This is a genomic window from Micromonospora sp. DT81.3 (genome assembly GCF_049847225.1).
In the GTDB taxonomy this organism is placed as follows: Bacteria; Actinomycetota; Actinomycetes; order Actinomycetales; family Microbacteriaceae; genus Microbacterium.
In genome coordinates this window covers 171,652-222,661 of sequence record NZ_JBNCNY010000008.1, presented here as the reverse complement: position 1 = coordinate 222,661, position 51,010 = coordinate 171,652, and the positions used below count along the sequence as shown (strand labels likewise).

Below are 51,010 nucleotides of genomic sequence, written 5' to 3'. Positions count from 1 at the left end.
GAAGCAAGAGGCGCCGCCCGGGACATCCCGGACGGCGCCTCACCATGCCCTCTTGACAAGAAGGCACTACATATCAGGAGTGCTGCTCAGCCCTCGTAGGCGACGTAGGTGTTGTCGTCCTGGTACTCGTAGATGCCGATCGACGCCTCGGTCGGGTCGCCGACCTCGTCGAAGGTGATCGGACCGGAGATACCGTCGTAGTCGGCCGTGCCGCCTCCCACGATGATCGCTGCGCAGTCGGCGTACGTCTCGCACTTCTCGCCGTCGCCGGATCCGCCGGAGACTTCCTGCAGCTTTCCGGCGATCGCCTCGCCCTCGGTGGAGCCGGCCGCAAGTGCGCCCAGCGCGAGGAGGATGGTGGCGTCGTAGGATTCAGCCGCGTAGCTGTAGTCCGTGAGCGCCGGGGTGCCCTCTTCCTCAAGGAAGGCGTCGAGCTCATCGGTGAACTCACCGAGGGTGTCGATCGTCAGGCCCGGAAGGGTGCCCTTCGAACCCGTGAGGGAGCCCTCGGGGAACTGTCCCGGTTCGAAGTTCTTCAGGTTTCCGTCGACGAAGTAAAACTTGTCGGCGGGGAACTGACCGATGAGGCTCGGCAGGATGGTCACGACCTCGTCGAACGTGATCAGCGCGATCGCATCCGGAGCGGCGGCGAGCACCTCGCTGATCTGCGCGTCGAAGCTCGTGTCACCCGTGTTGTACGTCGGGGCCGCGACGACCTCGCCGCCGGCGGCCTCGAAGGCCTCGGTGACGTACTTCGCGAGTCCGGTTCCGTACGAGTCGTTCAGCACGATCATGCCGAGCGTCTGGTTGCCGTCCTCGGCGATCAGGTTGCCGAGCACCTCGCCCTGCAGCACGTCGGACGGCGCGGTGCGGAAGTACAGCCCGTTGTCGTCATAGGTGGTGAACGCGTCAGAGGTGTTGGCCGGCGAGAACTGGATGACGCCCGCACCGACGACCTGGTCGATGAACTGCAACGACGTGCTCGAGGATGCCGCACCGATGATGGCCGACACACCCTCACCCAGCAGACGCGGGATCTCGGTCTCGTAGGCCTTGTTGTCGGTGTTGCCCGAGTCGCCGAAGACGACCTCGAGCTCGAGCCCGGTGTCGGCCGTCGCCGCGTTGATCTGCGACTGCGCGTAGGCGACGCCCGCTTCCTCCGGCGGGCCGAGGAAGGCCAGGTTGCCGGTCTGGGGCAGTGCCGTTCCGATGGTCAGGGCGAGATCCTCGACGGGACCTGCCGATTCGGTCGGCTCGCTTGCCTCGCCGCCGCCGCCGCTCGTGCAGCCGGCGAGGACCAGTACGCTGACGCCGGCGATCGCAATGCCGCCGAGTGCCGCGCGTACGCGCGAGCGTGAGGCAGTGCCTCGGGAAAAGACGCTCATAGTGCTCCTTGCTGTGAATGAACGCGGGCGCGGCTCGGGCGCCGACCCAATGAGGTTTACCCTAACCTCGCACCGGGCTCCCGAGTGTTGCGTCTCGTTAACGATGTGTAACGCGACTGAATCGTTACTTTTCCGCAACGCACCGGCGCATCTCAGGTGATCGCGGCCACATCCGAGACGCCCCGCGCCCGGCGTGCGAACACGACCGAATCCACGGTCAGCACGGTGAGCGCGAGCCACACCAGCCCGAAGCCGACCCACCGCTCGGGCGGCATCGGCTCACCCAGCAGCCACACGCCGATCACGAACTGCAGGATGGGCGCCACGAACTGCAGCAGGCCGATCAGCACGAGGGGCGCGCGGCGGGCACCCGCGGCGAAGAAGAGCAGCGGCGTGGCCGTGAACACTCCGGCGAGCGAGAGCAGCACCGCGTGCCATGGGCCGGCCGCGTCGAGCGTGATCCCTGTCGTGGCGCCGACCACGATCAGCTGGACGATCGCGATCGGCAGGAGCCAGAACGATTCCAGGGTGAGGCCGCTCACCGCGTCGACGGCGGGTCCGATCTGCTTCTTGACGAGCCCGTAGAGCCCGAACGACACCGCCAGGCTGAGGGAGATCCAGGGGAAGGTGCCGTATCCCAGCACGATGACGAGAACGGCGAGCGCCGCGACGCCGATCGCGATCCACTGCGTGAGCCGCAGGCGCTCTCGAAGCACGAGCACGCCGAGCAGCACCGTCACGATGGGATTGATGAAGTAGCCGAGGCTCGTCTCGAGCACATGGCCGGTGAGCGTGCCGATCAGGAAGACCTGCCAGTTGACGTAGATCAGCAGGCCCGCGACAGCGGTCCAGAACAGCAGGCGGCGCTGCCGGACGATGTCGCGGAATCGCCGCCACGATCGCAGCACCGCGATCAGCACGATGCAGAACAGCAGGGAGAAGACGATGCGCCATGCAACGATCTCCCACGGGCCCGTGGGGCTGAGCGTCAGGAAGTACAGGGGCAGGAAGCCCCAGAGGAAATACGCGCAGAAGGCGTATACGCCCCCGAGGATGCGCTCCCGCGCGGGGTCGGGACGGGCGGCTGACACTCGTCCAGCCTATGCCGCGCGCCGACGCGGGCGACGCGAACCGCATGCCGGCCGGCATCCGTTCTCTGCCATTCGGCCCCGCGTTCTGTCCGATGCGCCCGCGCGTTGGCCGCCCGGCCGGGACACACAGAAGGGCCCGGATGCCGAAGCATCCGGGCCCTTCATCGCTCTGGGCGTGATCAGCGGACGACGACCGCCAGCACGTCGCGGGCCGAGAGCACGAGGAACTCATCGGCGCCGAACTTGACCTCGGTGCCCCCGTACTTGCTGTAGATCACGCGGTCGCCGACGGCGACGTCCAGCGGAACTCGGTTGCCGTTGTCATCGATGCGGCCGGGGCCCACGGCCACGACCTCGCCCTCCTGGGGCTTCTCCTTGGCGGTGTCGGGGATGACCAGGCCACTTGCGGTGGTCTGCTCTGCCTCGATCTGCTTGATGACGATGCGGTCTTCGAGCGGCTTGATGGAAACCGACACGGTCTACCTCTTCTTTCTAACGCTTCTGAACACGGAAGACTTGTTAGCACCCTCACCCCGAGAGTGCTAACGCCAGTCTAGGCAAGCGCTGGCACTCATGCAACGCGAGTGCCAGTCGAGACCCGATCGCCGGAAGAGACGACCGTAGGCTGAGGGTGTGGAGATGGCCGAACTCACCGCGCTGCTCACGCCCGAAGGGCTGCGCCTGCTGGATCAGGCCTGGTCGACGGCGGATGTCGCGCACGAGGTGTCGCGGCTGCGCGCGGCCGGGCATTCCCCCCAACTCGTGTCGGCGGTCGTCGGCCAGGCGCGCCTGCGGGCGAGGGCCCGGGTCAAGTTCGGGGACTTCGCCGACCGGATGCTCTTCACCTCGGCCGGCCTGGAGCAGGCGACCCGGCTGCCGGTCGCGGCGCTGCACGCGCGCCGCTTCCGCGACGCCGGCATCACGAGGATCGCCGATCTCGGCAGCGGCATCGGGGGCGATGCCCTGGCATTCTGCGGCGTCGGCATCGACGTGCTGGCCGTCGACGCCGACGAGGTCACCGCCGCGATGGCCGCCTACAACCTCGCACCCTTCCGGCCGGGGACGGAGGTGCGGCACGCGAGGGCGGAGGACGTCGACCTGGAGGCGTGGGACGGGGTGTGGCTCGACCCGGCGCGGCGGACGGCGGGGCATACCGAGACGACCCGGCTCACGCGCAGCGAGGACTACTCGCCCCCTGTGGAGTGGGCGTTCGGACTGGCCGCGAGCCGGCCGCTCGGCATGAAGCTCGGACCCGGTTTCGACCGGTCCCGCATTCCGGCCGACGCGGAGGCGCAGTGGGTCAGCGTCGACGGCTCCGTCGTCGAGCTCGCGCTGTGGTTCGGATCCCTCGCGCGGCCCGGCATCCGCCGAGCGGCGCTCGTGATCCGGGGCGACAGCGCCACAGAGCTGACCGCGGCGGATGACGCGCCCGACGTCGAAGCGCGAGAGCTCGGGGAGTACATCCATGAACCCGACGGCTCCGTCATCCGCGCCCGCCTCATCGGCGAGGTCGGGCGGGCGCTCGAGGCGGGCATGCTCTCGCCCGGTATCGCCTATCTGACCGGAGATGCGGCCGTGACGAGCCCGTTCGTGTCCACCTTCCGGGTGCGGGAGGTGCTGCCGAATGATCTGAAGGCGCTCGGCAAGGCGCTCCGCTCGCGGGAGATCGGGACCCTGGAGATCAAGAAGAGGGGCGTGGATGTCGATCCGGCCGTGCTGCGGAAGCGCCTGTCGCTGCGCGGGCCCGAGCGCGGGACGCTCATCCTCACCCGTATCGGCGACCGCCGGCTGACGGTGCTCGCCGACCGAGTGGCTCGCTGACGGCGAGAGGCGTCAGCTGAAGAGCCTCAGCTGCGCGGCCGCCCACAGCATCCAGCCGGCGCTGTAGACGAGGCCCAGGATGCCGAGCACCAGCGCCCAGGTCGCAACGGGGCGGCTCTCGAGGGGTCGGCGGAGCGCGAGCGCCGCGAGCACGATGCCGACGACGGAGATGGGGAAACCCCATCCGACGAAGAACGAGGAGATCAGCCCGGTCAGCGAGAATCCGAGCCCCCAGGCCCCGAGGCCGCGGTGCGGAGCGATCGGCGGCGTGACCATCCACTGCGGGAACGGCGCGGTGGGATCGGGTTCGTCGTGCGAGGCGGTGACGGCATCCACCGGGCCGGTCGGCAGCCGGGAGAACGACGCGGAGGGCACGCCGGGGACGCGTGCCTCCGGTCGGGCGGCGTGGTCGAGATCGACATCCGGCGTGGGCGGCTCCTGTGGAACGGGCCGCTCACCCCCCCAATTCGTGCCACTGCCGTTCATGGCTGAGCCGCTCATGCCGGCACCGCCTCGTCGACCTGGATCTGCGTCACGGGCAAGGTGGAATCGGCGCCGAAGCCGAGGCTCGAGGGCGCGCGGCCGGCCATGATGAGCTCCGACGCGAGGGCGGCGATCATCGCGCCGTTGTCGGTGCAGAGCGACAGAGGGGGAATGCGGACCGTCACGCCCGCAGCATCCGCCCTCTCGAGCGCCACGTCGCGGAGTCGCCTGTTCGCGATGACCCCGCCGCCGAGCAGCAGCCGGGGCACCTCGTAGCGGGCGCACGCGTCGAGGGCCTTGGTGACGAGCACGTCGACGACCGACTCGCGGAAGCTGGCCGCGACGTCGGCGACGGGAATCTCCGCACCCTCCGGCTGCTGCTCGACCCAGCGTGCCACCGCGGTCTTCAGACCGGAGAACGAGAAGTCATACCGGTGCTTGTCCATGTCCGAGGCACGTGAGAGGCCGCGGGGGAAGCGGATCGAGGCGGGGTCTCCGGATGCCGCGGCCCGGTCGATCTGAGGGCCCCCAGGGTAGGGCAGCCCCAGCAGCCGCGCGACCTTGTCGAACGCCTCGCCCGCGGCGTCGTCCACGGTCTCGCCCAGCAGTTCGACGTCGCTGGTCAGGTCGCGGACAAGGAGCAGCGACGTGTGCCCTCCGGAGACGAGGAGGGCGACGGTCGGGTACTCCAGGGGCGGCGCCTCGGCGTCGAGGATGTCAGCCGCGATGTGCCCGACGAGGTGGTTGACGGCGTAGAGCGGCTTGCCGAGCGCCACCGCGAGAGCCTTCGCGGCCCCGATGCCGACCATGAGCGCGCCGGCCAGACCGGGCCCGCTGGTGACCGCGACCGCATCGAGGTCGCTCAGCGCCACCCGCGCCTCGGCGAGCGCCGCCTCGATGGCCGGCTGCAGGGCCTCGAGGTGTGCGCGTGCAGCGACCTCCGGGACGACCCCGCCGTAGCGCGCGTGCTCGTCCATGCTGCTCGCGATCGTGTTGCTGAGCAGCGTGCGCCCTCGGACGATGCCGATGCCGGTCTCGTCGCAGCTCGTCTCGATGCCCAGGACGAGGGGTTCGCGGTTCAGGTGCATGGTCTCCTCCGCACGCGGGGCCCGCGCCGCGGCCCACGCCGGCAGATCGAGCTTCATCACGACCGCATCCACGTCGTCGGGCTGGTAGTAGCGCGGGCGACGCCCGACCTCCGTGAAGCCCTCGGATGCGTACAGCGCCTGGGCAACCGGATTGTCGACGCGCACCTCGAGGAAGAGGTCGCGGGCGCCGCGCGCCGACGCCTCTGCGATCAGCGTGCGCAGCAGTCGGCGACCCTGGCCGCGGCCACGGGCGGACTCGGCGAGCGCTATGGTCTGGATGTCGGCATCCGCAGCCCCGCGTGGAGCGCGAAGACCGGCATACCCGACGATGCGCCCGGCCGTCTCGAGGATGATGTAGTGCCCGTGGGCGCTCCGCAGTTCCTCCCGCATCATGGCCGGCGACCAGGCGTCGGTGGGGAACGAGGCGTTCTCGATCGCCATGATGGGCTCGAGGTCGGCCGGTGTCGCGAGTCGGATGCTCATGTGCCCACCCGCTTGGGTGCGTGACCGATCGTCACGTCGGGGGCGCGCAGGTAGAGGGGCTCGGATGTCGGCAGGCTCCTCTGCGACGTGACCGCCCGGGCCGCGAGCAGGCCCAGCCCTGACGGGTCGATCGAGGTCACGACCTGCAGGGAATCCCCCTCGAGCGTGAGTTCGTCGACGACGACGTCGGTGCCCGCCGCGCGAAGCTGCGGACCCTCCAGCTTGTGGGGCATCCCGTCGTCGTCGACTCCGTCGTAGATGCTGACGGCCATCTCGCGCCGCCGGGCGTCCGTGACGACGGCGAACGGCGTGCGACGAATGTCGCGCTCAGCACCGGTCGTCGCGGCGAGGGCCGCCGCGTCGTGGCTGGCGACGGGGATCATGGGCACTCCCCTGGCGAGCGCGAAGACACGGGCGGCGGCGATGCCGATGCGCAGCCCGGTGAATGGACCGGGGCCCATGCCGGCGACGACATGAGTGATGTCGGCGGGCGCCGCGGATGCCTCGGCCAGCGCGCGCTCGAGCAGCAGGCCGATGGCCTCGGCGTGTCCGAGTCGCGTTTCGCTCACGGCCGCGCCGCGCACGACGCCGTTCGGCTCGACCACGACGACGGTCGATCCGATCGAGGTGTCGACGGCAAGGATCACCCTTCAAGGGTAGTGCGGGCCGTCGCCCCGCTCGGGCGGGCGTTCGCGTGGTCGGCCCTCGGGCGCAGGTGTCGGCGATTCGCGATATCAAGTCTGCGCTGAGGTTCGCGCAGACTTGCACCGACGCGAGGCTGGCCCACGCACCGCTCAAGTCTGCGCTTGGGCAGACGCAGACTTGAGTACGTCGAAAGAGAACAGCTGCGCCGCCGGGAACCCGCCAGCAGAGACCCCCGCCGGCCGAGACTCCGCGAGGGCGGAGCGCAGCGACGCCGGAGGCCGGAACCCTACGGTCGGCGCGACACCGTCACGACCCGGGGGGCATCGGCGTCGAGTTCGACCTCGACGCGGGTGGGTCCCCCGCACGCCGTGTCCGCGCCACGGCCGCCGACCGGGCGCTCCAGCTCGATCTCCCACCACGAGTCGCGCAGCCCGTCCACCATGTCGCGACCCCACTCGATGATCACCACCGAGCCGTCGAAGTCGATGTCCAGATCGTCCAGCTCCCTGGCAGACCGCAGCCGGTAGGCGTCGACGTGCACCAGTGGAGCGCCGCCGACCAGCGACGGGTGCGTGCGTGCGAGGACGAACGTCGGGCTCTGCACGGGACCTCGCACTCCGAGCCCCGCCGCGATTCCGCGCGTCAGTGTCGTCTTGCCCGCTCCCAGCGGACCCGTCAGCACCACGAGATCCCCAGGGCGCAGCATCCGCCCCAACCGCTCGCCGAACGCCTCCGTGTCATCCACCGTCGACAGAACCTGTCGCCCCTCCAGCTCCGCAGGCCCCGAAGAGGTCACGACGACACCTGCCTCCGCGCCACGCGTGGTCCGATCCGCGTGACGATCTCGTAATTGATCGTCCGCGCGGCGTCCGCCCAGTCATCGGCCGCCGGCAGACCGAGGGTGGGGTCGCCGAAGAGCACGACCTCGTCGCCGACGGCCACCGGGTGGTCGCCGACATCGACGACGAACTGGTCCATCGCGATGCGTCCGGAAACCGAGAACCGGGATCCGCCGATCATCACCGGACCGCTCCCCGACGCCTGCCGGGGCACCCCGTCCGCATACCCGAGCGGCACCAGCGCGAGCGTGGACTCCGCGGAGGTGCGGTGGTCGTACCCGTAGGAGACCCCCTGACCCGCCGGCACTCGGCGAACCGCCGCCACCGCGCCGCGCAGCGTCATCGCCGGGATGAGGCCCAGCGACGCCGATGATCGGTCCGTGAACGGCGACAGCCCGTACAGGCCGACGCCGATACGGACGCAGCCGAAGCGCGTCTCGGGCAGCGCGATCGCCGCGTGGGTGGCCGCGAGGTGCAGCAGGGGCGGGGCGATCCCGACCGCGGCCGCCGCAGCGACACCGCGTTCGAACTCCGCCAGGGCAGCGCGATCGTCGTCGGCGGACGCGTTCGAGAGGTGGCTGAACAGCCCCACGACTCTGACCTTGCCAATGCGCTCCAACCGCGCCGCCTCCGCGAACACGACGCCCCAATCGGCGGGCGCGATGCCGTTGCGGGACAGACCCGTCTCGAGTTTGAGGTGCACGCCGACGGGGCGATCCATGGATGCCGCGGCCGCGGCCGCGAGAAGCTGATCGAACGTCGAGATGCCCAGTTCGACGCCGACCGAGGCGGCCTCGGCGAAGGAAGCCCCCGGAGCGTGCAGCCACGCGACGATCGGGGCCATGATGCCCGCGCGGCGCAGGGCGATGCCCTCGGCGGTGTCGGCGACACCCAGGCGCGACGCACCGCCCTCGAGCGCGGCGACCGCCGAGCGGGCGGCCCCGTGGCCGTAGCCGTCCGCCTTCACGACCGCGATCACCTCGGCGCCGGTGAGCTTTCGGAGGTGCCGCGTGTTCGCCGTGATCGCGGAGACGTCGATCAGCGCTTCGCGCATGACCCCGGCGGGCATCCGCGTCACAGCAGCGCCCCGTCCGCCGCCTCGGCCACGACGTACGCGACGGCGAAGCCGCCGTCATGCGTCATCGACAGGTGGATGACGGTGATTCCGCGCTCAGCGACGACGACGGCGGTCGAGCCGCCCAGCGTGAACCACGGGCGCCCGGACTCCTCCGGGGTGACCTCGATCTCGGACCAGTGCAGACCCTCCGATCCGCCGAGTGCCTTGATGAGCGCTTCTTTGGCCGCGTATCGCGCGGCGAGCGAGCGCACGGGGAGGGCGCGTTCACCCGGCGAGAAGAGCCGCTCCAGCAGCCGCGGGGTGCGCTCGATCGATCGCTCGAACCGAGAGATGTCGACGAGGTCGACGCCGATGCCGATGATCACACGCATCCCCTCCCGCCCGCGCGGGCCGCGGCTACTCTACCGTGACGGACTTCGCGAGGTTCCGCGGCTGGTCGACATCCAGGCCCTTGGCCGTGGAGAGGCCCATCGCGAAGATGTGCAGGGGAACCACCGCGAGCAGCGGCTCGAAGAGCGGACCCGCGAGCGGGATGCGCAGAACCTCGTCGGCGTACGGCAGCACTGCGACATCGCCCTCCTCGGCGATCACGATGACGCGGGCGCCGCGTGCGCGGATCTCCTCGATGCTCGAGACGACCTTGCGGTGCAGCTCCGCGGACTCCCGGGGAGACGGCACGACGACGAAGACGGGCTGCCCGGGTTCGATCAGCGCGATGGGACCGTGCTTGAGCTCGCCCGCGGCGAAGCCCTCCGCGTGGATGTACGCGAGCTCCTTGAGCTTGAGCGCGCCCTCCAAGGCGATCGGGTACCCCACATGGCGGCCGAGGAACAGCACCGAGCGGGTGTCGGCCATCCAATGCGCGAGCTGCTCGATGCGGCCCTGCTCGCCGTCGAGGATCCGCCGGATCTTGCCCGGGATGCCTTCGAGCTCGAGCACGTGCTGCGCGCCCTCGGTCGGCGAGATCGACCCGCGAACACGAGCCAGGTGCAGCCCGAAGAGGTAGAGCGCCGTCATCTGGGCGACGAACGCCTTGGTCGACGCGACGGCCACCTCTGGGCCGGCGTGCGTGTAGACGATGGCATCCGATTCCCGTGGGATCGTGGCGCCCTGAGTGTTGCAGATCGACAGGGTGCGCGCGCCGCGCTCCCTGGCGTACTTGACGGCCATCAGCGTGTCCATCGTCTCGCCGGACTGGCTGATCGAGATCACCAGGGTGTCGTCGCCGATCACGGGATCGCGGTAGCGGAACTCGTGCGCGAGCTCGACGTCGACCGGCACCCGGGCCCACTGCTCGATGGCGTACTTACCCACAAGGCCGGCGTAGGCGGCGGTGCCGCACGCCACGATGATGATGCGGGAGATGCCGGTGAGCAGCTCGTCCATCCCGTCGAGCTCGGGGATCACGACCTGGCCATCGCGCACGCGCCCGAGGATCGTGTTGTTGACGGCCTCGGGCTCCTCGCTGATCTCCTTGGCCATGAAGCTCGACCAGCCGCCCTTGTCGGCGGCCGCGGCATCCCACAGCACCTCGAAGGGTTCCACCTCGACGTCGGCGCCGGTGAAGTCGGTCACCCGCACGCCGGTCGGGGTGATCGAGACGATCTGGTCCTGACCGATGGCGAGCGCGTTGCGCGTGTGCTCGACGAAGGCCGCGACATCCGACCCCAGGAAGTTCTCACCCTCCCCGAGCCCGATCACGAGCGGCGAGTTGCGGCGGGCGCCGACGACCAGACCGGGGTGGTCCTCGTGCATCGCGAGCAGCGTGAAGGCGCCTTCCAGGCGGCTGACCACGGCGCGGAACGCGGCCTCGAGGTCGCCCCCGGCGGCCCGGTACTCCCGGCCGAGCAGGATCGCGGCCGCTTCGGTGTCGGTCTCGCTGACGAACGTGTAGCCGTCCGAGAGCAGGTCGGCCTTGATCTCGGCGAAGTTCTCGATGATGCCGTTGTGGATGACGGCGAGCTTGTCGTCGTCGGCGAGGTGGGGGTGCGCGTTGGTGTCGGTGGGGCCGCCGTGGGTCGCCCAGCGCGTGTGACCGATGCCGGTGGTGCCGTCGGCAAGCGGGTGCTCGATCAGGTCTTCCCGCAGCACCTTGAGCTTGCCCGCACGCTTGCGCATGCCCAGCTCACCGCTGCCGTCGATGACGGCGACGCCCGCCGAGTCGTATCCCCTGTACTCGAGCCGGGCGAGGCCGGCGAGGAGGATGGCCTGGCTGTCGCGAGGGCCCACGTATCCGACGATTCCACACATGCGACCAGCTTAAGCGGGAGGGTATGCGAGGACCCTGGACGAACCTCTGGGCAGACCCGCCGGTCGCCGAGCCTGTCGAGGCGTCGACCCGTTGACATGCTTGGGGACCGTGGCTCGGAACCGGTCCTACAGTTTGCGCAACCGCACCATGTCGACGGAGTGGTTCGCGCCCTTCTGCAGGATCAGCGTCGCGCGGTGCTTGGTCGGGAGCACGTTCTCGAGGAGGTTCGGCAGGTTGATGTCGTTCCAGTAGCCGAGCGCGGTGCGCGCGGCCTCCGCGTCGTCGAGGTGCGCGAACACGTTGAAGAACGACGACGGGTTGGCGAAGGCGCCCTGCTTCAACGCCAGGAAGCGGTCGACGAACCACTGCTCGATGTGGGCGGTCTCGGCATCCACGTAGATGGAGAAGTCGAAGAGGTCGCCCACCGACACGTCGTTCGGGGTGGGCGGCGGGGCCAGCACGTTGAGCCCCTCGACGATGACGACATCGGGCCTGCGCACCACGACATGAGCGTCGGGCACGATGTCGTAGCGCATGTGCGAATAGAAGGGCGCGCGCACCTCGGGGGCGCCGCTCTTGACCTCGGTGAGGAAATCGAGCAGGCCGCGCCGGTCGTACGATTCCGGGAAGCCCTTGCGGTCCATCAGTCCGCGCCGCTCCAGCTCGGCGTTGGGGTAGAGGAATCCGTCGGTCGTCACCAGCTCGACACGAGGGGTGTCGGACCATCGGCTCATGAGCTCGCGGAGCAGACGGGCGATCGTGGACTTGCCCACCGCGACGGAGCCGGCGACACCCACGACGAAGGGCGTTGTCGTGTCGGGCTCGCGCAGGAACTCACTGGTGGATGCCCCGAGCCGCTTCGTGGCTGTGGCGTAGAGGCTCAGCAGCCGGCTCAGGGGGCGGTAGACCTCGGCGACCTCGAGCATGTCGAGCCGATCGCCGAGCCCGCGGATCTGCACGATCTCGGTCTCGGTCAGCGGCTGCTCGACCTCGGGGGCGAGGCGCGCCCAGTCGGCGCGATCGATCTCCCGATAGGGGGAGAGCACGGAGGTGCTGGGGATTCCGAAATCGGCGGTGGACATCGCGCCCATCGTATCGCCGGACTTCTCCCCCCTCTCCCTCGCGAAGGGACGCAACCTGCGCCAATCCCGTGCTTCAAGCAGCAGATTGCGTCCTCTCGCGAAGGGACGCAACATGCGACAGCCCCGACCCTCAGGCAGCAGATTGCGTCCCTTCGCGAGGGTGGGAGGGCCCCGCGATAGGGTCGACGCGTGCGCCTCGGAGTCCTCGACATCGGTTCCAACACGGTCCATCTGCTCGTGGCGGACATGCTGCCGGGCGGGCGTCCCCTCGCCCGGACGAGCCAGCGGACCGTGCTGCGGCTGATGCGCTACCTCGCGCCGGACGGATCGATCACCGAGGAGGGCGTCTCGGGCCTGGAGTCCGCCGTCGCGGCCGCCAGGCAGGTCGCCGCGAAGGAAGGGGTCGACGAGCTGCTCGCCACCGCGACATCCGCCGTTCGAGACGCGACGAACGGCGAGGACGTCATCGCTCGCATCGAGGCGGCGCTGGGCCAGCCGCTGCAGGTGCTCGGGGGTGAGACGGAGGCGCGCTTCACCTTCCTCGCGGTGCGGCGATGGTTCGGGTGGTCGGCCGGCCAGATCCTGCTCTTCGACATCGGCGGCGGTTCGCTGGAGCTGGCCGCGGGCTCGGACGAGCTGCCCGCGGTCGCCGAGTCGGTTCCGCTCGGTGCGGGCCGGATGACGGTGGAGTTCCTGCCGGATGATCCACCGCGCGAGGCCCAGATCGAGGGACTCCGAACGCATGCGGCCGAGCTGCTCGCGCCCGTCGCCCGCGTCTTCGCGTCGCAGCCCCGTGCGGACCATGTCGTCGGCTCGTCGAAGGCGATCCGCTCCCTCGCCAAGCTCGCGGGTTACCCGATGCCCGGCTGGTCGGGCATCGAGCGGATGGTGCTGCCCCGGGCAGCACTGAAGGCGTGGATCCCCCGGCTCGCGCGCATCCCGGCGGAGGCGCGGCAGGAGCTGCCGGGGATCACGCCCGACCGCACGTTCCAGATCGTCGCCGGCGCGGTGGTGCTGCACCAGGCGATGAAGGCGATGGATGTCGACGAGCTCGAGGTGTCGCCGTGGGCGCTGCGCGAAGGCGTCCTGCTGCGCTACATCGAGTCGCTCTCGTGGACAGCGCCACCCACGTAGACGCCCACCGGCACGGCGGGCTGGACGCGGCGGGCCTGCGTGGTCCACACTGCGTAGATGGACGCACCTGCGGTGTCGATCCGCACTCCCGACCAGCGCATCCGTGTCTTCGTCAGTTCCACTCTTCGAGAGCTGGAGACCGAACGACGCGCGGCGCGCCAGGCGATCGAGTCGCTGCATCTGGCACCCATCATGTTCGAGCTCGGCGCCCGGCCGCACCCGCCCCGGTCGCTCTATCGCTCATACCTCGCGCAGAGCGACATCTTCGTCGGCATCTACGGCGAGAGCTACGGCTGGGTGGCACCGGGTGAGGAGGTTTCGGGCCTCGAGGACGAGTACATCCTGAGCGCCGGCCTGCCGAAGCTGATCTACGTCAAGGACCAGGCGCCCGGCCGTGAGCCCCGCCTCGAGGAGCTGCTCGACCGCCTGCGTGAGGACGATCAGACCTCCTACAAGAGGTACACGGACGCCGACGAGCTGCGGGAGCTGATCACCGCGGACATCGCCGTGATGCTCGCCGAGCGCTTCGACGCGAGCCGGTCCGCCGAGACGGAGGAGAGGCCCCCGGAGGACGGGGGCACGGCGGGTCATGTTCCCGCCCCGTTCTCTGCGATCGTCGGACGCGCCGGCGCCATCGCGACCGTCCGGGAGCTGCTCGAGCGACGCGACGTTCGGCTGGTCACCCTGACCGGACCCGGCGGGATCGGCAAGTCTCGCCTGGCGATCGAGATCGCCGGCGGAATGGCAGCGGAGGGGGGAGACGTCGTCTTCGTGTCGCTCGAGGCGGTGCGCTCCGCGGACTTCGTGCTGCCGGCCATCGCGCACGAGCTGGGCGTACGGGACTCAGGAGACGGCCCGCTGCAGGACAAGATCCTCACCGCGCTGGCGCAGCGCCGGCTGCTGCTCGTGCTCGACAACATGGAGCACGTGCTGGATGCGGCATCCGTCGTCATCAAGCTCATCTCGACGCTGCCCGACCTCACGGTGCTCGTCACGAGCCGCTCGCCGCTGCGCCTGCGGCCCGAGCGCACATTCGAGGTGCAGCCGCTGGAAGTGCCGACGATGGATGCCGAGCTGTCGCCGCACGCCGCGGCGGCCGTGCCGTCCGTCGCGCTCTTCGTCGAACGTGCACGGGCGGTCCGCCCCGACTTCGAGCTGACCGAGGCGAATGTGTCGGCGGTGATGGGCATCTGCCGGGCGCTCGAAGGCGTGCCCCTCGCGCTCGAGCTGGCCGCTGCGCGCGTCCGCAGCCTCTCCCCCGAGAGCATCCTCGAGCGCCTGGCCGACGGCCTCGGCCTTCTCTCCAGTGGTGCCCGGGACCTGCCGGAGAGACAGCGAACGCTGAGCGGCACGATCCAGTGGAGCGTCGACCTGCTGCCGGCTTCGGCGCGGACGACTCTGGCCAGGCTCGCGGTGTTCACGGGACCCTTCACCCTCGAGGCGGCCGAAGCGCTGGTCGGCGACGGCACGCTGGACTCGCTGGACGCGTTGGTGGAGTCGAGTCTCGTGCGTCAGCGGGACATGCAGGGCGAGGACGTGTTCAGCCTGCTCGCCACCGTGCGCTCGTACTCGGCCGCGCTCAGCACGCCGGACGAGTGGGATGCCGCCCGCGACGCGCACGCCGCCTACTTCCTCGGCCTCGCCCGGAGCGCCGCAGTCGGCCTCCGAGCGGGCGGTGACCAGGCGAGGTGGCTGATCGCCCTCAACATCCAGCGCGCCGACCTCGCCTCGGCCGTGGGCTGGTTCACTCAGCGGGCCGCGTGGGACAGCGCCACCGATCTCGCGTGGTCGCTCTGGCTCTACCTCTGGCTCGGCGGCCTGCTCGGGCAGGTGCGCACGTGGATGACGCGGCTGATGGATGAGGCGGCCGCCCGCGGCGAACAGCTCTCTCCGCGCGCCGAGGCGATCGCGCTGTACTTCACCCGGGCCATCGCGTTCTGGCAGCAGCAGGACGTCGACCTCGTCGGAGGCCTCACCCGGAGCGCCGAGCTGTTCGGCGAATCCGGCGACGCGTCGGGCGAGGCCCTTGCGCGCGTGTCATCCGCCCTCGCCCGGCTCGCGGCCACCACTCCGGATGTGCCGGGCGCGATCGCCGAGCTGGAGCGCAGCCTGACTCGCTTCCGCGCCGCCCAGGACCGCTGGGGCGAGGCCATGTCGCTGGTCACGATGGGGCGGGTGCTTCTCGTGGCGGGGCAGGTGGATGCCGCGGCATCCCGCTTCGAAGAGAGCCTCGATCTCGCGACGGCCGAGGGGGAGCCGCTCGGCATGGCGATCGCGCTGAACCACCGGGGGTGGGTGCGCCTGCTGGGCGGAGACGTCGACGGCGCCGAGGGCGACTTCATTCGGGGACTGGAGATCTCGGCATCCCTGGGCCACGATGAGGGCGTCGCCTACGGGCTCGAGGGGCTCGTCGCCCTCGCGGCGGGCGCCGGCGACGCGGCGCGCGCGGGAGAGCTGTCCGGTGCTGCCGAGTCGCTTCGGCAGCGAACCGGATCGTTCAACGCCGCCGCCTTCTCCTTCCACGGGCCGGCCATCGAAGCCCTCCGCTCCGCCGGCATGGGCGACGAGTTCGACGCCGCGGCCGCCCGGGGTCGCGCGCTGCCGATTGCGGAGGTTCTCGATCATGCGCGAGTCTGAACGGCCGCCCCTCGCGGGCTCTGACCGCATCTTGCTTCCCGTTCGGTGGCTGGCCGTTCTGCTGCTGCCCTTCCTCCTGGTCGCCGCCGGAATCCTGATCCTGCTTCCCGGCCGCACGGCCGAGTTCTTCGCCTGGCCGATCGCGCCGCCGCTCACCGCGATGGTGCTCGGTGCCGCGTACGTCGGCGGCATCGTGTTCTTCGCCGCCGTCGTCCTGACCCGCGACTGGCACCGCGTTCGCCGGGGCTTCCTGCCCGTCTTCGTGTTCGCCACCCTTCTCGGGATCGCGACGGCTCTGCACATGGACAAGTTCACGCTGAACCTTCCGTTCGTGGCCTGGGCGGCGCTCTACGCCACCACCCCCTTCCTCGTCGCGTGGGCGGCGATCGTTCAGCGCCCTGCCGACCCCGGCACGCCGGCACCCCTCGACACGGAGATCCCGGCCCCGCTCGCATGGTGCCTCGTCGGGGTCGGTGCGATCGCCGCCGTGACGGGACTGACGATGTTCGTCGTCCCTACCGCCTTCATCGAACTCTGGGGCTGGGATCTGACGCCGCTGACCGCCCGCACCGTCGGTGCGATCCTCAGCCTCACCGGATTCGTCAACGTCGCCATGATCGTGGATCGCCGATGGAGCAGCTACCGGGCCCTCTACGCGGCGCAGCTGGTCAGCCTGGCGTTCCTTCTCTTCGCGGTCCTGGTGCGCCGCGACGACATGCACTGGGAACGGCCCGCCGCGTGGGGGTTCGTCGCGCTGCTGTGCATGGCGCTCGTCCTCTACGGGGGCTTCGCGGCGTGGGCCGAGCGGACCATGCGCCGCTCGGCTCTGCCGACGGATGCGGCGGTGTCGAACGCCCATCGTCCGTAGGCGACAAGCGAAACCCTAGAGAGCGAGCCGGTCGCTGACGATGTCGGCAAGGCGGTCGGCGTAGGACTGCGCCGAGTGCGCGTCGGCCGCCTCTACCATGACCCGCACGAGGGGCTCCGTGCCCGAAGCGCGAAGCAGCACCCGGCCCGTGTCGCCGAGTTCGGTCTCGACGTCGGCGACCGCAGCGGCCAGCACATCGTCCGAGCCGACGCCGGCGCGATCGACGCCCCGGACGTTGACGAGCACCTGCGGGAACACGGTCATGACCGACGCGAGTTCGGCGAGGCTCTTGCCCGAGCGTGCCATCTCCGCCATCAGGTGCAGGCCCGTGAGCAGGCCGTCACCCGTGGTCGCGTACTCGCTCATGATGACGTGGCCTGACTGCTCGCCGCCGAGGGAGTAGCCGCCCTGGTTCATCGACTCGAGCACGTAGCGGTCGCCGACGGCCGTCTGCAGCACACGGATGCCCTGCTGCCGCATCGCGACGTGCAGGCCGAGGTTGCTCATGACGGTGGCGACGAGAGTGTCTTCCACCAGATGTCCGCGGTTCTTCATCGCCACCGCGAGGATCGCCATGATCTGGTCGCCGTCGACGACGCGACCGGCGGCATCCACCGCGAGGCAGCGATCCGCGTCGCCGTCGTGCGCGATGCCGACGTCTGCGCGGTGCTTCAGCACCGCCACGGCGAGTTGGTCGAGATGCGTGGAGCCGACGCCGTCGTTGATGTTGAGGCCGTCGGGGTCCGCTCCGATGACGGTCACGCGTGCGCCGGCGTCGCGGAACGTCTCGGGCGACACACCGGATGCCGCACCGTGCGCGCAGTCCAGCACGACGTGCAGGCCATCGAGCCGGTGCGGCAGCGAGCCGAGCAGGTGCACGACGTAGCGGTCCTCCGCATCGGCGAATCGGCGGATGCGGCCCACGCCCCCACCGGTCGGCTGCAGCTTGGGCGCAGTGAGCGCGGCCTCGATGCGCTGCTCGACCACGTCGGGGAGCTTGACGCCGCCACGAGCGAAGATCTTGATGCCGTTGTCCGGCGCGGGGTTGTGCGACGCCGACACCATGACGCCGAAGTCGGCATCCATGTCGGCGATCAGGTAAGCGGCCGCTGGAGTCGGAAGGACGCCGGCGTCGAGCACGTCGACGCCGGATGACGCCAGCCCGGCCGACACCGCGGCCGAGAGGAACTCACCCGAGACGCGGGGATCGCGAGCGACGACGGCCGTGAGGCGCTTGCCGGCGGCCCGACGGGCCTCCGCGGTACGCCCCTGGCCCAGGACGACAGCGGTCGCCTGGGCCAGGGTGAGTGCGAGGTCGGCGGTCAGGGGGCCGTTGGCCAGCCCCCGTACACCGTCCGTGCCAAAGAGCGGCATCGGAACCTTCGCGACTAGCGCTTGGAGTACTGAGGCGCCTTGCGGGCCTTCTTGAGACCGGCCTTCTTGCGCTCCTTCACGCGAGCGTCGCGCGAGAGGAAGCCGGCCTTCTTCAGGGTCGGGCGGTTGTTCTCTTCGTCGATACCGTTCAGCGAGCGCGCGATGCCGAGGCGCAGTGCGCCCGCCTGGCCGGAGGGGCCGCCACCCGAGATGCGGGCGATGACGTCGTACGCGTCGGTGAGGTTGAGCACCGTGAAGGGGTCCTTGACGAGCTGCTGGTGCAGCTTGTTGGGGAAGTAGTCCTCGAACGAACGGCCGTTGACCGTGATGACGCCGGAGCCGGGGACGATGCGCACGCGCGCGATGGCCTGCTTGCGACGGCCGACGGCTGCGCCGGGAACGCTGAGAACGGGACGCGGGGCCGCTTCCACGGCCTGGTCGGCCGGGGTCTCGGTCGTAAACGTCTGAGGGATGTCGGTGGAATCTTCGATCTTCGCCACGAGTGTGTCCTTAGTCAGTCTGGGAGGCGCTTACTGGGCGACCTGGTCGAGGGTGAAGGTCTTGGGCAGCTGAGCAGCGTGGGGGTGCTCGGCGCCGCGGTAGACCTTGAGCTTGCGCAGCTGCTGGGCACCAAGGCTGTTCTTGGGGAGCATGCCGCGGACGGCCTTCTCGACGGCCCGCTCGGGGTTCTTGGCGAGCAGCTCTTCGTAGGTGATCGATTTGAGGCCGCCCGGGTAGCCCGAGTGGCGGTAGGCCTTCTTCTTCTGGAGCTTCTGTCCCGTCAGCGCGACCTTGTCGGCGTTGATGATGATGACGAAGTCGCCCATGTCCATGTGGTTGGCGAAGGTCGGCTTGTGCTTGCCGCGAAGGAGAACGGCGGCGTGGCTCGCGAGGCGGCCGAGCACGACGTCTGTTGCGTCGATGATGTGCCACTCGCGCTGGGCTTCGCCAGCCTTGGGGGTGTACGTGCGCGTCACAATGGTGCTGCTTTCTTGATTCGAACGGAGAGGTTCGTGAATCCCGCTCCGGGGGGTTTCCATCCCCGTCCCCGAGCTTGTCGAGGAGCGAAGGGCGAAACACACCAGTGGAGGGCTCACGTTCGCGGTGACCGGCCAGCAGGGGCGCGGGCACCAAGGATCAAGCTTACGGCATCCGGATGCGGCATCCAAACCGGCGGGGTATTGCGCATGCCGCTTCAGCGGATCCGACATACGGCAGAGCGATTAACCGCATGTTCGACTCGCTGCGCGCCTACATCGGTTGATATTGCCCCTGCCGTTAACTGGTCGCGCGTTGTTAGTCTTGGTCCAGACGGGTTCCGACGTCACGCACCGCACCGATTCACCGGCTCAACGGAGAGCGACATGAACCTCGTACTGATCTTTGCCGCCACCGCCACCTGGATGGCCGTGGCGCTTCCGAGCGCCGTGCTGCTCGGGCGCGCGGCCGCCGTGGGAGAGCACGAGCACGCGATGGACACGCTTCGCCACGAGTTCAATCCCGGCTACACCAGCGGCTGAGCCACGATCGCTCGCACCGGCTAGTAAGCCCCCTGGCTCTTGAGCACCGCCCGCACGGTCTTCAGGAGGATCGTCAGGTCGCCCGTCAGCGTCCAGTTCTCGACATAGAACAGGTCGAGGCGAACCGTCTCGTCCCAACTGAGGTCGCTTCGCCCGCTGACCTGCCACAGCCCCGTGATGCCAGGCTTCACCAGGAAGCGGCGATGTACGGTGTCGGCGTACAGCTCCACCTCGCGCTCGAGCGGCGGGCGCGGCCCGACCAGAGCCATGTCGCCGCGGACCACGTTGATCAGCTGCGGCAGCTCGTCCAGGCTGAACCGTCGCAGAACCCGTCCGATCCCCGTGACGCGTGGATCGTCCTTCATCTTGAACATGACGTCGTTGCCGCGGTCACGCTCCGCCTCGGCCAGCTCAGCGAGACGCTCCTCCGCGTCGACGTACATGGAGCGGAACTTCAGCATGTTGAACCGCTCCCCGCCGAGGCCCACCCTCTCCTGACGGAAGAAGATCCCACCAGGGCTCGAGAACCGTACCGCCAGCGCGACGGCGATCAGAACGGGCGAGAGCAGGAGGAGGAGGGCCGCCCCGGCCAGGATGTCGAAAGTGCGCTTGGCGTGCAGCTTGCCGCCCTCGTACCGGGGCGTCTCGACGTGTACGAGCGGGAGGCCCGCGACCGGCCGCGCGTGCAGGCGGGGCCCGCTGATGTCCGTCAGGCTCGGGGACAGGATCAGGTGCTGACGCCCCGGCTCGAGCTCCCAGCTGAGGGTTCGCACCGTCGCCGCGCTGAGCTCGTTCGCGCTGGTGATCAGCACGGTGTCCGCCTCTACCCGCGCAAGAGCCTGGATGACGTTGTCCACGGAACCGGAAACCGCGATGTCGGTGCCCGGGATGACGTCGGCGATTCGGCCCGTCGGCGTGCACGCTCCCACCACCAGCAGTCCGGCCGCCGGGTTACGCCGGAGATCCCGCGCGATACCGGCGACGGACTCCTCTGACCCCACGAGCAGCACGCGGTTCGCCATCTTGCCCTGCCTGCGCTGGGCGACCAGCCACCGTCGCCAGACCCACCGGCTCAAGACGAGTGTGCCGGTCGTCGCCACCAGGCCGTAGGCAAGGATGTAGTGGAGGCCGTCGATCCCGAGGATGTACGCGAGCAGCGCGACCGTCGTGAAGGCGAGGAACGTCGCGTGCACGATGGCGCGATACTCCTGGCTTCCGACGCCCACCACCCGCGGCGCCCGGCTGCCAGTGAGGGAGAGCAGCGCCAGGATGACGGCTCCCACGCCGGCGACGATTCCCACGACAGGGATGGTCACGCCGAGCCGCGTGGACTCCACGACCGAGGGATGCGGCGCCGCCAGCATGACCGCCGTCCCCACGGTCGCGAGCAGGAGCACGTCGGTGCTCACCAGAGCGCGCACGTACTTTCGCTCCCACCGCGCCGGGCGTGGCGCTGCAGCCACCCGAGGGATCGACCCGCCGCGGACTCGCTCGTTGTCGACTGCCATCGTCACTGCCATAACCACCACTTCCGAATTAGCTTCGGCCCTGGGGATGGACAGACGGGCAGGAGGCTCACCCCCTTCTCCCCCCAGAGACGGTTCCTATTAAGCATCTTGGCTGGCTTTTGCCAACGATGGGTTACCGGCTTGTTACAACCGGCACAATCATCGATATCCGAGAGCCTGCACGAATATCGGTGACGTCGCCCTTCGCCGGTCTGCCCCCTCCGAGAGACCTTTGCCCTTGCACCAGCGAAAGCTCGTCCAGTCTGCCACGAACCTCGGCCATTGCGACACCGGCAATTCGAATCACGCCCGCTGGCGTACCGCGTCGCCGACCAGCGCGGCGATCTCCGCCTCGTACACGCTGTACGGTCGCCGACGCGCATACTCGCGAACCCGTTCCATCTCCCGCACCAGGTGGTCGGGGTTGCCCATCAGGTCGTCGACGGACGCCCGCAGTGCCTCCGGGTCGCGTTGAGGCACGATCGCGACGGCCAGCTCCTCGTAGCCGGCGATGCCCCGGATCTCGCTCGCGATCACGGGCACTCCGTGCGTGGCAGCCGTCATCAGCCGGACGTGGCCGGCGCTGACAGCACGATCCTTGAGCGCCATGATGAGCAGCGCCGAGGATGCGAGCAGCTCGTCATGCTCCGCTCGAGGGATGTCGCTGCGTATCGTCACCCCGGCGGCCGCCGCGTCATCTTCATACTTCTTGCGCTCGCTTCCGCGGCACACGATCGTGAGCGGCCAGTCCTCGTCTTGCGCGGCCGCGATCAGCGTCTCCCAGTCACAGGAGTTCTTTCCGGTCGACAGATATCCGTGGCGCTCCTTGGCATCCCAGGCGAGAGGTTCCGGCTCGACTCGATCGTCGTAGGAGTAGAACGGGATCAGCTTGAGGCGCTCGAGAGGAATCCCGTACCGCACCGCATAATCGTCCCGCTCCCATTGCGTCATCACTTGTGCGGCCAGCAGGACGCGGGGCAGCAGCAAACGGTAGGCGGCGGTGACGACCCGGCCGTTCAGCCCCGTCAGATGTCCCGGGAGGAACTCCGAGAGCACGAGCTTGCGGCGACGCGACACCCAGAGGAGAAGGGCAAGCACGATCAGTCCCGGTCGAGTGCATTTGCCCTCGTTGGTGAAGATCGCGTCGGCGCTCTTCGACGCCCGGAACAGGCGCAGCGACGACGCGACACCGCCCCGTGCGCCCGGCGCGGGGTCGACGGCGTCGACGATTTTTCCGTACGAAATGTCACTCACGATGCGCATACGAACTCCTTCACCCGGGGCCTTCACGAGTCTGCCGGACCCAATTCCCGTGCGTTCGGGGATTGGCCGCGGGCCCGCGACCGATCCCGGAAAGCGTCGATCGCGCGTGCAATTCGACGATAGCCGCCGTGTGTGAACCTGAAGTGCTCGCCCGTGTAAATTCTCCGCGTCAGGTCGGGCTCAATGCCCGAAACGAGGATGTCGCCGCCTCGAGCAAGAGTACGGTGAACGGGACGCCGTGAGGGTGACCCGGGAGGAGTGCGATGGGCAAGGTGATTCGTGGCATCAGGCAACGGCAGCTCGGGTGGGAGCGCTGGGCGAGACGCGAAGGCGTGCGGATCGGAACCGGATGCCGCATCCTCTCCAACGTCGCCACCAGCGAGCCGTGGCTGGTGTCGATCGGCGACCGAGTCACGGTCAGCAGTCGCGTCTCGCTCGTCACGCACGATGGCTCCGGATGGATCCTGAACGACGAGCGCGGCCGCCGCTACCGGTACGCGCCCATCCGCATCGGGAGCGACGTGTTCATCGGAGCCGGCGCGACGATCATGCCGGGCGTCGAGATCGGTGACCGCGTCGTCGTCGGCGCCGGATCGGTCGTGACCCGGTCGGTGCCCTCGGGCAGCGTCGTCGCCGGCGTTCCGGCTCGCGTGGTGTCCACGTGGGATGACTTCGTCACCCGGATGCGGGAGTGGCCCGCCGCAGCGGACATGAAGGGGTCCACCTACCGCGAGCGCGTCGACTCGATCGTTGGGGACCTGCTCCCGATGCCCGCCGAGTAGCGGGCGGAGGCATCCGTCGGAACGCCACTCGCGACGCTGCCCGTTAACGCCTGCGAAACCTCCGCGGGATAGGGTCGGGACGGTGCACCCGACTTCCAAGCCCGGCGGCCCGACCGCCTCGCGACTGATCGCGCCGACCGACGCCACGCCCGCCCGCATCAGGCGCCGCCACCGCGTGATCGCGGTATGCGCGTTCATCGGGCTGCTTCTCGGCGCCGCGATCATCCTCGTCGTCGCCTTTTCGATTTCGGATACCACGGCGCCCGCGCGGACCATCACTCCGCCGGCCGCGGACACCGTCGAGACGACAGAGCCCGCGGTGCCGGAGGTCCAGGAGACGACCCTGCCGAGCGGAACGGCGTGGCTGGCGATGCCGCAGGGCGAACCGGCCGGAATCGCGATCCTGCTGCCCGACGCGACGGACGACGCGCGGGCGCTGCTGGATACGCGTGCCGCGGAGGAACTCCGCGGGAGCGGGTGGGCCGTCGCCACGGGGGTGCTCGGGGGCGAGAGCTGGGGTTCGACCGCCGCCAGCGAGGGGCTGTCTCAGTTGAAGGCGTGGGCGGTCGAGACCGCCGGGCCGGTGCCGGCGCTGCTCGCGGGCGTCGGGATGGGCGCGACGACGGGTCTCACGACGCTCGCTCGATACCCCGACCTAGGCGTGACCTGCTTCTACGCCGCCGCGCCGTTGACCGACCTCGCCGCGCTCGTCGGCGAGAACCAAGCGATCGGCCCCCGGATCGCGGATGCCTGGGGACGAGAGCCCGGTGCCGATGACAACCCGATTCTCCTCGTTGAGTCACTGCCCAGCGGGATGACGTATCGTGTCGTGGTGCCCGATGGTCCGCCCCTGCTCGCCGAGGATGCCAACGCCTTCGTCTCGGCGCTCGAAGCCTCCGGTCAGACCGTCTCATCCGTTACAGCAGCAGTCGGCGACAGCCCGGATGCGGACGATCTGACGGCCTTTGCAGAAGGATGCTCCAGATGACCCAGAACCGAATTCGAGTGCTGCACTCCCTGGCCCCGCCCGATGGCCGGACGAGATTCATCGATCAGATGACCGAGGGGGCGCCGGACGACGTCGAAGTGCGCTACTTCTCCTGGAAGAAGGCCCTCAAGGGCGACTACGACGTGCTGCACCTGCACTGGCCGGAGTTCCTCACGCGGGACCAGCGGCTCTCGAAGCGGGTCGGCAAGCGGCAGGCGATGCGGGCGACCCTGCTGATGACACGGATGCGGCGCATCCCGATCGTCCGCACGGTGCACAACCTGCACCCCCACGAGGACGGCGGCCGCGCGGAGCGCCGGCTCCTGAACGCGATCGACCGCCGGACGGCGGTGTTCATCAAGCTGAACCCGACGACCCAGCTCGAGCCGCAGATGCACGGCGTGACCATCCTCCACGGGCACTACAGGGATCGGTTCGCGCATCACCCGCGCTCAGAGCGCGAGAAGGGCCGGATCCTCTACTTCGGGCTGATCCGCCCGTACAAGAACGTCGACAAGCTCATCGAGCTCTATGCGCGCCGCGAGCGCCCCGGAACGTCTCTGCGCATCGTCGGATCTCCTGGCCGCGAGCTGCGGGAGGGCATCAGCGCACTCATCAACTCCCACCAGGCAGTGTCGGGCCGGCTCGAATTCGTCGACGACGACGTGCTGGTCCGTGAAATCACCGCCGCCTCGCTGGTGGTTCTGCCCTACGCCGAGATGCACAACTCCGGCGCCGCGCTCGTGGCGCTCTCGCTCGACCGGCCCATCCTGGTCCCGCGCACGCCATCCAACTCCGCCCTTGCCGACGAGGTGGGTGACGCGTGGGTCCGTCAGTACGACGGAGACCTCACGGAGGAGGTGCTGATGAGCGCGTTGGCGGCCGCGGACGAGCTGGGCTCGGAGGAACGTCCGAAGCTGGACGGACGCGATTGGGTCGCGATCGGCCGGCTGCACCGCGATGTGTACCACGACGCGATCGCCGGCGCCAAGGATCGTGGGCGCCGATGAGGACCCGGTTGTTACTCGGGTTCGTCGCGCTGGTGAGCGCCGTGCTCCTCGCGGGGTGCCAGAGCTCGCCGCCCGCGCCGGGAGCGACGACCACGGGCGGCGTGACCGTCGACGTGGAGAAGTCCATCGCGTACGAACAGGTTGACGGGAAAGACCTCGATCTGGATGCCTGCATTCCTAAAGACGACTCCGCGGGGCCGTTCCCCGCGGTGATCCTGATCCACGGCGGCGCCTTCCAGGAGGGCAGCCGCTCCAACATGCTCAGCCTGTGCGGCGAGCTGGCAAAAGATGGCTTGGCCGCCTTCGCGATCGATTACCGACTGCTGCCGGCCAGCTTCCCCGCTCAGGCGGAGGACACCGCCACAGCGGTCGATTGGCTGCGCGAAACAGCTCAGACGGACCGCTTCAACCTCTCGGGCGACATCGCGCTCCTGGGAAGTTCCGCAGGTGGGATCATCGCCCTGACCGCCGCCGATGCACTCGCGAAGTCAGGGTCGCCGGTGTCGGCGGTGGTGACGCTGTCGGCCGCCGGGGACCTCACCTCCGAGGCGCTCGCACTGGGTGACCCTGACCCCTCCCTCGAGGAGGTCGTCCTCTCATACCTGGGGTGCGACGACATCGACGATTGCCCGCAGGCCGTCACCGCCTCGCCCCGGTTCAACGTTCCCGCCGACACTCCGACACTGCTGGTGCACGGATCAGAGGACGTGATTCCTGTCGAGCAGGCGGAGGCCCTCGAACAGGCGATGCGCGAAGCCGGCGCCGACGTGACGCTTCTCGTCGTCGACGGCGAGCGGCACGGTCTGCAACTCATAGACAATGGATCGAGAGTCCAGATCAGGGACTTTCTCGTCGACCGGATGTCGCCATAACGTCATCAGCCGCTCATCGGTCGCAACACTCTCGCAACAATGCGAGGCTAGCGTGGACGTAAGCGCAGCACCGTCCCGGTGACTTCGCCCTCGTGATGACCGCAGGCAGCCTCGGTTCCACGCCACGAACGACATGAATCAAGCGAAACGGATAATGCCAATGAGCCCCACGACACTTGTCCGCGCTCTTCGAAAGTGGTGGTGGGTCGTGGTCGGCCTGACCGTCCTCGGCGGAGCGGCGGGAGCAGCGGCCACCATGCTGATGACTCCCCAGTACGAATCGACGAGCCAGATCTTCGTGGCGTTCGACGCGCCCGCCGGCGCTGATTCTTCAGAGCTCGTACAGGCGAACAACTTCGCCATCCAGAAGGTGTACTCCTACACCGAGGTCGCGAAGTCGCAGCGTGTGCTCGACGAAGTGATCAATGAGCTCAACCTCGACACGACGGCGGACGAGCTGGCCCGCGATATCACCGTCATGGTTCCGGTGAACAGCGCAGTGCTCCAGATCACCGCCGTTGCACCCAACGCCGATGACGCAGCCGCATTGTCGGCTGCCGTGGTCTCGTCGTTCTCCGACGTCGTCCTCGAACTGGAGACGCCGACGGCGGGAGGCGTACCGCCCCTGCGGATCGAGTCGCTCGAGGAGCCGGTGCCCTCCGAGGACCCGTCATCCCCCAATCTCCTGGTGAACATCGCACTCGGCATGTTCGTCGGCTTCGCCCTGGGCATCCTCTGGATCGCGATCGCAGCGCTTCGCGACCGCAAGATCTACAACGGCTCGGATCTTGCGTCCGAGTCCGGTTCGCTGCGCGCCATCGGCAGCGTCCCGGTGGGCGCCAAGTCCGACTCGCCGACCGTCGTGCTCGACGATCCCCTGAGCGCGATCGCGGAGTCGTACCGTACGATCGCAGCCACACTCGCCCACTCGACGGATGCGGACCTCAGCGTCGTGGCGGTGGCCGCTGCAACGCCACGGGACCGTTCGTCGGCTCTCACCAGCAATCTCGCGCTGACGCTCAAGGAGTTCGGCGCCCGGGTAGCCATCATCGACGCGAACCTGCGTTCCGGCTCGATCTCGTCATCGCTCGGGCTCGATGGTCCGGGTCTTGCGCAGTGCCTGTCCGGGACGGCGACGGCGAGCGACGCGATCACGCAGGTGAACGGGATCGGCGTGCTGCCGGCGGGTACGACGACGGACAGCCCGGCCGAGCTCATCGCCGGTGCTCGCTTCTCGAGCGTCGTCCGAGAGGTCGCCGCCTCGTATGACATCGTCTTGATCGACTCGGCGCCCGTGCTTCCGCTGAGCGACACGCTCTTCGCGGCGTCCGCGGCGAAGAGCGTCCTCCTCGCGGTCACCTCGGGCAGTGTCACGCCTACACAGCTCCAGGCGGCGAAGACCACGCTCGAGGGCGTGGATGCCTCGGTGCTGGGTGTCGTTGTGCTCGATGCGGCACGGTCCGGCGCGGACGCCGACGTTTCGACGGCGGCGTACCGCGACCTGCGGCCCGCGCGCTCGTGAGCCGGGGGCACGACTCGACTCGCATCCTGATCGTGACGACGTCGTTCGCGGGCGGCGGCGCGGAGTTCGTTGCGCGCACCTGGGCCGACTGGCTCGCGTCGCACGGTTTCGATGTGCGGCTTGCCACGACCACCATCCACGACAACGGCGAGGCGCCGAAAGGGGTGCGGCACATCCCGCTCGACGGACGGAATCCTGCTCGGGCGATCCGCTCGCTTCGCAAGGTCCTCCTCGGCGAGCCCACGGACGTGGTCCTCGCGATCCAGTCGTGGCCGAATCTTCTCGCTCTGGCTGCCTGCATGGGCAGGCGACGCCCCGCGCTGATCGTGTCGGAGCGGAACATCACAAGTCGCGAAGGCGAGCCGATGCGCCTTCCTGATCGCATCAAGCGGATGCTCGCCCTGCGCTTCTACCGTCGCGCCGACCTCGCGATCGCCGTCTCGCACTCGGTCGCCGCCGAGCTCGTGAGCGTCTATCGAGTACCCGGATCGCGCGTTGTGACGGTGCCCAATCCCGCCGGTCAGCGCGCGGAGGCACGCAGCTCGCTCGTTCGTCCCGTACCGACCGGCGACGAACCCGTGCGCCTTACGCTGCCCATGCGACTGGTGCCGCAGAAGCGGGTCGGGCTCGCCGTCGCGGCGGCCGCCGTCCTCCGCGAACGAGGCATCGATGCGCGCATCCTGTGCTTCGGAACTCAGAGTGGCATGACAGGGCTGGCGGCAGACGCCGAGTCCCACGGCGTTCCGCTCGAGGCGCCTGGGTGGGTTCCCGACTGGGTCGCTGCCACTCCTCCAGGCGCAGTAGCCGTCCTTCCTTCGTACCGAGAGGGATTCGGCAACGTGCTCGTCGAAGCCGCCTACGCGGGAATCCCCAGCGTCGCAGTGTCGAATGCCTTCGGCGTCGCGGACGCCCTGATCCCGGGCTTCAGCGGGCAGCTGGCGCTTGTAGGCACTCCGGAGGCGCTCGCCGATGCCGTTCTCGCCGCGCGCGACACTCCCATGCACCACGTCGGCGACTGGACCCGGCGCTTCTCCACAGACGAGAGCGGCAGGCTGCTCACGGTCGCTCTCGAACGGGCTATCTCGAATCACCTTGACGGACACCGGCAGAAAGGCCCGACCGCGTGAGGATCCTTGTTTCAGCCGTAGGACAGACGGACAACGTCGGCGACACGGTGCTCCGGCGCGGGTTCCTCGACCACCTGCGTACGATCGCGCCATTGCGCGTCTTCGTCGGGGGCAAGCCCGACTCGTACATCAGCGGTCTGGGGCTGCACTCGGACGACGTCGCCGTGCGTGACAACGGCGAGTGGCGATCGGTCGTTTCGCGTGACCTGATGAAAGGCGGTGTCTACGCCTTCGACACGGGGGAACGAGAGGTCGACCGGGCCTTCGCCAAGCGCTACCTCAAGCTCGCGCCGCTGCTGGTGGTCAACAAGGTCCGCGGCGGCACGGCGGTGCACCTCGGCGTGGGCGTGCGGGAATCGACTGCGTGGCGCAAGCCGATCGGCGCCATCGTCCGGCTCTGCGACCTGGTCTCGTGGCGCGACGCCGACAGCCGCGCGATCATGGGTTTCGGGTCCGTCAGCCCCGACTGGGCGTTCGCCCTCGGATCATCCGCTGAGGTGCTGCGAGATGCCGACGCCCCTCGGCCGCGGATGGCGATAGCGGTTCGACAGAGCCTCGACCACGCAGCCCGGGACCGTCTGGATGACGAGTGGGTCCGGAAGGTCCGCACCCTCGCCGACAGGCTCGCGCTCGAGCCCATCGTCGTCGCGCAGATCGAGCGCGACGGTCCCGTGACACTCGATCTTGCGCAGCGGCTCGGCTGCGAGGCACTGACCTGGCTCGACGACGATCACGCGCGGCAGGAGGAGAGGCTGCGGGGAATCTACCGCGAGTCCGCGCTCGTGCTCACCGATCGGCTGCACGGCGCCGTGATCGCTGCCACCGAGGGGGCTATCCCCATCGCTCTCAGCACGGGACGCATGGACAAAGTCACGCGAACCCTCACCTCGGTGGGGATCGACCGCACCAGCGTCGGCCGAAGCATCCCGGACGAAGCCGCGCTGAATGACGTCGTGCGCGATGCACTGGCACGGCGCGCTGAGATCATCGAATCGGTCGTGGAGGCTCGCTCCCGACTGGAAGCGGTGACGGGTGAGCTGCGACAGCGCCTGGAGGCAAAGGGAGCTCTGGTGTGAGCGCGCCGAAGGTCAGCGTCATCATCCCCGCCTACCGCGTCGCCGACTTCTTGCCTGTGTGCGTCGAGCGGCTCTCGCGCCAGCGGTACGAGAACTTCGAGATCGTCCTCGTGGAAGACGGCTCCGGCGATGCGACGGCCGACGTGGCGAGGGCTCTCGCCGACGCCGAGCCTCGCGTCCGGGCGATCATCCTTCCCGAGAACGGTGGCGTCGCCCGAGCCCGCGAACGCGCGGTCGCCGAGAGCACCGGCGAGTACCTGTGGTTCGTCGATGCGGACGACTCTTGGCCCGAGTCCGCGCTCAAGACGCTGGTCGCCGCCGCAGAGGGCGCAGATATCGTCGTAGCCGATGCCGAGTTCCACTATCAGGACGGCTCTCGACGCCCCCTGCGCGCGCCCCGAAGCCCTGGCGTGGACGGCGCCGGCGCGTTCGCGATGCTGTTGCGCGGCGAGATCACCGGTCACCTGTGGAACAAGCTGTTCCGCCGCGAAGTGATGGCTCAGGCGTCGTTCGCGCCCGCCCGGGTGCAGTCCGACCTCATCATGGTGGCGGATGCCCTGTCGTACGCCAGGTCGGTGCGATTCACCGATCAGCCGGTGTACGAATACCGTCTCCGGCAAGGCTCCGTCATCACCTCGACCTCGGCGCGGGCGGAGTCGCTCAGACTCATCGATTCCCGCATCCGCTCGGACGCGGACCGAATCGGACTCGTCGATACGGACGATTACCGGTACTTCCGCGCCCGCTACATCCAACTGTCGGGCATAAAGGACGCTCTTCTCGCGTCCTATCCTGACAATGAGCGCCGACGCCACCTGGCTGATCGGCGATCCGAGCTCTCGTGGTCCGACATAGCCCTCTTCGCGAAGCGGCGAGACGCGCGTCGCCTCGCGCTGGCGCTCACCGCCAAGAGTTCGCTCGCCGCTCACCGCGCCCTGCTGCGAGCCGCTGACAGATAGCTGGATTTGTGACGTTCGTGTGACGTTCGCGTGACGTTGTGTTTCGGCTGCGTGCGCGTCCGTCCCTGGCTCTTTCGCCTACACAGCGCTTGGGACCATACTTGTCAAGTGGGTTGCGAAGAAGCCCCCAACTGACGTCTGGGGACCGAATCGACAATTCACGGAGGAAACATGCGACGCCCAGGCGCCGACCGGAAGACCGCACTCGCCCTCACAGCACTGCTGATCCTCGGAGGAGTCACTCAGGCGGGACCCGCCTCCGCCGCCACGATCGTCGGACCGGCGACGTACGAAGAGTCCTCGAGTGCGACCGTGTACACGGGCTCATGGGCCTCGCTCGAGTCCGGCGGCTCGAGCGGCGGCGCCATCCGCTACGCCGACGGGAAGGCCTCGGCCACTCTGACGTTCCGTGGATCGAGCATCACCTGGTACACGTGGAACTCGACCTCGGGTGGCATCGTCGACGTGTACCTGGACGACGTCAGGCAGAAGCGCGTCGACAACTACTCGGGTACGAGGACGACGAAGATCCGGGCGTTCACGGCTGACGGGCTCAACGGCGACATCCACACGATCCGGATCGCCGGGACAGGTTTGTCGAACGCGAACTCAAGCGGCACGATCACGCACCATGACTCCTTCGTGGTCGGAAGGAAGACATCACCTCCCGCTGTGAGGTCCCTGCCGATCCGGATCGAGGACTGCCCTGCCGCCACAGTCCGCGTGCACACTGCCAGTGAGCTTACGAATGCCCTCGCTGCGGCACGTCCGGGCACCGTCATTCACCTCGCCGCCGGCACCTACAGGGGCGGTTTCGCACTGACGGCGTCGGGAACGGCGACCGCTCCGATCTGGGTCTGCGGGCCCAGGACCGCCGTGGTACAGGGTGATTCGGAATTCTCGGGAACCGCGATGCGCCTGGGCACAGCCAGTCATGCACGTGTCACCGGGTTCACGGTGACCAATGCCCTGGCGGGAGTCATGGTCAAGTACGGCAACGACGTTGCGATCACCGACCTGCATGTCCGCGACACGGGGAACGAAGGCATCCATCTCTACGGGCACACCACCGACAGCTACGTCGTGGGCAACCTCGTGGAGCGAACAGGTCTCGTGAACCGGCCATACGGTGAGGGGATCTACATCGGTACGTCGGGACGCCGATGGGCCGAGGTGACCAACGGCCAGCCCGACCGCTCGGATCGGAACACCGTTGCGCTCAACACGGTCAAGGCAACGGGTGCTGAGGGGATCGAGGCCAAGGAAGGCACTTCCGACGGCTCGATCCTTCACAACACGGTCATCGGGCACAGCTCTGGCTCGAACGCCAACGCCTGGATCATGGTGACGGGCAACGACTGGTACATCAGCGGCAACTCCGGCCAGAACGCCGTGAAGCACGGGTACGCGTCGTTCGTCTCGAGCGACGGGAACTGGGGCTACCGGAACATCTTCCGGGACAATTCGGGAAGCGGCACCCCCGGCACGAGCCTCTGGATCCAGAGTCCGTCGTCGGGCTCGCAGGTGTCGTGCGACAACTGGGTGGATGCGGCGGCGGGTGGCGTCACGAACGTGTTCTGCGCCCCGTGAGGTTCGCCGCGTCGTCCATCCCGGGGCGTACTAGTGGGTGACCGGGTCATGGGCGGCGAAGAGGGCGAACTCGGGGACATTAGGGTGGAAGGCACAGGGGGAACTTCGGTGACATCGAAAGACAAGGGCAGGATAGCGTTCGTCGTCACGTCGCTGCGCGACGGTGACGACGACCCGTCGATCGCGTGGATGGGTTGGTTCGCAGACGCCGGGTACGCCGTGACCGCGATCCCTCTGCTGGCCGGGCCGGTCTCGTCGTCGTTGCATTCTTCGGTCGACGTGACCGAGAACGCCGCGGTGCACGGGCACAAAGCCAAGATCAGCGCTGTCAGCGCGCTGATCGGCTCGAGTGCGTTCGGCGCCGTCGTCGGGGTGCGCACGGAATCGAATCTCGTCGTGCTGGAGGCCATGAATGGGCACTCATCGCCGCCGCTTGCGGTTGTCACGGAGGAGAACCCTCTGAGCCTCTTCCTCGATTCCGAGTCGCGCACCCGACGCCGGCAAGTGCGCGACGCCCGCCGAGCCTATCGACGCGCGGACCTAGCGATCTCCGCCTCGCATCCGATCGCTGCAGAGCTCACCGCGGCGTTCGGGGTGCCCGCCAGCCGGAGCCTCGTCGTGCCGCGACCCGTTCTCGCGCAGAGCCGGGAGGACGCCACGTTCGCCGGCCCGCCGGAGGGGGACGGTCCGATCCACCTCGTGCTGACGTGCGAGCTGACGGCGCGCACCGACGCCGATGTCGTCGTGCACGCCGCGAAGTCCCTCGGCGATCGCGGCATCCGGAGCGAGGTGCTGTCATTGCGCGGAGGCCCACGCGAAGCCGCTCTCCGCACGCTGGCCGACACTCTCGGGGTTCCGTTCTCGATCCGCCACGATGTCGGCGAGGACGACTGGCGGCTTCCCGCGGGATCGGTCGTGGTCCTCCCGTCCCGCAGCGAAGGCGTCGGCGCGGACCTGGTCCAGGCGACCTCACGCGCCGTGCCGGCGACGGCGATCTCGACGGCACTGGGCGTCGCTGATGCGATCATTCCGGGCGTCACGGGCGAGCTCGCCCTCGATGACCACCCGCTCTCCGTTGCCGACGCCGTCGAGCGCGCATCGAAGATCAAGGTCACGGACGTCGGCGGCTGGATCGATCGCTTCACCCCTCGATTCAGCGGCGCGCTCCTCGAACGCGCCGTGCAGTACGGCCATGGCCTTGCGGAGCGCTAGGAAACGCATAGGAGTTCGCGCGACGGTGCTGCTGGCCGTCACTGCTGCGATCGCGATGACTGTCGGATTGATGCTCTGGCCGAGCTCCACCGGGGATCTTCTCCTCGGCGGCTCCGGGGAGCAGGCACGGCCCACTCCCCGGCCCACAAGCACCGATCCCTCCGGCGGGAGGGCCGTCGGATCCCGCAGCGTCGACGAGACACTTCGATTCGGCGATGGAAGTTACCTCGACGGTCACGACTACCTGCGTGGGGTGAACATCTACAGCCTCATCTTCGCCGGCAAGCAGGACGACCTCTCCACTCTCGGGGAACCCGCTTCGAGCTATGCCTTCCTCGCGTCCCGCGGGGTGTCGATCATCCGCCTTGCCGTGCCATGGCAACGGCTCCAGGAGATCCCGCCGGGCGGCGACGCCGCGGACGGGCTTCAGCAGCCCATCGACGCCGCCTACCTCGAGGTGGTCGCCGAGCAGGTGAACCGAGCAGCGAATGCAGGCATCCGGACCATCATCGACCTTCACAACGGATGCACGTATCCGTGGGGCGCCGGAGATTTCGTCGAGGGGAGCCTCCGATGCGGCGACGGTATCACCGAGGCGCACGTGACCAACCTCTGGCAGACCATAGCCGAACGGTTCCGCGACGATGAGCGGGTCGCCGCGTACGACATCTTCAACGAGCCGCGCTGGTCCGTAGGCGTGCAGACGTACAAGCGATACGCGCAGGTCGCGGTGGATGCCATCCGCTCCACAGGCGATGACCACGTCATCTGGGTCGAGGGGATCCTGAGCGATAAACGTGGGCGACTGGCGGCCATCGCACGGCAGGGCCCCTGGGTCATCGATCCTCTCGACAAGGTCATGTACTCGGAGCACTTCTACGCGAACGAGCGTGGCGCCGGCTTCGTTCCCGGCACGGACTACTCGCCCGTGCTCGACCGGTTGCGGACGTTCGGCGACTGGTGCCGCGCGTGGGCTGTGAGATGCTCCGTCGGGGAAGTGGGATGGCCGTCCGGTGGCGCGAACGGAGCCCAGTCGGATGCGGACGCCGCAGGGTGGAACGAGCTCTTCGATCAGTTCTACTCGCTCGCCGACGAGTACGAGCTCGATGTGACGTACTTCGCCGCGAGTTCCACGACGCAGGTGGGCACACTTCTGGCGTACGTGAGCAGCGACCCGCGCCCCCTCTCGCCGGTCGGCATCGACACCGCCCTGTCGCAGGCCTCGGTCATCGAGGCACACCTGTCACGACCGACGCACCCCCAAGACGACCCGCCGGCAGGCTGAAGCGCCCACCGGCGGGCCGAGACGCCCGCACTCAGTTGGCGATCTTCACCTTGATCGGCGAACTGATACCGACATTGCCTGCCGCATCGGTGGCGCGCGCCGTCACGACGTAATCGCCGTTCGGAGTCCGGGGCCCTACCGTCCAGATCCGTGCGCCCCACTGTGTCGCAGACTGCTTGGTCAGAGTCAGGAGCCGGGACTCACCGTGGTAGATGCCGACATCGACCACGCCCACGTTGTCGGTGGCGTTGACGGTCACCGTGGCGTAGCCCTTGAGCACTGCACCGTTGACGGGCGCGACGATGGCCGCCGATGGCGGAGTGCGGTCGCCGCCGGACGAGGCGCCGACCCACCGCTCCATCGACGCGATGAAGTCCGGGAGGGCGAAACCGGGGGTCGAGTGGCCGTTCGTGTGGGCACGCATCGTCGCCTCGGCGGCAACGGGGCTGGCGAGTGCAAGGAGCGCGAGCCCGTGATCGTCCGGCGGGACGGTCAGATCGGTCTCGCTGGGCTGCGACACGACGATACGCATCGTCGATCCGGCCCACGCTGCAGCGGAGTGACGGGCGGGATTGGCTGCGTCGATCGCGCCAGGGTCGTCCCCGAAGGCGGCGATGACCGAGTCGCGAGCCCGGCCGCCCGAGTCGTAGTGAGCGCGTATGTCGTACGTTCCGTTCACGCTGTACATTCCGGCAATCGATGGGATGAGCTTCGATGCGTAAGTCTCCGTCGCGAGCGCGCCGCCGGCGGAGGTCGCTCGCAGGACGTTGGTTTTGACTGTGAAGGTCTGGCTCATGTACTGATAGCCGGCGACTTGAAGCGCGGTGGCAGTGGGATGCGAGTAGAGGTTGCCGCCCGCCGTCTGGCAGATCGCCACCCATCCGTGGTCGACGACGGCCGCGGAGACCAGTTTGAAGCCGCCGTCGAGCGCGTTGTGATCGCTCGAGCCGCCGTGGTAGAACCACACGACCGGCACCGCCTGGCCACTGAACGGCTTGACCGTCTGGGGGACGTGGATGCGCGCCACATCGCCATTGATGCGCACGCAGATGTTGTCGAAAAGCGTGCCGGCAGCCGTCAACTGGTTCGGCTTGCGGAAGTACTCGCCCGGCAGCTTGGGCGTAGGAGTCGACTCGGCGAACGCCGGCACTCCGGTGGCAGCGGTGAGCGCCAGCGCGCCTACACCGCCCGTGGCGAGCGTGATGAATCCGCGTCGCGACACCATCGGCGATGTCGACGGAAGTCCTCGATTAACAGTCCCCATATTTTTCCCCTAACCTGTAAGCATCCAACTATGTCATGGGTCTAGGCGCGTGAACGAGCCGTTAACGGTCGTTTCGGGCGGGTAAAAGGTCACGTCAAGCCACTGTGCACCGACGGCTTGCCCTACTAGCCTTGGTCATAAAGAGGAGGACTCGCCGACGGCGTGCCGAGGCCTACGATGTTCTGCGGGCGAGGAGAAGGCATGCTGACGGATTCGATCGCGCCGATGGGCGCAAAGGCCCTACTCGTCTGCTCGACGGGCGGCCATCTGTCAGAGCTCATCCGCCTCGAGGCGCAGCTCGGTGTGAATCCCGAGTCCCTCTGGGTGACCTTCGACACACCGCAGAGTCGCGAGCTGCTGGAGGGCCGGCGCATGATCGCGCTTCCGTATATCGGCCCTCGCGACCTCAAAGGCACGCTCCGCGCCATGCCGGTTCTGCGCCGTGCGCTCCAAGCCGAGTCGTTCGAGGTCGCCGTTAGCACCGGCGCCGCTGTGGCGGTGGCAGCCCTTCCCCTCGCTGTGCTGGCAGGCGTTCCTGCGACGTACGTGGAGAGCGTCTCCCGCGTCCACGGCCCCTCATCGACGGGGCGCATCCTCGAACTCGTCCCCGGCGTACGCCTTCGCACTCCTCACCCGCAGTGGAGCCGCGGACGGTGGGCGCCGGCGCATAGCGTCCTCTCGGACTTCCGCAGCGTCCCTGCGGCGACGAGGGCCGTTCCGAGGAAGGTGTTCGTCACGCTCGGTACCATCCGGGGGTACCGCTTCGACTCCGTCGTCGACGCCATGCTTCGGACCGGTTACGCGAACGACGAGACGGTGTGGCAGCTGGGCGATACGGATCGCAGCGACTCCCTCCCGGGCACCGTCCACCAGTACATGTCTCCCGATGACTTCGCGCGCACCGCGCTCGAGGCGGATGCGGTCGTCACGCACGCCGGCGTCGGCACGCTCCTCGAGCTGCTCGGGATGGGCATCTATCCGGTCCAAGCGGTGCGCCGCGCTCACCGCCGCGAGCACGTCGACGACCACCAGACAGAGATCGCACGCCTCGTGAATGAGCTCGACATCGGCGTCGCCGTTGACGGACCGGAGCTGACGGGCTCCGCCATCGAGAGGGCCGCGTCGCGTCGGATCGTCGATGGGCTGCGAGCGGGCGCCGCCTAGTGACCGACCCACAGCAGGAGGCCCCGATGACCAGCCGTGACATCTTCGCCGTCGGACGGGGTCAGTACGAGAACATCGGCGACATAATCCTGCGGCGACCGCTTCTGGACTGGGCCCGCGCAGCAGGAACGCTGCACGTCTATGTCGGAAGCTCCCCCGATGGCTACGATGAGGGACTCGGCCTTCGGCCGGAGGATCACGTGTACCGGTCCTTCGGGCGCTGGTATGCGGCACTGCTTCGCTCCGCTCTCCGCGGGCGGGCGCACTCCGTCTACAAACCCGGCGAAGTTCAGTTGACGCTGATCGGCATGAAAGAGCACGTCACGATGCTGCCAGCCGTCTCGCTGGTCCGGCTGCGCGGCGGGACCGTGTCGCGAGTCGGCGTCGGAGCGCGCAACTTCGCCCCGTTCCCACGTGCGCTCATGTGGCCGTCCAACGCCCTCAGCAGCTATACACGCTGGCGCGACGACCGCACGGCTGCTTACCTGGGCCACGGGCCCGCTTCTCCCGATCTCGGCTTCTACGAGGGCATGCCCGACGACGAACTCGTCTCGAGTCTCGGCGACGGCCGCGCCGAGCGCGACCTGCTCGTCGTCTCCCTGCGGGCGGACGCGGAGGTCGCACCCAGGCCCTACCCCGATGGGGAGTGGTTCGCCGGCATCCGTGCAGCCGCAGACGCCCTCGACCTCCGGATCTGCGTCGTGTCGCAGGTCAGTGTGGACGACGGGCGCTCCCATCGACTCGCCGCCGACTTGGGCGGGGCAGAAGTCGTCTCATGGCCGGAGTCACGCGGCCATGGTCCGCAGGAGGCTCGGCTGCGCGAGGTCTATCGGCGCACCGCGGTCGTAGCGAGTGACCGGCTCCACGTCCTCATTGCGGGCCTGACCGAGGGCTCCGGCGCCGTGGGGCTGCAGCTGGATGACTCTGACAAGATCTCCCGCCACTTCTCCACGATCGGGCTCGAGGACCTCACCATCAACAGCACCGGCCTCACGGGCGATGAGTTGGCGGACCGCATCGTCCGGATCGCCCGCCGTCGGCGGGAGCAGGTCGGCGCGCTGCTGCTCGCGCGTGAGCGTCTTCGTGCGACCAAGCAGGGCTTCCACGACACCATCGCCCAGGCGCCCGCATCCGTATCCACGCCGGCCCCCGATGCGAGCGCACGGCCCCGCATCTATCACGTCGGCCGCGCGGGCGACATCCCCGGCGGCATGACCCAGGTCATCAACGCGTATCTGGCCTGGCCCTTCGAGAACGTCTCGGTGCGGGTGCTCGAATCCCGAGGAGATCCGGGCGACCACATCACGGCCGCTCGGCGCCTCGTCCGGACCCTCCGAAACGTCCGCGCAATCGCTCGACGGGGAGAGCGCGCAGTCATCGTGACGCATCTCTCCGAGCGAGGATCCTTCCTTCGCGAAGGCCTGGTTGCGCGATACGCCAACCGCCTCGGCCTGCCCGTGATCGCTCACCTCCACGGAAGCGAGTACGCACAGTACGAGCGCTCCAACCCGGCCTCGGTCGCACGAGTGCTGCAAGCGTGCACCAAGGTCATCACACTGTCCCAGGACTCCAGCGACATAAGTGCGCGCCACGTACCGGCGGACCGGATCGAGCTCGTTCCCAACGCGATCCCCAGTGGGACGCCGCGAGCGAAAGAGAAGCTGGTCGTCTTCGGAGGTGTCGTCTCGCACCGCAAGGGCATCGATGTCCTGCAGGAGGCATGGCGCGAGGTCTCGGACGAGCACCCGGAGTGGGAGCTCGTGGTCGCAGGTCCGGTGCGCGACGAGCACCTGGTCGACCGTGCGCTCCCGCGCACGCGGTGGCTCGGCAGTGTCTCGCATGCTCGACTCATGGAGCTGCTCGAGCGCGCGGAGATCGCGGTTCTGCCCTCCCGTGACGAGGCCATGCCGATGTTCATCCTCGAAGCGATGGCGCGTCGCGCGTGCGTGATCTCCACCGAGGTCGGGGGTATCCCCCTTGTGCTCGGTGGGGGCGCGGGCGTGCTGCTGCCGCCGGGCGACGCCGCGGGGCTGGGTGAGGCGCTCCGCAAGGCCGTGGGTGACGCGACCTGGCGTGCGGAGGTCGCGGCTCACGGGCACTCCCGGTTCGAAGAGGAGTACTCGGCAGAGTCGGTGTATCCCCGTGTGGAGCGAATCTGGCTCGACGCGCTCGACGATCGCGAGGCGCCGAGCCGTCAGCGACTCGCGTTGCGCTCCGCGTAGCGCTCCCGCGCGTCGTTCCCACTGATCCGATCGATGTTGGCGGCGGCCAAGGCACGCGCGCGGGCGGCGCCCGCCTGCACGCGGTCGCGGGCGTCCGGCGCCGCCAGCACCTGGCTCGCTACGGCCCAGATCCGCTCACCCATCCCCGGTCCGGGTGCGACGCAGAGCTCGGGCCATCCGAACAGCTTCATCAGACCCTCGACCTTGCCCTGAGTCGCAAGAGTGATCGCGGGGGTACCTTGGGCCAGCGACATGATGGCCAGGTGCATACGCCCCGTGACGATGAGCGATGCACGATTCGCGAGTGAACGGATGGTGGACGGCGAAAGCTGCTCGTCGATGAGCAGGACTCCCTCGCCTCCGCTGGCTGCATAGACTTCGCGACACGCAGTGAGGTCGTCCGCCGTGTCGCGCAGCACGTGCGGCAGCAGGACGACGGTGAATCCGTCCGCGCGCAGGTGGTCCAGCAGCGCCGTGTACTCGGGTACCTGATCGACCGTGCGTGCGATCAGACCACTCACGTTCACGATCGCGAAGGGACCGTCGATCCCCCTCAGGATGCCGTCGGCCTTCGCGTCGTCGCGCCGATCGTCGGTGAAAACGATGTCAGCCGTCTCGACGACGCCGCCGATGCCGGCGTCACGCACTCGGGCAGCGGACGCAGGATCGCGAAGAAGCAGGCGCACACCGGCCGCGCCCGCCCGGCGCAGCGCACGCAGGGCCGCTGCGGGTGCTTTTCCGCTCCAGCTGAACCCGAGCACCGTCGTGTCGATGCCCGCGCGGGCACTGCCCGCGGCGATCGCGGAGCGGCGGAGCGAGCTGCGCAGCACGTACACCCCGTCCATGATGTCGGCCCCGACGATCGACACCGTCGCGGCATCGGTCAGCAGCAGCTTCAGTCGCGCGAGGGCGTTCGCGTGAGCGCCGCCTGCCCCGTAGAACAGACCGGGGAGGGCGACGATCTCCGCGCCGGCGGCGAGATCGACCGGGAGCGTGAAGTCCTTCGGACCGCGTGTCACGACAGTCACCGGCCGGTCCGCGGCCGCCACAAACGCCTCTACCATGGCCTGGTCGCCGATGTTTCCGGCTCCGGGTGGCGCGATGAGGACATGGCGGGCGGATCCGCGCCGGACGCCCTCGAGCGCCGAGGCGACCCGCTGCTCGGTGATTCCCAGGTGATCGAAGACTCCTCGGGTGAGGAGGGTGTATCGGAGGCGGACGTGGCGAACGATCATTGGAGTCCTCTGGGTCGAAGTGGGCGCCGTTCGGCGCGGGAGCTGATCGGGGGAAGTCACCCGCTGGTCGGCTGCATCACGCGGCCTGCGGAAAGCGGCTCGAACTCTTCGGGGCGCGGTCGCGGTGTCGAGTCGTGCACGGCGAGAAGCACCAGGAGTCCGATCACGATGTGCATGCCCCGCACCGCGTCCAGCGAATTGAAGCTGCTGATGGAGACGGTGTACGCGATTATCGCGAGCCCAACCGCAAGGTCTCCGCGCGCCCACGCGCTCCAGATGAGGCTTGAGAGGAACAGAACGAACAGCACCAGCCCAGGCAGGCCGATGCTGATGAGCAGCTGGAGAAGCGAGTTCTCGATGACGATGGTGTCGAACAGGCGTCCCGTCTGGCCCGAGGTTCCGGGCCCAGTGCCGAACCAGTCGCTGTACTCAGCCGCGCTGACCGCCACGGTGATCGCGCGCTCGCGAACACCGGCGGACAGCTGCGACTCGATCGACGATGCACGTTCCACAAGCGGGCCGAAATTGAGGGCCACCACGGCCCCGAGCCCGGCCAGGCCGACGAAAACAAACCACCGGCCGACGTTCCGCCAGCCCAGGAAGAACGGCGCCGCAATCACCGCAACGCCGACGGCCACCCCCAGCGCGACGATCGAGCCACGCGATACCGTCGCCAGAACCCCACCGGCGGCCAGGCCGCCGCAGAGGAGCATCCACCGGCGCCCTGTAGTCAGCCACGTGCCGATCCCGAGCATGGCGGGGACGGTGAGAAAGGCGGCAGCGAACAGTGGGTGGCTGAATGGCCCCTGCGCGCGGTAGACCGCGAAGCCGAATTCCCGCGAACCGCCCAGCCAGCCGTAGACGGGCGACATCCCGAGCACCAGCTCGACCATGATGTTCGCGCCCGCGAGAGCACCGCCGATCAGGAGGACCGTCCGCAGAAGCGCGACCTCCTGGCGCGCATCGAACACGAGGAGAGGAACCAGTGCGCTGACCACGAATGCGAGCGTCCATCCGACCGTCGTCTCGTTGACGCCCGACCGCAGGATGGAAACCCCGAGCCACGCGACGAGCAGGACAGCGAAGGTATACACGGCCAGACGGGGGCCGATCCGCGACAACGGTGGAAGGCGGGATGCACGCCCCGCGCCGTGGGCGAGTACGATTCGGCGCAGTACCCAGATCCCCATCACCAGAGCGAGTGGAGGCAGGGCGTTGAACGGCCCGTCGTTGGGAACGAATCTCGTCGGCACCACGCAGAGCACCGCACCGACCACCGCCGGGATCATGTGCACCGGCATGAGGAAGACGCCGAGGACGAGAACCGTCAGCAACGGGATCGCCAGCGCAAGCTCATAGGACGGCTGCTCGACCGTAGCAAGCAGGCCGACGGTCGTGATACCCGTGAATGCGACGGCCACGACGAACACCGCGGCCGACCGGAGCCGGTGGTTCCACTCCGTGCGCCCGGCGACGAGGTATGGAGGCGTCACAGACTGGTCCCCGTGCGCATAAAGCCGTTGATGGTGCCTCCGGGAACGTGCGGGTTCATGTTCAGAATCGTAGAGAGTCGCCGTGAAGTGTCTGTTTCGGCGGGATTAATGTTCTGCACTGCGGGCTTGACCCGACCTCTGCAAAAAGGGCGAAGCCGCCAGAGGCCTCCCCTCCCACCCTAACGCACCCTGCCGCGTTAACCTCGCCGTAACAGCCAGGCGGTAGGAATGAACCATCAGGCGGGCGAAGGCGCTCGGTAGTACAACGATTCACCAAGGAGTTCCATGCGTCTGTCTGTCATCGGCTGCGGCTATCTCGGGGCCGTACACGCGGCCGCCATGACCTCCATCGGCCATGACGTCGTCGGGATCGACGTCGACGAGCCGAAGATCCAAGCACTCGCCGCTGGGAAGGCACCGTTCTTCGAACCGGGCCTGCCCGAACTGCTCACGGAGGGAGTCGCGTCCGGCCGGCTTCGCTTCACGACCGACATGTCTGCGGCTGCGGAAGCGACCGTCCACTTCATCGGCGTCGGTACGCCTCAGCAGAAGGATGGCTACGCCGCCGACCTGACCTACGTGAACGCCGCGGTCGACGCCCTCATCCCCCATCTCAAGCCCGGCGATATCGTGGCGGGCAAGTCGACGGTTCCGGTCGGCACTGCTGCCATCCTCGCCGAGCGGGTCGCGGCGACGGGGGCAACGCTCGTGTGGAACCCCGAGTTCCTTCGCGAGGGCTGGGCCGTGCAAGACACGATCTCGCCCGATCGGCTCGTCGCGGGCGTTCCGTCGGGCGCCCAGGGTGAACGGGCCGCCGACGTCCTCCGCGAGGTGTACCACACCGCGATAGCGACCGACACGCCCTTCATCGTCACCGACTATGCGACCGCCGAGCTCGTCAAGGTTGCGGCCAATGCGTTCCTCGCGACCAAGATCTCTTTCATCAACGCAATGGCTGAGATCGCCGAGGTGACCGGCGCGGACGTCACCGAGCTCGCCGACGCGATCGGGCACGATGCCCGCATCGGTCGCCGATTCCTCGGCGCCGGCATCGGATTCGGGGGCGGCTGCCTGCCGAAAGACATCCGGGCATTCTCCGCGCGCGCCGAGGAACTGGGGCGCGGCGAGTCCGTCGCGTTCCTGCGCGAGGTGGACGCCATCAACCTTCGCCGACGGGACCGCGCCGTTCAGCTCGTCGTCGATGCCCTCGACGGCGACGTCTACGAGAAGAAGATCGCCGTGCTGGGTGCTGCCTTCAAGCCGCACAGCGACGATATCAGGGACTCCCCCGCTCTCGATGTCGCGGTCAAGCTGCGCGGACTCGGGGCGGACGTCGTCGTGACCGACCCCGAAGCCATTGAGAACGCCAGGTCCAGGCACCCTCAGCTCACTTATGCAGAACGAGACGAGGCGCTCACGGGAGCCCACGCGGTCGTCGTGGTCACGGAGTGGGACGAATACCGACGCCAGCTCTCGCCAGCGCACGCCTCCTCGCTCACGGCGGGGCGCATCGTCGTCGACGGCCGCAACTGCTTGGACGCTCCAGCGTGGCGAGCGGCCGGATGGACGTACTTCGGGATGGGGCGGCCGTAGGCAGAGCCACGCTGCTTGGACGACGTGCACTCAAGGCCGAGGGATCCCCTCGGCCTTGAGTGCAGCTTCTTGTCGTTCACATCACTCGAGCAACCGCTTCCCCTGCGGATCGAGAGCTCGGGCGATCGGCTTGGGCAGGTTGAATATGCCGCCTACGGGGGCGAGCAACCGATAGAGGACGAGCGGCACACCGACTCCGAACGCCGTCAGCGCGGCGGCGGCGAGAACCGGGGACACGACGCCCACCGGAATGAGCGGCACGACTGCTGCCAGCAGCATCGCGTGCGCGACGTAGACGGCGATCGTTCGCTGGCCGATGTACCGGAAGGGAGCGGACAGCCACCCCACTTTCGCGATCATCGCGGCGATGACCAGACACGCTGTCACGCAGACCACCGATAGAGCCATGCGCCCCACCCCCCTCGCGGGGCCGGGAATGAAGGAGAAGGCCGCCATGGCGGCGGGCACGGCGATGATAGCGGCGACAAGCAGCACCGGATTGGCGCGCGCCGCGACGGATCGCCACACCTCCGGAAGCCGCGCGCCGAGCAGGAAGAAGAACATGTACATCGCAACCGAGCGCCACACGATGTTGTCCGCCGTCGGCAGGACACCCATCGCTGCCGCCACGCCCAGAGCACCGGATGCAAGGAGCGGGATCCACGCGGGGAGCTGCTGCGTCAGCCTGCCGACAACAAGGTAGACGATGAGCGCATAGAGGAACCAGAGGCCGTTGGTCGGCCAGATCGGCGATATCACGAAGGCGATCCACGGATGCACCTCACTGAGCGGCCACGGCACGAACGTGAACCACACGGCGCGGATGAGCATCCAGAGGAAGTACATGTAGAGCAGCAGCGCGAGACGAGTGGCGAAGAGGCCGCCCCACGTCCGGCGGATCGCGTTGGCAGCGAAAACGCCCGCAACCAGGAAGAACAGCGGCATCCTGACCGCCGTCAGGTACAGGTTCAGCGTGTCGAGCCATCCGTTGTGCCAGCCATAGACGTTCATCAGCTGAAGGGCGTGTGCCAGTACGACGAGGATCATCGCGCCGCCGCGCGCGACGTCCGCCCACGCGAGCCTCAAGCCGTTCCCACCTTCCCTGTCGGACTCTGTGGCGGGTCTTGCTCTGGACCCGTGCCCTCGGGCGCTCGCGCCGCCCGCTCGGCCGTGGCATCCGCCTCCATATTGTGCGCCGCGCGCGCGCGACCCTTTTTTCGCCCCGTGAAGGGATAGACGAAGAGCCAGGAGAACCGCGTGAGATACCGCGTGATGAGGATCGACAGCAGGATGACGAGCGTCGTGAGCACGCCGATGAGGAGGAGCCCTCGCCCCGGGAGCTCATCGAGCACCGGGACAAACGCCAGCGGAGCGACGAGGAGCGCGATGACGAAGAGGTGGACGAGGTAGATGTTGAGCGTCCGCAGCCCTACATAGACGACCCACTTGAGGAAGACGAGATGCACAAGGTAGTACGCGAGTGCGAACCCTGTCGCGATCGCAAGCAGCTGGCCCACGAAGGCCGATCCCGGGATTCGCTGCAGGACCGGGAACAGCGTCACGACCGCTGCGAAACCGGCGAAGCCGATCACCAGCGCGATCGCGCGCCACAACCGCATCCCGTCGAACAGGTCGAAGATCTTGCGGCTGAAGTAGGCACCGAGCGTGAAGAAGATGAGGTACTCCGTCATGCGGTTGATGCCGACATTGTGCGCGTTGAGGATCCCCGACGACGACAGCACTGACAGCACGAGCGCGATGGAGATCAGTACCCACTGAGGGGCCTTGCGGAAGAGCCAGAGTGCCAGCGTGAAGATGAAGAGCGCGTAGATGAACCAATACGAGCTGATCGGCCAGATCAGGATGCCGAGCAGTGCGAGCGGATCGGAAGCCGTCGATCCTGCACCGTCTGAGCGCACATTCGGCGCCAGCCGGTACAGCACGAATCTGATCACGGACCACAGCAGGTACAGGTAGAGGTATTGACGCAAGCGGCGCTTCCAGACGTCAGCGAACGACCACTGCCCCACGCGGTTGTGGAACACGCCCGTGATCAGGAAGAACGCCGGCATCGGGAAAAGCTCCAGCACGACCTTGAGCCGCCCGATCCCCGCCGCGTCGAACCCGATCGACGTCAGGAACAGTGTCGTGTGATAGGCGACGATGAGGATGATCGCCGTCCCCTTGACGAAGTCCACCCACTCCCGCCTTCCGACGTCGGTGCGGAGCATCCTGCGCCATACGGTTTCGGTGTTACCCATCTCGGCCTCCCAGTCCGAACATGTTCACGACGCGACGCAACCGTCCCCCGTGGGCGTCATCCTGCATCCCCCCGTGCAGGATCGGGCTCCGAATCGTCGGTGGTCCGCCGCGCGCGGGCGAGGAACCGCCGGCCGGCGATGATCGACAGCACGTCGCGTCGGTACGCGGGCAGGATGACGGCCATGATCACGAGCGCCGCGATCAAGGACACGAATCCGACACCGATGCGCACGAACGGCGACGCCTCGGGCAGCAGCATCGTCGACGCGTATGAGGCGACCGCAGCGACGCCGTAGACGGCAAGCGTGCGAAGTCCGTTGAGGAAGAGGCGGAGGAGCGGTGCGGTCGACCGACCCCGCAGCCAGAGCATGCCGATCGGCCAGAGCAGGGCCGTCGTAACCAGGTATGCCAATGCAACGCCCTCGACGCCCCACAAGACGCCAAGGATCACGAGTCCGATGACGAACGGCCTGGTCCAGACGGTGTAAAGGAGAAAGCGCCCCGTGAGGCCGTGCGAGAGGAAGACCCAGTACGTCGCGAACGCAGCCGCTTGGAAGAAGCCGGCGATGGCAAGGATCTGGAACAGCGGAACGGTCGGCGCCCACTGGGGACCGAGCGCCACGGCTATGATGTCGGTGGCCTGCGCGACCGAGAAGCCGAGTACGAGGCTCACGATGTTCAGCAGGACTATCTGGCCGAAGCTGATGAACTCGGCGTACCTCGCGGGCTGATCCTGAAGCCGCGAGAGCGCCGGGAGTGCAACGCGCGTCGACGGAGCGTTGATCTGGTTGAGCGGAAGCAGCATCAGCTGGAAGGCTCTGTTGTAGTAGCCGAGCGACTGAGCGCCGAAGACGCGGCCGATGACGATCGAGTCGACGTTACGACTCGCGTAGGTGAGGATCTGGGCGCCGACGAGCCCGCCGCCGAACTTCAGCAGTGGCTTCATCTCCTCACCGCGACGAGGGAAGCCGGGCCACCAGCCACCCATGATCGGCAGTGCCACCGCCTGGAAGAACACCTGCAGCACCTGCTGCGCCACCAGCGCCCAGTACCCCCAGCCGAGGGCCGCGAGCGCGAGCGCAATGACGAGCGCAGCTGCCTGGGCCGCAATCTCGATCGCCGCGAGAGGTCCGAACCGAAGGTTTCGCGTGAGGTCGGCGCGGAACTGTGTCACGAATCCGCCGAGGACGAACGTCGTGGAGAGCGCGAGCGTTACGAGGACGAGCCGCTCATCGCCGTAGAATGCGGCGATCGGGTGCGCGAGTGCCGCGACGGCGCCCGTCAACGCAGCTCCGATCCCGAAGTTGATCCAGAAGAGGTTCGCGCGCTGGCCCGCCGTCAGCGTCTTCGCCTGGATCGCCGCGCTCGACAGTCCGAAATCGCGCATGATCTCACCGACCCCGACGATCGCGAGGACCATCGCGGTGACGCCGTAATCGGCAGGAGAGAGCAGCCGCGCCAGCAACACGATGCCGACGAGTTGGATCGCTATTCGCACGATCTGGCCGCCGAATGTGACGACGGCACCCCGGCCTACGGTGCGACCGAGGCTCTGCACCGCCGTCATGGCAGGCTCCTATCGGAAGCGCTTGAGCTGAGACCTCTCAGTTCAGTCACGGATGTCTATCCTTTCGGCGTGACGGTCCCGCCGTTGGGACATGGTTCGGGCGGGCGTCGCAAGACGCCGGCAGAGGCTATGTTCCGGCCAGGACTGCGCCAGGCGAGAAGGGCGCGTGGTCCAGGACTCCTGGGCAGTATCGGAGTTGAGCGGTCACCTGTCACGGCTCCTCGATGCGCCGGCCGGGGCGCGAAGGATGGCAAGAAGAGTGGACCGCATGCCGAAACTCTACCAAGCGCAAATGAATGGCCTGTTTCACAGAGGTAAAGGCTGCCCCGCTCGAGTCCGGGACCTGGGGCGAGTGCGGCGAGATTCAGAGCTGCACCGACAGACTCCCGGCCTTCTCGGCGAGCACACCTCGTTGCAGCAGCCCGCCGATGACGGCCGGGGCGTCTATCGGGTGGATGCCCGGAGGCATCTCGCCGTCGCGCGCGGGGTCGTACGCAAAGGCCGCCTCGAGGTCGGCACGCGGGATCGACCCTCCTCGCTCCTCGGCCAGACGGACCAGGGTCGCGGCCACCTCGGCCTCATCGTCGGAGAGCTGCGTGAGCGTATGGCGCAGCGAAACCAGTGCGCCCGCCGCGACCAGCGGATCGCGCGTCGTCACAGTGGCGAGCACCGCCAGCGCGAGCTCGGGCCAACGGCCGCGAATCGCCGAGAGGTTGACATGCCAGCGCCCGCCGGGGATGAGCACGCCCGGGGCGCCGGGCAGGGGGCGCTCTTGCGGATCCCGCCGAACGATCCGGGGGTCATCGAGTTGCCGGGACAGCTCTGCGAGCACGGCATCCGACCACTGCCGGTCCTGCAACACCGGCCGTCCGGTGAGCCGGCGCATCACCTCGAGCGCGTCCGTCCCGTCGTGCCACACCGACCGTGCGGAGTCCGTCGGGTTCTCCATGCCGCAAGGGTAGCGGGCGGCACCCTTCAGCGGCTCGGTCGACGCCGCCTCTGCCTCGACCGCGACACGACGGCGACGAGCAGCACGCCGACGGCGGTCCCGATGGTGTTGGCGAAGACATCCGAAGGCGTCGCGACGCGCTCGGGGAGAAGTGCCGCCTGCAGCAGCTCGATGCCCAGTGACACGGCTGCGCCGATCGGCACGGCGGCCCACCGCAGCCGGGGAGGAAGCTGTAGGGCGACGAGCACGCCCACCGGCACGAAGAGCGCCACGTTCGACGTGAATTCCAGCACGTCGTAGCTGCCCCGCATCCACTCATCGAGCCCCTGCAGCAGTCCCGACACGGGCCGGTCGACGGGGGTCGGGTAGAGCGCGACGACGGCGAGCAGCGCGCCATAGGCGAGGAGCAGGCCGGCGGAAACGGCCCTACGCGTTTGCAGGCCCGCGCGAGTGGTGTGCAGGTGAGTCACGCGGTCCTCCGAAGGCAGATGGGATGCCGCGTCGTCGCCGCTCGTCCTCAGGATCCTACCGCCGCGGGTCGGTGTTTTCCTGAGCGCCGGAGACGCCCGCCGTCTTCGGGTCCTCTGGGGATCCGCTTCGCATGAGTTCGCGCGCTCCTCTGCGCCTCCCGCGCGCCCTAGGCTGGTTTCGCAATGAAGGTCATCTCGTACAACTTGCGCAAGCACCGCGCGGCCAACGAACTCGCCGGGCTGGCGGAGCGCCATGCGCCCGATATCCTGTGCCTGCAGGAGTGCGACACCAATGAGCTCCCCGAGGGCATCGCAGGGCTTCGGCTCGCCCACTCGACGCAGGGCAATCGGCTCGGGCTGGCACTTTACTACCGTGAGAACACCTATCGGGCGAGCGAGGTCCGCGCGATCGCGTTGAAGAAGTCGCTCCACGATCGTGTGCTGAAGCCCGCGCACGAGCGCATGCTCGGCGTCCGCCTGCACGACATCGATCAGAACCGCAGCGTCATCGTCGCGTCGTTCCACGCCGCGCCATTGACGGCGCTGAACTCACTGCGCCGGCACCAGATCCGGGCGGCCCTGCGCGAACTGGAACAGCTGGGTCCGGGTCTGCCTGCCCTCATGGTGGGCGACTACAACTATCCGGTCTTCAAGGAGCACCTCGGCCAGAAGGTGCGCGATCAGGGGTACGAGCTGACCCTGAGCGACGCGCGCACGTACACGCGCTACAAGTTCTTCCGCGGGCACTACGACTTCGCGACGTCCGTCGGCTTCGACATCGCGCGTGTCACGACCCTGCCGCAGGGACGGTCCGACCACCTGCCGATCATGATCGACGCCGAGCCCAGCCCCGCGCGCATCGCGCACGCCTGAGTCGGCGATCAGTCGGCGAGCCTCCGCGCCCTGGTCTGTTCCGCGCGGGCGGCGAGTTCGGCGTCATCCGGGTACCCCACCTGCGTCAGCGTCAGTCCCCGCGCCGCGAGCACCTTGAATTCGCTGGTCCGCTCGCCCGCGTCACGCAGGGCCGCGACGTCGTGGACCTCGAGCCGTCCTTCTCCCACCGCCACGCACGCCCCGACGAGGGCTCGCACCATGCTGTGGCAGAACGCATCGGCTCGCACGTTGGCGACGAGCACCCCCTCGGAATCGCGGTGCCAGTCGAACTCCAGCAGCGTGCGGATCGTCGTCGCCTCCTCCCGCGGCTTGCAGTAGGCGGCGAAGTCGTGCAGCCCGATCAGGGAGCGGGCCGCGGCATCCATCGCCACCACATCGAGATCGGGACGCACCGTCGTCGTGCGGTGCCGCTCGAGCGGGTCGTAGCCGGTCACCCCGTCGGCCAGGCGGTACTCGTAGCGCCGCCAGACGGCCGAGAACCGCGCGTCGAAACCGGCGGCAGCCCGGCCGCTGGCCGTGACGGCGACGTCCGAGTACGCGCCGAGCACGCCGCGCATGCGGCGCGCGAGGCCTCGCAGAGGGTCGGATGCCGCGTCGCCGCGCCGGGTCGCGCTGAGGCGCGCGACCTGCGCGTCGTCGAGGTCGGCGTGCGCCACCTGTCCCCGCGCATGCACGCCGGCATCCGTCCGCCCGGCGACGGTGAGTGCCGCCGGGGAGCCGAGGATGCGCTCCAGGCCGTGCTCGAGGGTGCCCTGCACCGTGCGGAGCCCGGGCTGCCTGGCCCAGCCGCGGAAGTGCGTGCCGTCATACGCGATGTCTAGCCGGATCCGCACGGGGCCAGCCTACCGAGCCCCTGGCGGGCGTCGCGGGCTGCGCCGGTCGGCTCGGTGGCTCACCCCAGCATGCTGCGCCCGTATGGCAGCA

The 51,010-nt window shown here is 68.5% G+C and carries 46 protein-coding genes and 1 pseudogene (1 of these 47 cut by a window edge); 20 read left to right on the top strand and 27 right to left on the bottom strand.

All coding sequences use genetic code 11. From position 1 onward, the window contains the following. Window positions 1–86 precede the first annotated feature (86 nt). The 3 genes from ACPW96_RS17835 to groES form a co-directional block, all read right to left on the bottom strand. Window positions 87–1,385 (bottom strand): ABC transporter substrate-binding protein, encoded by a 1,299-nt coding sequence (locus ACPW96_RS17835; protein ID WP_425823271.1) that lies wholly within the window; start codon window positions 1,383–1,385, stop codon window positions 87–89. 152 nt (window positions 1,386–1,537) lie between these two features. Further along, window positions 1,538–2,476 (bottom strand): EamA family transporter RarD, encoded by a 939-nt coding sequence (rarD, locus tag ACPW96_RS17830; RefSeq protein WP_425884601.1) that lies wholly within the window; start codon window positions 2,474–2,476, stop codon window positions 1,538–1,540. A gap of 179 nt (window positions 2,477–2,655) precedes the next feature. Further along, window positions 2,656–2,952: a co-chaperone GroES gene (gene groES / locus ACPW96_RS17825; protein WP_425823267.1), complete on the bottom strand. Its 297-nt coding sequence runs from the start codon at window positions 2,950–2,952 to the stop codon at window positions 2,656–2,658. Window positions 2,953–3,115: 163 nt separating this feature from the next. On the opposite strand from groES, the gene ACPW96_RS17820 reads away from it, so the two are divergent. Then, window positions 3,116–4,297: a class I SAM-dependent methyltransferase gene (locus ACPW96_RS17820; protein WP_425884600.1), complete on the top strand. Its 1,182-nt coding sequence runs from the start codon at window positions 3,116–3,118 to the stop codon at window positions 4,295–4,297. A gap of 12 nt (window positions 4,298–4,309) precedes the next feature. On the opposite strand, the gene ACPW96_RS17815 is transcribed toward ACPW96_RS17820, so the two are convergent. The 9 genes and pseudogenes from ACPW96_RS17815 to coaA form a co-directional block, all read right to left on the bottom strand. Further along, window positions 4,310–4,798 (bottom strand): hypothetical protein, encoded by a 489-nt coding sequence (locus ACPW96_RS17815; protein ID WP_425823263.1) that lies wholly within the window; start codon window positions 4,796–4,798, stop codon window positions 4,310–4,312. Further along, complete coding sequence (gene tsaD / locus ACPW96_RS17810; protein ID WP_425884610.1) at window positions 4,795–5,862, bottom strand: tRNA (adenosine(37)-N6)-threonylcarbamoyltransferase complex transferase subunit TsaD; 1,068 nt, start codon at window positions 5,860–5,862, stop codon at window positions 4,795–4,797. The genes ACPW96_RS17815 and tsaD overlap by 4 nt, the downstream gene beginning before the upstream one ends. 72 nt (window positions 5,863–5,934) lie before the next feature. Next, a pseudogene (gene rimI / locus ACPW96_RS17805) lies at window positions 5,935–6,351 on the bottom strand (ribosomal protein S18-alanine N-acetyltransferase); the annotation flags it as partial. Continuing rightward, entirely contained in the window at window positions 6,348–6,998 is a 651-nt protein-coding gene (gene tsaB / locus ACPW96_RS17800) for a tRNA (adenosine(37)-N6)-threonylcarbamoyltransferase complex dimerization subunit type 1 TsaB (protein WP_425884598.1), read from the bottom strand. The pseudogene rimI and the gene tsaB, both read right to left, overlap by 4 nt. A 284-nt stretch (window positions 6,999–7,282) precedes the next feature. Continuing rightward, a complete protein-coding gene (gene tsaE / locus ACPW96_RS17795) occupies window positions 7,283–7,792 on the bottom strand; it encodes a tRNA (adenosine(37)-N6)-threonylcarbamoyltransferase complex ATPase subunit type 1 TsaE (RefSeq protein WP_425823259.1) in 510 nt (169 codons plus the stop codon). Continuing rightward, window positions 7,789–8,904 carry an alanine racemase gene (gene alr, locus ACPW96_RS17790; RefSeq protein ID WP_425823309.1) on the bottom strand — a complete coding sequence of 372 codons (1,116 nt, stop codon included), beginning with the start codon at window positions 8,902–8,904 and terminating at the stop codon, window positions 7,789–7,791. The genes tsaE and alr overlap by 4 nt, the downstream gene beginning before the upstream one ends. Before the next feature lie 5 nt (window positions 8,905–8,909). After that, window positions 8,910–9,278 (bottom strand): holo-ACP synthase, encoded by a 369-nt coding sequence (locus tag ACPW96_RS17785; protein WP_425823257.1) that lies wholly within the window; start codon window positions 9,276–9,278, stop codon window positions 8,910–8,912. Between the two features lie 31 nt (window positions 9,279–9,309). After that, entirely contained in the window at window positions 9,310–11,163 is a 1,854-nt protein-coding gene (gene glmS, locus ACPW96_RS17780; RefSeq protein WP_425823255.1) for a glutamine--fructose-6-phosphate transaminase (isomerizing), read from the bottom strand. A gap of 126 nt (window positions 11,164–11,289) precedes the next feature. Continuing rightward, window positions 11,290–12,246: a type I pantothenate kinase gene (coaA, locus tag ACPW96_RS17775; protein ID WP_425884596.1), complete on the bottom strand. Its 957-nt coding sequence runs from the start codon at window positions 12,244–12,246 to the stop codon at window positions 11,290–11,292. A gap of 189 nt (window positions 12,247–12,435) precedes the next feature. On the opposite strand from coaA, the gene ACPW96_RS17770 reads away from it, so the two are divergent. Genes ACPW96_RS17770 through ACPW96_RS17760 form a run of 3 tightly spaced genes read left to right on the top strand, consistent with a single transcriptional unit; the run spans window position 12,436 to window position 16,885 of the window. Next, on the top strand, window positions 12,436–13,380 hold the full coding sequence (locus ACPW96_RS17770; protein ID WP_425884595.1) for a Ppx/GppA phosphatase family protein: 945 nt from the start codon (window positions 12,436–12,438) through the stop codon (window positions 13,378–13,380). A 57-nt stretch (window positions 13,381–13,437) separates the two neighbouring features. After that, on the top strand, window positions 13,438–16,017 hold the full coding sequence (locus ACPW96_RS17765) for a DUF4062 domain-containing protein (protein WP_425884593.1): 2,580 nt from the start codon (window positions 13,438–13,440) through the stop codon (window positions 16,015–16,017). Continuing rightward, a complete protein-coding gene (locus ACPW96_RS17760) occupies window positions 16,004–16,885 on the top strand; it encodes a hypothetical protein (RefSeq protein WP_425884592.1) in 882 nt (293 codons plus the stop codon). The genes ACPW96_RS17765 and ACPW96_RS17760 overlap by 14 nt, the downstream gene beginning before the upstream one ends. Window positions 16,886–16,900: 15 nt before the next feature. Here the strand turns inward: ACPW96_RS17760 and glmM are convergent, their stop codons facing one another. Genes glmM through rplM form a run of 3 tightly spaced genes read right to left on the bottom strand, consistent with a single transcriptional unit; the run spans window position 16,901 to window position 19,236 of the window. Then, window positions 16,901–18,259 carry a phosphoglucosamine mutase gene (gene glmM, locus ACPW96_RS17755; RefSeq protein ID WP_425884590.1) on the bottom strand — a complete coding sequence of 453 codons (1,359 nt, stop codon included), beginning with the start codon at window positions 18,257–18,259 and terminating at the stop codon, window positions 16,901–16,903. A 14-nt stretch (window positions 18,260–18,273) separates the two neighbouring features. Then, window positions 18,274–18,750, bottom strand: coding sequence for a 30S ribosomal protein S9 (rpsI, locus tag ACPW96_RS17750; protein ID WP_425884609.1), 477 nt, complete (start codon window positions 18,748–18,750; stop codon window positions 18,274–18,276). A 39-nt stretch (window positions 18,751–18,789) separates the two neighbouring features. Then, window positions 18,790–19,236 carry a 50S ribosomal protein L13 gene (gene rplM, locus ACPW96_RS17745; RefSeq protein WP_425823241.1) on the bottom strand — a complete coding sequence of 149 codons (447 nt, stop codon included), beginning with the start codon at window positions 19,234–19,236 and terminating at the stop codon, window positions 18,790–18,792. A 387-nt stretch (window positions 19,237–19,623) separates the two neighbouring features. On the opposite strand from rplM, the gene ACPW96_RS17740 reads away from it, so the two are divergent. After that, window positions 19,624–19,779: a hypothetical protein gene (locus ACPW96_RS17740; RefSeq protein ID WP_425823239.1), complete on the top strand. Its 156-nt coding sequence runs from the start codon at window positions 19,624–19,626 to the stop codon at window positions 19,777–19,779. A gap of 20 nt (window positions 19,780–19,799) precedes the next feature. On the opposite strand, the gene ACPW96_RS17735 is transcribed toward ACPW96_RS17740, so the two are convergent. Continuing rightward, window positions 19,800–21,287 (bottom strand): sugar transferase, encoded by a 1,488-nt coding sequence (locus tag ACPW96_RS17735; RefSeq protein ID WP_425884588.1) that lies wholly within the window; start codon window positions 21,285–21,287, stop codon window positions 19,800–19,802. Window positions 21,288–21,590: 303 nt separating this feature from the next. After that, the gene (locus ACPW96_RS17730) at window positions 21,591–22,541 is read right to left on the bottom strand and encodes a glycosyltransferase (protein ID WP_425884587.1); all 951 of its coding nucleotides are present in this window, start codon (window positions 22,539–22,541) and stop codon (window positions 21,591–21,593) included. Between the two features lie 272 nt (window positions 22,542–22,813). Between ACPW96_RS17730 and ACPW96_RS17725 the strand changes: the two genes are divergently transcribed. The 11 genes from ACPW96_RS17725 to ACPW96_RS17675 all read left to right on the top strand — a co-directional run bounded on the left by ACPW96_RS17725 (window position 22,814) and on the right by ACPW96_RS17675 (window position 34,973). Next, complete coding sequence (locus tag ACPW96_RS17725) at window positions 22,814–23,332, top strand: acyltransferase (RefSeq protein ID WP_425884586.1); 519 nt, start codon at window positions 22,814–22,816, stop codon at window positions 23,330–23,332. An 82-nt stretch (window positions 23,333–23,414) separates the two neighbouring features. Next, entirely contained in the window at window positions 23,415–24,320 is a 906-nt protein-coding gene (locus ACPW96_RS17720; RefSeq protein ID WP_425884584.1) for a hypothetical protein, read from the top strand. Then, on the top strand, window positions 24,317–25,330 hold the full coding sequence (locus ACPW96_RS17715) for a hypothetical protein (RefSeq protein ID WP_425884582.1): 1,014 nt from the start codon (window positions 24,317–24,319) through the stop codon (window positions 25,328–25,330). The genes ACPW96_RS17720 and ACPW96_RS17715 overlap by 4 nt, the downstream gene beginning before the upstream one ends. Then, window positions 25,327–26,202, top strand: a complete 876-nt coding sequence (locus tag ACPW96_RS17710) for an alpha/beta hydrolase (protein ID WP_425884580.1) — start codon at window positions 25,327–25,329, stop codon at window positions 26,200–26,202. The genes ACPW96_RS17715 and ACPW96_RS17710 overlap by 4 nt, the downstream gene beginning before the upstream one ends. A 160-nt stretch (window positions 26,203–26,362) precedes the next feature. Beyond that, window positions 26,363–27,724 carry a Wzz/FepE/Etk N-terminal domain-containing protein gene (locus ACPW96_RS17705; RefSeq protein WP_425884579.1) on the top strand — a complete coding sequence of 454 codons (1,362 nt, stop codon included), beginning with the start codon at window positions 26,363–26,365 and terminating at the stop codon, window positions 27,722–27,724. A gap of 32 nt (window positions 27,725–27,756) precedes the next feature. Continuing rightward, entirely contained in the window at window positions 27,757–28,851 is a 1,095-nt protein-coding gene (locus ACPW96_RS17700; RefSeq protein WP_425823223.1) for a glycosyltransferase, read from the top strand. Continuing rightward, window positions 28,848–29,927 carry a polysaccharide pyruvyl transferase family protein gene (locus tag ACPW96_RS17695; protein WP_425823221.1) on the top strand — a complete coding sequence of 360 codons (1,080 nt, stop codon included), beginning with the start codon at window positions 28,848–28,850 and terminating at the stop codon, window positions 29,925–29,927. Before ACPW96_RS17700 ends, ACPW96_RS17695 begins: the two co-directional genes overlap by 4 nt. Next, entirely contained in the window at window positions 29,924–30,886 is a 963-nt protein-coding gene (locus ACPW96_RS17690; protein ID WP_425884577.1) for a glycosyltransferase family 2 protein, read from the top strand. Before ACPW96_RS17695 ends, ACPW96_RS17690 begins: the two co-directional genes overlap by 4 nt. Window positions 30,887–31,057: 171 nt before the next feature. Next, window positions 31,058–32,476 (top strand): right-handed parallel beta-helix repeat-containing protein, encoded by a 1,419-nt coding sequence (locus tag ACPW96_RS17685; RefSeq protein WP_425884575.1) that lies wholly within the window; start codon window positions 31,058–31,060, stop codon window positions 32,474–32,476. A gap of 108 nt (window positions 32,477–32,584) precedes the next feature. Continuing rightward, window positions 32,585–33,688: a glycosyltransferase gene (locus tag ACPW96_RS17680; protein ID WP_425884574.1), complete on the top strand. Its 1,104-nt coding sequence runs from the start codon at window positions 32,585–32,587 to the stop codon at window positions 33,686–33,688. Between the two features lie 70 nt (window positions 33,689–33,758). Then, entirely contained in the window at window positions 33,759–34,973 is a 1,215-nt protein-coding gene (locus ACPW96_RS17675; RefSeq protein ID WP_425884573.1) for a glycoside hydrolase family 5 protein, read from the top strand. Between the two features lie 31 nt (window positions 34,974–35,004). On the opposite strand, the gene ACPW96_RS17670 is transcribed toward ACPW96_RS17675, so the two are convergent. Next, window positions 35,005–36,198 (bottom strand): Ig-like domain-containing protein, encoded by a 1,194-nt coding sequence (locus ACPW96_RS17670; protein WP_425884572.1) that lies wholly within the window; start codon window positions 36,196–36,198, stop codon window positions 35,005–35,007. A 240-nt stretch (window positions 36,199–36,438) separates the two neighbouring features. Between ACPW96_RS17670 and ACPW96_RS17665 the strand changes: the two genes are divergently transcribed. Together ACPW96_RS17665 and ACPW96_RS17660 are read left to right on the top strand one after the other, a co-directional pair. Further along, complete coding sequence (locus ACPW96_RS17665; protein ID WP_425823210.1) at window positions 36,439–37,401, top strand: glycosyltransferase; 963 nt, start codon at window positions 36,439–36,441, stop codon at window positions 37,399–37,401. A gap of 26 nt (window positions 37,402–37,427) precedes the next feature. Continuing rightward, window positions 37,428–39,623 carry a glycosyltransferase gene (locus ACPW96_RS17660; protein WP_425884570.1) on the top strand — a complete coding sequence of 732 codons (2,196 nt, stop codon included), beginning with the start codon at window positions 37,428–37,430 and terminating at the stop codon, window positions 39,621–39,623. Here ACPW96_RS17660 and ACPW96_RS17655 read toward each other — a convergent pair. Both ACPW96_RS17655 and ACPW96_RS17650 read right to left on the bottom strand, forming a co-directional pair. Beyond that, window positions 39,596–40,858 (bottom strand): polysaccharide pyruvyl transferase family protein, encoded by a 1,263-nt coding sequence (locus ACPW96_RS17655; RefSeq protein ID WP_425884568.1) that lies wholly within the window; start codon window positions 40,856–40,858, stop codon window positions 39,596–39,598. The genes ACPW96_RS17660 and ACPW96_RS17655 overlap by 28 nt on opposite strands. Before the next feature lie 56 nt (window positions 40,859–40,914). After that, entirely contained in the window at window positions 40,915–42,351 is a 1,437-nt protein-coding gene (locus ACPW96_RS17650; RefSeq protein WP_425884567.1) for an O-antigen ligase family protein, read from the bottom strand. A gap of 291 nt (window positions 42,352–42,642) precedes the next feature. Here ACPW96_RS17650 and ACPW96_RS17645 point away from each other — a divergent pair, with 291 nt between their 5' ends. Then, a complete protein-coding gene (locus ACPW96_RS17645; RefSeq protein WP_425884608.1) occupies window positions 42,643–43,944 on the top strand; it encodes a UDP-glucose dehydrogenase family protein in 1,302 nt (433 codons plus the stop codon). Between the two features lie 81 nt (window positions 43,945–44,025). Here ACPW96_RS17645 and ACPW96_RS17640 read toward each other — a convergent pair whose 3' ends face one another. The 5 genes from ACPW96_RS17640 to ACPW96_RS17620 form a co-directional block, all read right to left on the bottom strand. After that, complete coding sequence (locus tag ACPW96_RS17640) at window positions 44,026–45,030, bottom strand: acyltransferase family protein (RefSeq protein ID WP_425823200.1); 1,005 nt, start codon at window positions 45,028–45,030, stop codon at window positions 44,026–44,028. After that, window positions 45,027–46,205, bottom strand: coding sequence for an acyltransferase family protein (locus ACPW96_RS17635; protein WP_425884565.1), 1,179 nt, complete (start codon window positions 46,203–46,205; stop codon window positions 45,027–45,029). The genes ACPW96_RS17640 and ACPW96_RS17635 overlap by 4 nt, the downstream gene beginning before the upstream one ends. Before the next feature lie 56 nt (window positions 46,206–46,261). Then, complete coding sequence (locus ACPW96_RS17630) at window positions 46,262–47,773, bottom strand: lipopolysaccharide biosynthesis protein (protein ID WP_425823196.1); 1,512 nt, start codon at window positions 47,771–47,773, stop codon at window positions 46,262–46,264. Window positions 47,774–48,137: 364 nt separating this feature from the next. Then, a complete protein-coding gene (locus ACPW96_RS17625) occupies window positions 48,138–48,722 on the bottom strand; it encodes a hypothetical protein (protein WP_425884564.1) in 585 nt (194 codons plus the stop codon). A gap of 26 nt (window positions 48,723–48,748) precedes the next feature. Continuing rightward, window positions 48,749–49,192 (bottom strand): VanZ family protein, encoded by a 444-nt coding sequence (locus ACPW96_RS17620; protein ID WP_425823192.1) that lies wholly within the window; start codon window positions 49,190–49,192, stop codon window positions 48,749–48,751. 183 nt (window positions 49,193–49,375) lie between these two features. Here ACPW96_RS17620 and ACPW96_RS17615 point away from each other — a divergent pair, with 183 nt between their 5' ends. Then, window positions 49,376–50,065: an endonuclease/exonuclease/phosphatase family protein gene (locus ACPW96_RS17615; RefSeq protein ID WP_425823190.1), complete on the top strand. Its 690-nt coding sequence runs from the start codon at window positions 49,376–49,378 to the stop codon at window positions 50,063–50,065. Between the two features lie 8 nt (window positions 50,066–50,073). Here the strand turns inward: ACPW96_RS17615 and ACPW96_RS17610 are convergent, their stop codons facing one another. Both ACPW96_RS17610 and ACPW96_RS17605 read right to left on the bottom strand, forming a co-directional pair. Further along, complete coding sequence (locus ACPW96_RS17610) at window positions 50,074–50,919, bottom strand: tRNA pseudouridine synthase A (protein WP_425884563.1); 846 nt, start codon at window positions 50,917–50,919, stop codon at window positions 50,074–50,076. Between the two features lie 59 nt (window positions 50,920–50,978). Continuing rightward, window positions 50,979–51,010, bottom strand: the 3' portion of a protein-coding gene (locus ACPW96_RS17605) for a mechanosensitive ion channel domain-containing protein (protein WP_425884562.1). Its footprint extends 1,414 nt past the window's final position; 32 of the gene's 1,446 nt are visible here — the last part of the coding sequence; its start codon lies off the right edge, out of view; the stop codon is at window positions 50,979–50,981.

What these genes read in the sequence shown, in the direction of transcription:
- ACPW96_RS17835 (WP_425823271.1), bottom strand. Translation starts at nt 1,385, where the DNA reads ATGAGCGTCTTTTCCCGAGGCACTGCCTCACGCTCGCGCGTACGCGCG.
- ACPW96_RS17820 (WP_425884600.1), top strand. Translation starts at nt 3,116, where the DNA reads ATGGCCGAACTCACCGCGCTGCTCACGCCCGAAGGGCTGCGCCTGCTG.
- ACPW96_RS17815 (WP_425823263.1), bottom strand. Translation starts at nt 4,798, where the DNA reads ATGAGCGGCTCAGCCATGAACGGCAGTGGCACGAATTGGGGGGGTGAG.
- alr (WP_425823309.1), bottom strand. Translation starts at nt 8,904, where the DNA reads ATGCCCGCCGGGGTCATGCGCGAAGCGCTGATCGACGTCTCCGCGATC.
- glmS (WP_425823255.1), bottom strand. Translation starts at nt 11,163, where the DNA reads ATGTGTGGAATCGTCGGATACGTGGGCCCTCGCGACAGCCAGGCCATC.
- coaA (WP_425884596.1), bottom strand. Translation starts at nt 12,246, where the DNA reads ATGTCCACCGCCGATTTCGGAATCCCCAGCACCTCCGTGCTCTCCCCC.
- ACPW96_RS17765 (WP_425884593.1), top strand. Translation starts at nt 13,438, where the DNA reads ATGGACGCACCTGCGGTGTCGATCCGCACTCCCGACCAGCGCATCCGT.
- ACPW96_RS17760 (WP_425884592.1), top strand. Translation starts at nt 16,004, where the DNA reads ATGCGCGAGTCTGAACGGCCGCCCCTCGCGGGCTCTGACCGCATCTTG.
- glmM (WP_425884590.1), bottom strand. Translation starts at nt 18,259, where the DNA reads ATGCCGCTCTTTGGCACGGACGGTGTACGGGGGCTGGCCAACGGCCCC.
- ACPW96_RS17740 (WP_425823239.1), top strand. Translation starts at nt 19,624, where the DNA reads ATGAACCTCGTACTGATCTTTGCCGCCACCGCCACCTGGATGGCCGTG.
- ACPW96_RS17735 (WP_425884588.1), bottom strand. Translation starts at nt 21,287, where the DNA reads ATGGCAGTCGACAACGAGCGAGTCCGCGGCGGGTCGATCCCTCGGGTG.
- ACPW96_RS17725 (WP_425884586.1), top strand. Translation starts at nt 22,814, where the DNA reads ATGGGCAAGGTGATTCGTGGCATCAGGCAACGGCAGCTCGGGTGGGAG.
- ACPW96_RS17715 (WP_425884582.1), top strand. Translation starts at nt 24,317, where the DNA reads ATGACCCAGAACCGAATTCGAGTGCTGCACTCCCTGGCCCCGCCCGAT.
- ACPW96_RS17710 (WP_425884580.1), top strand. Translation starts at nt 25,327, where the DNA reads ATGAGGACCCGGTTGTTACTCGGGTTCGTCGCGCTGGTGAGCGCCGTG.
- ACPW96_RS17705 (WP_425884579.1), top strand. Translation starts at nt 26,363, where the DNA reads ATGAGCCCCACGACACTTGTCCGCGCTCTTCGAAAGTGGTGGTGGGTC.
- ACPW96_RS17685 (WP_425884575.1), top strand. Translation starts at nt 31,058, where the DNA reads ATGCGACGCCCAGGCGCCGACCGGAAGACCGCACTCGCCCTCACAGCA.
- ACPW96_RS17675 (WP_425884573.1), top strand. Translation starts at nt 33,759, where the DNA reads ATGCTCTGGCCGAGCTCCACCGGGGATCTTCTCCTCGGCGGCTCCGGG.
- ACPW96_RS17670 (WP_425884572.1), bottom strand. Translation starts at nt 36,198, where the DNA reads ATGGTGTCGCGACGCGGATTCATCACGCTCGCCACGGGCGGTGTAGGC.
- ACPW96_RS17665 (WP_425823210.1), top strand. Translation starts at nt 36,439, where the DNA reads ATGCTGACGGATTCGATCGCGCCGATGGGCGCAAAGGCCCTACTCGTC.
- ACPW96_RS17660 (WP_425884570.1), top strand. Translation starts at nt 37,428, where the DNA reads ATGACCAGCCGTGACATCTTCGCCGTCGGACGGGGTCAGTACGAGAAC.
- ACPW96_RS17655 (WP_425884568.1), bottom strand. Translation starts at nt 40,858, where the DNA reads ATGATCGTTCGCCACGTCCGCCTCCGATACACCCTCCTCACCCGAGGA.
- ACPW96_RS17635 (WP_425884565.1), bottom strand. Translation starts at nt 46,205, where the DNA reads ATGGGTAACACCGAAACCGTATGGCGCAGGATGCTCCGCACCGACGTC.
- ACPW96_RS17630 (WP_425823196.1), bottom strand. Translation starts at nt 47,773, where the DNA reads ATGACGGCGGTGCAGAGCCTCGGTCGCACCGTAGGCCGGGGTGCCGTC.
- ACPW96_RS17625 (WP_425884564.1), bottom strand. Translation starts at nt 48,722, where the DNA reads ATGGAGAACCCGACGGACTCCGCACGGTCGGTGTGGCACGACGGGACG.
- ACPW96_RS17615 (WP_425823190.1), top strand. Translation starts at nt 49,376, where the DNA reads ATGAAGGTCATCTCGTACAACTTGCGCAAGCACCGCGCGGCCAACGAA.